The following is a 57671-nucleotide window of genomic DNA, read 5'->3' as shown; positions in this document are numbered from 1 at the left end:
GCGATCGGCGGGGACCGGATCGATCTTGGCATCCCTGCCGACCAGAAGGCGCTGATCGAGGCCGCAGCCGCTGCCGGCAAGCCGGTGATCGTCGTGCTCGTCGCGGGTTCTGCCGTCATGGTCGAAGCCTGGCACGACAAGGCCGACGCCATCCTGCAGAGCTTCTACAGCGGCATGGAGGGCGGCACCGCGCTGGCCAGCCTGTTGCTTGGCGACATCAGCCCTTCGGGCCGGCTGCCCTTCACTGTTGCCCGCAACGCCAGCGACTACCCGGCCTTCGATCGCGATGCCGTGGCCGTAACCTACGATTATTGGCACGGCTATGCCAAGCTTGCACGCGAAGGCAAATCGGCGCGCTACCCCTTTGGCCATGGCCTGTCTTATGCCAACTTCACGACGCGGGCGCTGACGGCGCGGCGGCAGGGAAACAGCATCGCCTGCACGGTGGCCGTGACCAACAAGGGCAAGTGCACGGCCGACCATGTGGTGTTGCTGTGGGCCGAAGCCCCCGGCGGCATCGATCCGTGCTGGCCGCGCCGCCTTGCGGCCTTCACCCGCGTCAGCCTGGCACCCGGCGAAACCTGCATCGTGCCGCTTTCGGTGCCCATCGACAGCCTGCGCTGGCGTGATCCGGCGACGCATGGCTGGCAACTGGAGCCCGGCGCCTGGCGCTTTGTCATTGCCGATACCGCTGAAGCTGCTGCGGCCCAGACGGCCGTGGTCGCGCTATGACCGCTACATTCTCGATCACCACCGAGATCGATATTGCGGCTCCGCCGGATCGGGTTTGGGCGGTGTTGACTGATTTTGCCGGCTATGCCGATTGGAACCCCTATCTTGTCCATATCGAGGGCCGTGCGATGGCCGGCACCACCATCCTGGTCCACGCCATGCACCGGCCGGGCACCGAGGCCGCCGTCCAGCCTGTGGACATCGCGTCGGCCACCTTTCCGGAAATGGCCTGGGAAGGCGGCCTGTCTGACAGATCGGCCTGGAAGGGCGACCATCATTTCCGGGTCAGCGCGGCCGGTTCAGGCACGCACTTCGATCATTTCGAACATTTCAGCGGCCGTGAGGCCGGGCAAATACTGGCGGCTCATGGCGAGACGATCCGGGCCAATTTCCTGATCTTCAACCAGGCCCTGAAGCGCCGCTGCGAGGCATGACGAACGCCGCCCCCCTGCCGCGCTTTCGGCGCATCGGCTATGGCATTGGCGACATCGGTTTCAATCTCTATTTCACTACGGCTTCGCTGTATCTTCTCTATTATTATACCGATGTGCTTGGCCTGCCGGCAGCGACGGCCGGCTGGATTTTCGCGTCTGCGATGATCTGGGATGCCGTCGCCGATCCGGTCATGGGCTATCTGGCCAGCCGCACCCGCAGCCGCTGGGGGCGCTATCGGCCCTATATCCTGTTTGGTGCCGTACCACTGGCGGCAAGCTGGGTCTTGATGTTCTGGCCAACCGGTCTCACCGGCACATCGCTGGTGCTGTTCACCCTTGCTGCTCACATGCTTTTCCGCACGCTTTATACGGTCGTTTCGATGCCCTATCTGTCACTGTCGGCCGCGATGACGAGCGACAGCGGCGAGCGCGGCATTCTTGCCGGCATCCGCATGCTGGCGGCAACCGGTGCCGGTCTGTTCATCGCCTTTTTCACCCTCAAACTGGCAAGCAGCCTGGGCGGCGGTGATGATATGCGCGGCTTCCTGCTGGCCGCCATGCTTTATGGCGCCGTTGCCGCCGTTCTGCACATCGGGGTGTTCTTGACCACGGTCGAAGACAAGCCGGACCCTGAAGCACCGCTGCCCGATGCGTCGGGACTGTGGCGGATGATCGCCGGCAACCGGCCGTTCTGGATCGTGGCGGGCTGGCTGATGGCGGGTTCCACTGCATCGACGATGTTCGGCAAGACCTTGCCTTATGTGTTCAAATACGGCCTTGGCCGCGCTGATCTGATTGGGCCGGCGCTCGCAACCATCACCGCCTGTGCGATGCTGAGCATCCCGGTCTGGGGCATCCTCATGCGGCGCGGCTCGAAACGCACCGTCTGTCTTGCTGGTGGGCTGATCGGTGTTGCCGGCTATCTGGCCTTCGCCGCGGCGGGCTCGGATATTTCCCTGCTGTTTGCAGCGCTTGTGTTGCTTGGCCTGGGCGCTGGCGCAACCTATCTCAGCTTCTGGGCCATGGTGCCCGATACGGTCGAATATGGCGAATGGCAGAGCGGCGTGCGCGCCGAAGGGATGATCTTCGGCCTGGTCAGCTTCATCCAGAAGGCAGCACTGGGTGTTTCCGTCGGCCTCCTCGGTGAGCTGCTCGGCTACATCGGCTATGCCGCCAACCAACCGCAAACCGATGCAACCCTGGCCTCCATGCGCCTGCTGATGTGGGTTGCTCCGGCGTCGCTCGGGATCGTTGGTGCGCTGGTGATCGCTCGCTATCCAATTGACCGAAAACGCCATGCTGAACTGGTTGCGGCCGTCGCCGCGCGTAGCGGGCAACGCACGTCGGCATGACATGCCCGTCGTCAGAATATCTGGCGCCTTGAACCGCGCCGGGTTTGCCGCAAGCACCAACGCCTGAGAAGCTGGCGCTCTTGTCCGTCGCACCGGCAACGGCGAAATCCCTGTTACCCAGGCGCCGGGCCGCGGCCCTATCAACCCCAGCCGCTGACCGGCATGGCGCGCGCAATCACCGTTCCAGGCGCGAACCCTGGTCGCCGATGGCGTCAATCCGCCAGAAACAGGGCTGCCTCTTGTATTGCAGCCGAGGCTTCCGCAAGTCCGCCGATGAACGCGTGCCAGACATGGGGCATATCCGGCCAGAGCGACAGGCGCGCCCATTTCTGATGCGCCCATAGTTGCTGCGTGAATTGCAGCGCTTGGCCGCGCAAAGTCTCGGCTGCGCTCACTTGCACCAGCGTCGGCGGCAATTTTGCCAGCATGGTGGCATCGGCATGCAGCGGGCTGATGCGCGGATCATGGGCGGCCAAGTCAGGGGCATAAAGCGCCGCCACCATGGCCATGGCCTCGGGCGACACCGATGGATCATCGGCGTCGCCGATGAAGCCGGCCTCCACACGCTCGACCGCCAGGAACGGGCAGATCAGCACCAGCCGATCGATCGGCGGCAGTGGGGCCACTGGCCCCAGACCCATCGCCAGCACGGCTGCCAGATTGCCGCCGGCCGAATCCCCGGCAAGCGACAGGCGCCGCGCCGGGCCGGCAGCATCCGGGCCATGGTTGGCGGCATGGACAAGCGCCGCAGCCGCATCGATCAGGGCGGCCGGAAAGGGATGTTCCGGCGCCAGGCGATAATCCGGCAGCAGCACCGGCTGGCCGGTGCGGTGGGCCAGTTCGGCCGCGATGGCGCGGTGACTGGCCGGCGATCCGGCCAGCCAGCCGCCGCCATGCAGATACACGAGGCGGGCCTCATCCGTGCGCGCATCGCCGTTGCCTGGGGGGACCAGCCACAGCGCCGCCATGTCACCGATCTGCACCGGCTGCACCCGGCACGCGTCCAGGCCCGGCCCGGCGCAGCCCATGCCATAATCCTCGACCATGGCGCGCATGGCGGCGATCGGATCAAGCCCGTCGGGCGGTGGTCGCCGCAAATGGGCGTGTACGGCGGCAAGATCAGCACGCATGACCATCAGAACCGCCGTTCAAGGCCGATGCCGAAATGGCGCGGCGGCTCCAGCGAGGCCACACGCACCGATCCCAGCAGCGGCGAGACGACGGCCAGCGAAGACAGGATCCGGCGATCGGTCAGGTTGCGCGCAAAGATGTTCACCACCCATTTGGCATCAGCGCTCGTCCAGGCGGCGCCCAGATCGATACGGACAAAGCCGCCCTGGCGCGCATCGGCCGTGTTGAATTCGGTGAAATAATATTCCGAACGCACTTGCACCCGGCCGTTGAGTTCCAGGCTGCTGTCGCCCCGCAGCGGTGCGCGATAGGCCGCTGCCAGCGAGCCCTGCCACCGCGAGGTCAGCGGCAGGCGATTGCCCGCATTGTTGAAGGCCTGGAACCCGCGCCGCTGATCGGTGGAGGTGAATGTGCCAAAGCCGGCATCCATCCAGCTGCCCGACAGGGTGAGCGTCAGGCGTGGCGCCGGCTTGGCGCTGGCTTCCAGTTCCACCCCGTTGATGCGGGCCGACGCGGCATTGGCCAGGATCTGGCTCAAGGGGCCAACCTGCACGATCTGCAGCCCGCTATAGTCCGACGTGTAACCGGACAGATTGAGCGACCAATCGGCCCCCGAAAGGCGCGCGCCGATTTCGGCGGTCACATTGATTTCCGGATCGACCGGCGGGGTGAACGCCCCGACATTGAGGGCACCCGATTTGAAACCGCGCGCGATCGAAGCATAGAGCAATGTCCCCTTCGACGGCTTGAAATCGATCCCCGCCTTGCCCGACCATTCGCCCCAGCCTTCGCGCTGCTGGCCATTGATGGTGGGCGCCAGGAACGTCAGGAACTCGCTCGCGCGCTTGAGATCATGGCTGTAACGGCCACCAACGCGCAGCGAGACCGTGTCGGACACGGCAAGCTTGCCATCGGCATAGCCCGCGATGGCTTCGGTTGTGACGCTGCCGCCGCCGGCAAAGGCGTAGGGGATCGGGAAGTTCAGCGGCAATTGCGGATTGAGAATCGCGCCGGGCAGCAGGCCATCGACAAAGGTGGTCCGGCTCTGGCGGAAGCGCAGCCAAGTGGCACCTGCCAACCAGTCGAGGCGGCCGCTGCTGCCCTGCAGATAGGCCTCCAGGCTGGTCTGGCGGCTGTCGGTGTCCAGGGTCGTTGTGGCGACGCTGCGCGCGGTGCCATCCTGATCATAGGTGATGGCGCGCGAAGACCCGCGCGTATCGGCGATCACCACCAGTTGCGCCGCGCCCAACGGCTGTTCGAGCCGGCCGGTGACCGACCAGACATCACGGCGATTGACGGCCCCCTGGCTCTGGAAACTGCGCGGCGCATTTGACGGGCGCACGCCGAACAGCAATTCGGCCGGGTGCGGAAACGGATCGGCGAGGATCTTCAGCGCCGGCCCGGCATCATTCTGGGTATAGCCATTGGCCGTCAGCAACAGGCGGCCCTCCCCCAGCGGCACTGCGACCTGCAGACGCCCGCCCAGGCTGTCTTCGGCATCGCCGCGGGCCCGCGCGCCGGCCGTGCCGGCCAGTTCATTGCGCGAAAAGCCGTTCAGCCGACGATATTGCACGCTGGCCCGCGCCGTGATGCCGCCGCCCACCGGGCCCGACAGCACGACATCACCCTGCACCCGGCCATAATCCCCCAATTGCAGCCCGATACGGCCATCCAGCGTATCGGTCGGGGCATTGGCCACCAGATTCACCGCGCCGCCGGTGGCATTGCGGCCATAGAGCGCGCCTTGCGGCCCGCGCAGCACCTCAACACGGGCCAGATCGAGGAAGGCCACAGCGGTCGCCTCCTGATCCGAAAGATAAACGCCATCGGCATAGGTGGCGACCCCCGGGTCGCCGCCGGGCGAGAAGAAATTATTGCCAACCCCGCGGATGAAAATCTGCGCAATGCCAAAGCTCTGCGCAAAGCTGAGACTCGGCACCTGCTGCGCCAATTCGGTGAGGCCCTGGTTGCCGCCGCGCCGCAAGGCATCGCCCTGCAGAACCGAGAGCGCCAGCGGCGTATCCTGCACCCGCGTGCTGCGCCGCTCGGCAGTCACGATGATCTCGTCCGCCTCGGTCGCCGCCACATCTGCCACCACCTGTGCTGCGGCGCTGGCATTGCCCAGCATGACCGCCACAATTGCCGTTCCCAGCCTCCAACCGCCGTGCATGGTCTTGCCTCCCCATTTCTTTTCGTTGCCACAAGGCTAGGCCGCAGCGACCGCCAGCAGGAAGGACAGGAACGGGCACTATCGTCGGACATATTCGCTCAAATCAGTCATTGCCTGTTCGGCGCGACTCGGCCAGCATGCTGGCGATGGCAGCGCAGATCCCCTTTGCCTTTCTGGCCACGCTGCTGGGCGATGCGCCGGCGCGGCAGATGCTTGGCGCGGCCGGCATGCCCGTTGATGGCAGCCCGATCGGCCACCTCGATTTCTGGCGGCTGCTGCGCAACAACATCGATCAGACCGGCGATGAACGCCATGCCATCGGGCCAAAGACGGTGCCTGATGGCAGTTTCCACCTGTTGCTGGCGGCGATGCGACTGGGCCGCGACCTTGGCGATGGCCTGGCGCGGCTGGCCGCGGCAGCGCGGATCGTCTGGCCGGATCTGCCGCTGGAGGTGCGGCACGGCCATGATCTGCGCATGGCCTTTGCCGGGTTGGCCGGCGCGCCGCCGCAACGTGCGCTCTATGTCGAAATGGTCGTGGTGGTGATCCACACCGCCTGCTGCTGGATGACCGGGCAGCAACTGCAACCCCGCCGCCTGATCGCCCCGGCCGCGCCGGCACCGGCCGCTGGCAGCCTTTATGCCCTGCTCGGCTGCCTGGTCCGGTGGCAGGGCGATGATGTGGTGCTGGTCTATCCGGCCAGCGCAGCGGCACTCACCATCGTTGCCGACCGCTTTGATCTGTGGCCCAGCCTGATGTTTGAAACCTATCGCCAGATCACCGCCGAGCCGTTGGCGCGCGCCACCACCACGGAACGCGCGCTCGATCTGCTGTGGCAGGCGCCGCTGGGCCAGGCACAGCTTGCCGGCGTGTTGGGCCTTTCGGTGGCGACGCTGCGCCGGCGGCTGGCCGATGAGGGCCAAAGCTATCGCGCGCTGATCGCCCAGGTCCGCCAGCAACAGGCGCTGGCGGCACTGAAGACCGAGCTGGGCCTTGAAGATCTGGCCGCCGGGCTTGGCTATTCCGAAGCGCGCAGCCTGCGCCGCGCCACGCACCGCTGGTTCGGCGCCGCGCCCAGTCAATTGCGGGCGTCCAAGGGTCGGGCCGGGCCTCGGCAATAGCCAAATTACCGGGATCAGCCGGGCGATGGCGGCCGGATCAACGGCGTGGCAAGCGCCTGGCAGCCTGCAACGGTCATTGTGATAGCCTTGACGCTTCGCCTCTGATGCAGAACAAAATGCTGCATTGAGCCGCGCAAAAGCGGCCCGCCGGGGAGATCGCAATGCTGTTCCTGTGTTCGCAACCCTTGCCGCGGCGTCCACGGTTTTGCAGGCCGATGGTATGAGCGTCTGGTCATACGCCGATATCTGGGAATCGATCGCCGGCGCCTTGCCCGACGAACCAGCCTTCATTCAGGGCGACAAGGCGCTTGGCTGGCGCGATTTCGATGCCAAGGCGAACGGTCTTGCCGCAGCGTTTCTTGCCGACGGGCTCGGCCACCAGGCCAAGATCGCCGTCTATACGCAAAACTGCGCCGAGTATCTCACGGCCTACTTCGCCGCCTTCAAGGCCGGGATGGTGCCCTTCAACGTCAATTATCGCTATGGCCCCGAAGAGATTGCCTATCTGCTCGAAAATGCCGATGCTGAAGCGGTGGTGTTTGAAGCCGGCTATGCCGATGTGATTGCGCCGGTTCGCGCCAAGTTGCCGCTGGTCAAGCGCTGGATCGCGATTGCCCGGGCGGGCGAGGTGATTCCCGACTGGGCAATCGCCTATGCTGCGGTGGCGCCAGTGCCCGGCCCCGTGGTCGCACCCTGGGGACGCAGCGGTGACGACATGATGTTCATCTACACCGGCGGCACCACCGGCATGCCCAAGGGTGTGATGTGGCGGCAGGGCGATCTGCTGGCCAAGGGCAATTACGGTGCCAATCCATTGACCGGCGTCAGCCCGCTCGCCAGCGCCGACGCGGCCGGGCCGCGTGCCGCGGCGATGCCGGCGCGTCCCAAGGCGGTGATCGCGCCGCCGCTGATGCACGGCACCGGCATGCTCACTGCGATGGCGACGTTGACTGCTGGCGGCACTGTGCTGCTGTTGCCGCAGGGCCATTTCGATCCTGCCGCGTTGTGGGACATCGCCGCGCACCACAGGGCGTCGCGGCTGACGATCGTCGGCCAGCCCTTTGCCCAGCCTTTGCTTGAAACGCTCGACGCAAACCCGGGGCGCTGGGACCTGTCGAACATGGCGCTGATCACCTCATCGGGGGCGATGTGGTCCCGTGAAAACAAGCTGGGGCTGATCCGCCACATGCCGCAGGTGATGCTGTCCGATGCGTTTTCGTCGTCGGAAGCGTTGGGGCTCGGCACGTCGGTCATGACGGCGACGGCCGAAATCGGCACGGCAAGCTTTGCGCTCGGCCCCGATTGTGCGCTGTTCACCGAAGACGGGCGGCGCGTCGTACCGGGATCGGCTGAACGCGGTCGCGTTGCGGTCAGCGGGCAATTGCCGGTCGGTTACTACAAGGACCCGGTCAAATCCGCGGCGACCTTCCCTGAAATCGAAGGGCGGCGCTGGTCGATCCCTGGTGACTGGGCCGAGGTTGCCGCCGATGGCACGCTGACCCTGCTCGGCCGCGGCTCGCAATGCATCAACACCGGCGGCGAAAAAGTCTTTCCCGAAGAGGTCGAGGAGGCCCTGAAGCGCCACCCCGCCGTGCGCGACGCCGCCGTCACTGGTCTGCCCGATGCGCGCTTCGGCGAACGGGTCGTGGCGCTGGTCGATCTGATGGCCGGCGTCCACGCGCCGGAGGGCGGCGAACTGATTGATCATGTCAAGGCGCTGCTCGCGCACTACAAGGCGCCGCGCCACGTGCTGATCGTCGACAGCGTGGCGCGCGCGCCGAATGGCAAGCTTGATTACAAGGTCGTCAAGGAACGCGCGCTGGCAGCTTTTGGAGACAAGGTGGCGTGACCATTCGCAACAAGGCCTATGTCGCCGGCGCCTATGAGCATCCGCTGCGCCTCGCCCCCGATCATTCGACGCCGCAGCTGCATGCCGAATGCGCGCGCGGTGCGCTTGCCGATGCCGGGCTGTCGCTGCGCGATGTCGATGGCTATTTCTGTGCCGGCGATGCGCCGGGCTTCGGCGCCATGTCGATGGTCGATTATCTGGGGATCACGCCGCGCCATGTCGATTCGACTGAAACCGGCGGATCGTCGTATATCCTGCATGTCGGCCATGCGGCTGCCGCGATCGCTGCGGGCAAATGTTCGGTGGCGCTGATCACGCTCGCCGGGCGGCCGCGGTCCGAACCCTTTGGTGGCCTTCGCCCCGGCGCGCCTGAAAGCGGCTTCGAAGGCTGGGTCGGGGCATCGACGCAGAACAGTTACGCGATGTGCGCAGCGCGCCACATGCACGAATATGGCACGACGTCCGAACAACTGGCGTGGATCAAGGTCGCGGCGTCACACCATGCCCAGCACAATCCGCACGCCATGCTGCGCGATGTCGTTACCGTCGCCAATGTGCTTGCCTCGCCGATGATTTCCGATCCACTGCGCCGGCTCGATTGCTGTGTCGTGTCGGATGGCGGCGGCGCGCTGGTTGTCGTGTCCCCCGAAATCGCCCGCAGCCTGAAGCGCCCGCTGGTGGCAGTGCGCGGCGCCGGCGAGGCCGTGAAGGGCCCCAACGGCGGCCGCGGGCTTGATCTGACGACGTCGGCGGCGGCGCGATCGGGGCCGGCGGCGTTCGCCGAGGCCGGCGTCACCCCGGCCGACATCAAATATGCCTCGATCTACGACAGCTTCACCATCACGGTGCTGATGCAGTTGGAGGATCTCGGCTTTTGCGCCAAGGGCGACGGCGGGCGCTTCGTTGCCGATGGCAATCTGATTTCGGGGGTCGGCAAGCTGCCGTTCAACACCGATGGCGGCGGGCTGTGCAACAACCACCCCGCCAATCGCGGCGGCATCACCAAGGTCATCGAGGCGGTTCGGCAATTGCGCGGCGAGGCGCATCCGGCGGTGCAGGTGCCCAATTGTGACCTGGCCGTGGCGACCGGCATCGGCGGATCGTTGGGGTTGCGCCACGGCGCCGCGACGCTGATCATGGAGCGGCAGTGATGGCGGACATTCGCAAACTGCGGGCCCCCGAGGTCAACCCCGAAAGCAAGCCGTTCTGGGACGCCGCCACCGAGGGCCGCCTGCTCATCAAGCGCTGCACGGCGTGCGGCGAGGCGCATTATTACCCGCGGACGATCTGCCCGTTCTGCGGCTCGCCCGACACTGTCTGGGAAACCAGCGCCGGCCTTGGCGAAATCTACACGCTGTCGACGCTGCGACGCGGCCCGAATGCACCGTTCACCTTGGCCTATGTCACGCTCGATGAAGGCCCGACGATGATCACCAACATCATAGATTGCGACCCCGACACGCTGGCGATCGGCCAGCGCGTGCGGGTGCAATTCGTCGCCAGCGATGGCGGCGCGCCCTATCCGATGTTCACGGTTGGAGACTGACATGGCCACTGCTGCCGCCGCCCCCTTGCCCAACAGCGATCCGCTCGACGATTTCCGCCAAGAGGTCCGAAGCTGGCTCGAGGTCAATTTCCCCAAATCGCTCGTCGGCAAGGGTGGCGCAATGATGACGCCGCAGGGTGCCGACAGCGCCGGGCCGGACGGGACGGCGTGGCGCAAGGCGGTCGGCGCCAAAGGCTGGGGCACGCCGACCTGGCCGAAAGCCTATGGCGGCGGCGGCCTGTCAAAGGCCGAGGCGGCCGTGCTGTCGAAGGAAATGGCGCGGGCGGGTGCATGGAGCCCGATCGGCGGCATGGGCATCATGATGTTCGGGCCGACCTTGCTCGAATATGGCAGCGAAGAGCAGAAATTGCGTCACATCCCGTCGATCTGCACTGCTGATATCCGCTGGTGCCAGGGCTATTCCGAACCCGGCGCCGGGTCCGACCTCGCCGCCTTGCAGACCTTTGCCGAAGACAAGGGTGACCACTACCTGGTCAACGGCCAGAAGACCTGGACCTCGGGCGGGCAATGGGCCGACTGGTGCTTCGCGCTGGTCCGCACCGACCGCAGCCGCAAGCACGAAGGCATCAGCTTTGTATTGATCGACATGAAATCGCCTGGGGTAACGGTCAAGCCGATCCAGATGATCTCAGGCGTTTCGCCGTTCTGCGAGACGTTTTTCGACAATGTGAAGGTGCCCAAGGAAAATCTCGTCGGCGCCGAAGGCCAGGGCTGGACGATCGGCAAGCGGTTGTTGCAGCACGAGCGAACCAACATTTCGGGCGCCGGCGGCCGCGCCGCCGGCCTGATGGGGCCGTCGCTCGCCGATGTCGCCAAGGCCAGTCTGGGTGTCGATGCCAATGGCCGCATCGCCGATCCTGAACTGCGGCTGCGCGTCATTCGCTTCGAAATGGAATGGCGCACCTTCATGCTCACCGCGGCGCGGGTGACGCAGGAGGCCAAGGCCGGCGGTGTCTCCGAAGTCAGCTCGATCCTGAAGACCGTCGGCACGCGATTGGTGCAGGAACGCGCCGAACTGATGATCGAGCTCGGCGGGTTGCAGGCACTCGGCTGGGAAGGCGACGGCTTCAGCGCAGCGGAACTGGCCGGGGTGCGCAGCTGGCTCGGCGGCAAGGCCTCGACGATCTACGGCGGATCGACCGAGATCCAGTATAATGTCATCGCCAAGCGCATCCTCGGCATGCTCGACCACCAGTAAAAGCGGGAATTTCATCATGGCCGTTCTGAGCGGAGAACAGACGATGCTGCGCGACATGGCGCGCGAATGGACGAAAAAGGCAAGCCCGCTATCGGCGGTTCGCAAGATCCGCGCCAGTGGTGACCCGCGCGGTTTCGATCCGGCCACTTTTGCAGCGATGGCCGAAATGGGCTGGGCGGGGATCATCATCCCCGAAGCCTTCGGCGGCTCCGATTTCGGCTGGCTCAGCCTGGGGCTGGTGCTGGAGGAAACCGGCAAGACGCTGACGGCCAGCCCACTCGCGGCCTCGGCGCTCGCCGCCGCGGCGCTGACGATGGGTAACAGCGAGGCGGCGAAAGCGGCGTGGCTGTCGCGCCTGGCCACCGCCAGCGCCGTCGGCACGCTGGCGATCGACGAAGGCCCGCGCCATGATCCCGCCGCCATCGCGACGACCGCGACGCGAACCGGCTCCGGCTGGTCGATCAGCGGCACCAAGGCGTTCGTCCATGACGCGCATGGCGCCGACCTGTTCATCGTTGCGGCGCACGACGGCGAGGGCGTCGCGCTGTTCGCGGTGCCCGCCGATGCCGCCGGGGTGACGCTCTCGACACGCAAGCTCACCGATTCGCGCAGCCATGCGCAGCTGACGTTCACTGATGTTGCGGTGGCCGGCGATGCCCGCATCGGCGGTACCGCGGTTTGCGATGCCGTCCTCGATCGCGCCCGGATCATCGCCGCGGCGGAAATGCTCGGCATGGCCGAACATAGTTTCCAGATCACCCTCGATTATCTGAAGCAGCGCGTCCAGTTCGGGCAGATCCTTGCCACCTTCCAGGCGCTCCAGCATCGCATGGCGGCGCTCTATACCCAGATCGAGCTGCTGCGCTCGGCGGTCGAAGCCGCGCTGGCGGCGCTCGATGGTGGCGGCGATGTGCCGGCGCTGGCGGCGCTGGCCAAGGCGACGGCCAACGACGTCCTGCACCTCGTCAGCCGCGAAGTCATCCAGCTGCACGGCGGCATCGGCATGACCGACGAATATGACATCGGATTCTATATCAAGCGGGCGCGGGTGCTGGAGAACTGCTGGGGATCGGCGTCGTTCCACCGCGAACGCTATGCGCGGTTGGCGGGATATTGAGTCCGTCCGACCCGGTTGCGGCGGCACAGCGCGTCGCCGAGGATGACGCCAACGACCGTTTCGTCGCCGCCAACCTGAAACGCAATTTCATCGCCAATTTCGGCCATGGGATGCTGGGGATGACCGGTTTCCGGCTGGTCAACGCCCCGACTTTCGTTCCCGCCTATGTCTTCATGCTGACCGGATCGTCGATGATGGTCGGCGTATGCCAAGCGTTGCAGCAAACCGGCGCGATCCTGTCACCGCTGCTCAGCGCCAGCGCGATTGAAGACAAGGCGCGCATCCTGCCCAACGCCGTGCGCACCGGCATGCTGATGCGGGTGCAGCTTCTCGGGCTGGCTCTGACGGGCTGGTTGCTGTCGGGGCCCTGGCTGGTCGGGTCGATCCTGCTGTTCCTGTTCCTGTTCGGCTATTTCAACGGGGCGCAGCGCGTCACCTTCCAGATGCTGATGGCCAAGGTCATTCCGCTGGCGCAGCGCGGCCGGTTGCAGGGTTACCGCAACCTCGCCGGCGGCGCGATTGCGGCCGCACTGTCGTGGTGGGCGGGCAGCACGCTGATCGCCAACAACATCCTTGGCAACGGCTATGCGACGACGTTCATGCTCAGCTTCATCCTGACCAGCCTCGGGTTGATGGTCCTGACGCTGCTGATCCGCGAGCCCGACAGCCACCGACGGCGCGCGCCGATGAAATTGCGCACGCGCCTGCGCGAACTGCCAATATTGCTCCATGACCGTAGCTACAAATATTTCCTGGTCGCCCAGCTGTTTTCGACGGCTGGCCGCATTGGCGTGCCGTTCTGCATCCTCCACGCTGGCCAGGTGATGACGCTCGACGGCCATGCCCTGGGGCTGTTTTCCTTTGCCTTCCTGGGGGCGGATACGGTCGCCAACCTGGCCTGGGGCGCACTTGGCGACCGCAAGGGCTTTCGGCTGGTGTTTCTCGCGTCCACCTTTGTGTGGATCGGCGGTTTCGCCTTGATGCTGTTGGCCGGCGACACTGCGGGATTTGTCATCGCCTTTGCAGCGCTGGGCACGGCGAGTTCGGGCTATATGATGAGCGCCCAGACACTTGTGCTCGAATTTGGCGCGCGGGAGGACATTGCGATGCGGCTGGCGATCTCGACCACAGCGGAGACCACGGTCGCTGCCATCGGTCCGTTGATCGGCGGCGTCATCGCCACCACTTTCGGGTTTGCGACCCTGATCAGCCTTTCGATCGTGCTTCTGGCCTTGGCACTGGCGGTGCTGCTCTTTCTGGTCAACGATCCGCGCCATGCGCGATCTGAAGTCGGTTGATACGCGCAGGTTCTGCTGTGCGATTGCGCAAACCGCCTCAGAACCTCAGGCCACGCTTCAATCCACGGCCTAGTGGGTCGAGCCAGGCAGCGCGTTGGCCAGGAACTCGGCATTGAAGGCGTTGACGCCAAAGCCCAGCGGGTGGACGGCGGCAGCAAAATCGCGCACCACAGCGGTCGAAGCGACATCGCGGAACACTGTTTCAACCGACAATGGTTGGTCGGCAAACAGTTGGTCGCGCCACGCCGGGGCAAAATAGCCCCGCAGATTGCTTGCGGCGGCATCATCGAGCGCAAAGCCGGCGGGCGATTGTTCGATGCTCAGCGCATAGGGCGCGTCCGCGAAATCAGCGCCATTGGTAACATGGTGAAGCCGATCTCCCAGCCCTTCGGCGAGCAGCTTGCCAAGCCCTGCTGAATCGCTGAACAGCGCCGAGCGTTCAAACCAGGCGGTGGCGCGGTCGGTGCGCATCAGATCGGTGGCCTTTACGGTCGGCATCAGCGCCAGCCAGTTGCCGCCTGCGTCGGCCGTCACGCTGGCGACGCCCGCCGGACCGCCGGCGGCATCGGCGATGCGCACCGTGACCCGCGCGCCGGGCTGCGCGCTGCCCGAATAAATCTGGTCGATGTGCGGCAGTTCCTCGACATAGCGGTCTTCTTGCCAGCCCGGCCGGGCTTCCTCGCGGCGGAACATGCCGGGGGCCTGGACGATCAAGGCGGCGGTATCGCTTGCGGAACCGGGTCGGCCACCAGGGCCGGGGACCGAATCAAAGGTGGCGCTGGCAATGTTGACGAGGGGCACGGTGGTATCGACAGTAAAGCCGATCGCCGTCTGGAACTGAAAAACAAGTGCCTGCCCGAGCGGTAGGGCCGGCAAGCTGACAGTGGTGCCGTTGACAACAGGGATGATTCCGGTCGGCGCGCTGATGACAACCAGCGTACCTGGCACCAGCGTTAGTTCGGGCGGCAACAGATCGCGCACCACCACGTCGGCGGCGGCTGCGTTCGAGCCGGGTGCGTGACTGACAGTGACGGTATAGGCCGTGGTCTGACCGGGGAAAAAGCTGCCCTGTGCGGCAATCTTGTCAACGATCAGAAGTGGTTCGACGAGATCGACCCCGGCGATTGCAGTGAGCGAAGTCGCGGCGCCGGTTGGCGTGTTGAACGCCAGCGTTACCGGCAGATCGAGCGCGTCACCGCGCACGTTGGCTGGCACATCGAGCGCGATGGCGCGGTAGCTGATGACCAGCGGCGTTGTCGCTGGGTCGCCGGCGCCGGGGACGGTCAGGCTGGCAATGGTGAAGCTGACGCGGTCGACGATGCCGTCGCCGTTGCTGTCAACCGGCGCAACGATAAAGCTGCCCGGCGCCAGCACGGTGCTGCCGAAGCGGATGCTGACGCTCGCCGGGTCAAAGCCGAGCAGCCCGGCGGGCACGGTCAGCGTGTCGGTGAGGGTGATGTTGGTGGCCGTGCCCCTGGGCAGCACCGTCGAGAGCACCACCGTCGCCACCTCGCCGATGCCAAGGTCGGTGACCCCGGCGCGCACCGCGGCGTCGCCGGTATTGGCGTCCGATGTGCCGGCGACGGCGATCGTCTTGGTCAGGCCCGGCACGCCGAGGCTGACCGTATCGGCCACACTGCCCGTCCGGCCGCCAGGGCCAGGCAGGCTGTCGAAGCTCGCGGTCGCCGTATTGGGGATATTGGCTCCCGCCAAGGCGCTGCCAACCAGGGCGCGATATTCGATCACCGTCGATTGGCCGAGCGCCAGCACCGGGATGCTGACATTGACTGTCGAACCGGCGACGATGCTCCCCGGCCCTGAAACGATGACCAGCGAGCCCGGCACCAGGCTGAGCGTGCCGCCGGCGAGGCTGTCGGTCAGCGAAATGTCGTTCGCCGCCGCGCTTGAACCCGGCAAATGGCTGACGACGACGCGATAGGCAATGATGTCGCCGCTGGTTGCGGTGTTGCGCAGCGTCGTCTTGTCGATGGCGAGCGCCGGGGCGGTGATCGTTGCCGCCGGTGGCGTCGGGTCGGTGACGCTGCCCAGCCCGGTGGTCGCGGTGGCGTTGTTGGTGCGCACGCTGCCGGCCTGGTTGGCAGCCACATCGGCGACGCGCGCCTGAAGCTCCACAACCACGGTCTGGTCGGGGTTGGCGACATTGTTACCGGGGTTGGTGATCGTGCCGAAATTGAAGGTGACGGTGCTGTTGCCGCTGATCGTCGCCGAACCGCCGGATACGCCGAACATCGATACCACGCGCCCGCTGCCGACGACATAATCAAGGCCCGCAGGCAGGGTATCGGCAAGAGACAGGGTTGTGGTGCCATCGGGCAGGCTGCTCGTCAGCCGGAAGGTGATGATCTCGCCGATGACGACATTGGCGCTGGTATCATTTCCAACCGACGTGTTAACGATGGTCTTGTCGATCGCCACTGCGCCGCCCGTTGGCACCGTCGCGCTGCTGGACGGCGGCGGCGATGGCACCCGGCCGATGTTGCCGCTGCCGGGCAGGCTGTCATAGGTCACGGTCGCCGTGTTGAGGATGCTGGTGCCGAGCACCACGCCATCGCCGATATCGGCCTGGTAGCTGACGGTGATGCTCTGCCCCGGCGCCAGCATTGGGATGGCAATGTCGGCAAAACTGCTGGCGGTGCCCGAAAGCGCGCCCGAATAGCTGATCGAGCCGGGAACAAGCGCCAGATTGGCGGCGAGCGGATCGGTAACCACCACATCATAGGCAATGCCATTGCCATTGTTGGTGATCGTGAAGCTGTAACCCAGCCGCGCCCCGGCATCAAACACCCCGGCAGGGCCGAGCTTGGCAATGGCCACCGCCGGCTCGACAATTGCGAGCGAAGACGTCGCCGTTGCGGTGCCGGCGCTGAAATTGGCGGTGGCGGTATTGGTGACGATCGTGTCGGCAAAGCTGTTGGCTGGCACGTCGGGGACGAGAGTGACAACGCGGATGACGATCCGATCCCCCTCCGTCACCATGCCATCGGGCGTGTTGGCGATCGTGCCGAAGTTGAAGGTCGCGGTTGTCCCGCCCCCCGAGATCACCCCCGCCGTGCCGACACCAATCGCCGAATTGCTCAACGAGCCGCCCGATGTTGCCCCTGCGGTCGTGTTGCCGCCAATCGAAACCACTGTCGCCGAAACGAAATTGAGGACGTTGGCGCCGCCCGGCAACAGATCGGCGATGCTCAGCGGCACAATGCCTTCGGGCAGGGTCGCAACGATATCGAAGGTCGCGGTTTCGCCGATCTGCACCTGCGGGTTGGCGTCGTTGTTGATCGAGGTGGTTATGAGCGACTTGGTCAGCGCCACGCCGGGGATGGTCAGGCTGGCGGTGACCGGCGGCTCGTTGGTGATGACGCCTTCGCCGGGAACTGCGCCGGGCAGGGTGGAATATTGGGTAATCCGCGCCTCATTGGTCAGTGTCGTCCCTGCAAAGACATTGCCCAGGGTCGCAGTGAACTGCACAGTGATATTGCCGCCGACATCGAGGCTGTCAGCCGTGATGGTAATCGTGCCGGCGGTATCGGTGGCGAGCACATTGGTTGCACCCTGCGAACTGACGCCGCCAGGGACGATGCCGATGCCGGTAAAGCCGAGCGACACCAGATCATTGTCGATCGCAGTGATGTCGAAAGCGGTCGCCGCATTGCTGGCGCTCGGGTTGGTGAGCCGCAGCGTATAGACAACGGCGTCGCCGGCGTCGCCGCTGCCAGTGCTGATCGATTTGACCAGAACAAGATCGGGGGTGTTCACCGTGACCGATGCCGTGGCACCTTGCTGGAAGACGACCGGCAGGCCGATCGGAGGCGTCGTTGTGTAAATGATGCGGCCTTCGTTGACGAGCACATCGCCGCGCGCATTCAAGGGATTGTTGGCGACCAGGGCGACAACTTCGACGACGATGGTATCGTTCAGCGGATTATTGTCGGCAGCGACACTGACATTGCCGAGATCGAAGTTATAGATGTTGCCAGTCAGCGTGCCGCTGGCGCCGACGGCCGGAACGCCGGGCCCGGAGATGCCGTTGCCGACAGAGATGATGGTGGCGCTGATCGGCGTAAGCACGCCCGCCGACACTGTCGGCTGGAGGTTGTCACGCAAGATCACGTTGTTGATGCTGCCTTCGGGCAGGGTGTAGGTGATAAGGAAGGTGGCGGTTTCGCCGATGGCGACCCCTGCGCCGGTGGTGAAGGGCTGGTCGGTCGCGGTGAGCGCCTTGACGACGCCGGGCGCGCGCGTTGTCACTGTGGCGGAGTCGGTGAGGCCGGCCGGGACGAAGTTTGTGCCGCCTTCCAACGCCGCATAGCCGGTCAGGGTGGCCACATTGGTCCAGATCTGGCGGGGCTGCACCGCGCTGGTCGCCACCAGATCATAGGTGATGACAATGATGTCGTTGGTCGTTGTCCCCATGGTGCCGTTGCCGTCGGTATCGCGGGCGATCGCGCCAGAGCTGCCGTCGGTGAGGATGATGCCCTGATCGAACAGCCCGGTGCCACCACCGACGTTGGTGAAGGCCACTGCCGCCCCGGCGCCCGTGGTAACCTTGAGGTTGAGCCCGGTGGCATCAACCGGAATCGCAAAGCCCGCTGGCAGTAGATCCCTTATCGCGACATCAAAGGCGCCATTGTTGCCAGTGCCATTGTTGTTGACCGTAATCGCAAAGGTCACCTTGTCGCCGGCATCGATGCCGGTCAGATTGGCGTTGAGCCCGCCGGTGGCGAGCGCGGCATCGGTAATCGAGCCTGTAAACGCCGCCGTACCGGTGTTGCCGACAGCGCCGGCAAAGCTCGCCGTCGTTGGGTTGCGCTGGCCTGTATAAAAGACCTGGTTGCCGCCGGCTTGATCAACGACGCCCTTGGTGATGGTCAGCGTCGGCTGGGTGAGGTTGAACTGGGTGATGGCGTTGGTCGTGACGGTCACGGCCTGCGCATTGGATTCGCTGGCTGTGACCTGGTTGGTCAACAGCAGGCCGTCACCAAAGGGCGCATCAGCGACGCGGACGGTGAACAGCAGTTCGACAACGCTCGCCTGCGGGGCTCCGCCCGCGTTCTGCGCGGCATAACTGCCATAGTTGAAGGTAAAGCTGTTGCCGGCAATATTCGGCGCCGAGACGACCGGGGTCGGCGCGCCGGGCAGCAAGTGGAATGTATCGCCACTGCCATAATTCCATTGGTTGACCAACGGTATCGTGCCGATAGCACCGCCACTTTGGACCAGTTGTGTCGCTGGCAGCACCGGCAGCGGCAGAAAGTCGGTCAGTCTGAAATTCTCGACCGCCGAGGTTGGCAGCGTATAGATCAGGCGAAAGGTGATCGTGTCGCCCTGGGTCAATTGCGGCGCGCCGCCCACCAGTACCGGCGCGACGCCATTGATCGCGATCACCTCTTTCGATTGCACCGATCCGCCTTCGATCGATAACGCCAAGGCACTGACATCGCTGATATTTCCGGTCGCAGCCAGGCTCGTATTGTTGCGCACCGTGGCGTTGACGGTGGCATTGTCCGCAATCTGATCCCCCTGGTTCACCACTTGCCCAAGCACCTGGGGCGCCACGAAATTATTCTCGACTCTGGCTCGAAAGCTGACACTGAGCGTCGTTGCGCCCGTCAACAGCGCCGTATCGCCGGGCTGGGTGCGACCGCCCGCCAGAATGCCATCGCCATCGGGAAACAGGTTGCGTGCATCCACCTCGTTCGATATCGCGATGGTCAATGCAGTGGTGCCCGAAACCGGGTTGAAAACACTGGTGAAATTGCCGCCTGTCAGTTCGCCGCCCACAGCGACCGTGCCGGCAAAGCTGAGCTGTCCGGTTGAAACGCCGCGTTCGACGATGGTGAACACCGGGGTGAAACTGGTATCGAGCCGCTGGCCATCGCCAAGCAGATCGGTGAGGACAATGTCACCCGCGGTGAAATAATCCGAAAGCTGGACATTCAACGTGTAGGTGACAAAATCGCCCGGGGACAGGCCGGGGACATTATTGTCCACCGCCAGCACCGAAGCCTTCTGGATGGCGATGCTGCGATTGGTGATGATATTGTCGCTGGGGGTTCGATCATCGACGAACGCCGCAATGGCGTCGCGCGGATCGAGCGGCACGAAATTGCCTGTCGCCTGAACATCGTTGAGCGTCGTGGTCGGGCTGCCGCTGACAGGATCGATCACCGCGCCGCCGGTGCCCGCCACATCGGCGACATAAAAACCCACCGTGATACGGGCATCGACTCCGGCGACCCCGGTGATCGTGCCGAAATCATAATCGAGCAGATTGCTGGCGGGGTTGACGATCGCCCCCACCCCCGGCTGGGTGACCAGGCTGCCGCTGCCGATCGAAACGCTCGACCCCAGATAGACGATATTGGCGGGCAGCAGGTCGCGGATATGGGCCGCGGTGATCGTCTGGCCCGTCGCCACATCGAGATTGATCGTGTAGGTGCGCGGAAAATTCGGCCCGGTCGCGGTCTCGCCTTCGGGGGTGTTGGCGATTTTCGACAGCGTCAACAGGCTCGGCGAGATGGTGGCGAGCGTCGGCACCGATTGCAGCACCGGCGGATCGACAGCGGGGTTGGCGAGCGGGTCACGCCCCAGCGCAAAGCCGCCGCGCGCGCTGATCTGCAACGCATCGCTGACATGTGCCGGATCGAAATCGGCAAGCGGCGAAAGGTTGAGCGTCACCTTGATGTCAGCCGGCGTCTGGTCGGCGGTGAACGAGCCGAAAGGCAAGGCAAGGACGACGAGCGAATCCCCCGGCGTCCCGGTGACGATGCGCGGATTGCCGCTGGCATCGAGCGCGAACGGGTGGGTGGCATTGCCCAGCGCATCAAAGGTGATAACGGTCGATTTGACCGCGGCGCCAAGGAACGTGGCCGAGCCGAAGCTGATGCCATCATCGATCTCGGTGCCCGCGCCATCCTTGCCGGTCGTCGGCAGCACGAGATCAATATAGGGCAAGTAACCGACGCTGCTGCCGGGGTCGCCATCGGCGGCATTGTCGAAGGTCAAGGTGATGCCAAAACTGCTGCCCAGCGCGACGCTTGCCGGCGCGGTGATCGCCACGGAGGCTTCGGCATCAAGCATAATCCGGTCTTCGAGCAACAGCACCGCATCGCTGCCCGGTGCGACCCGGCCGCCGAGGGTGCGTCGGTTGGCGGCGCCGAGCCAGCGCGACAGTTTCTTGCCGATCGCGGCGTCGGCGGTCATTTCGCCGCCGGGGTGACAGCCGCCACCAGGCGATAGGTCGGCAGCAAGGTGCCGCCGCCATCGGCCCGCTCGATGGCATAGCCGAGATCGGCCAGCAGTGTCCCGCGTGCCCGTGACAGGTTCGCCGCTGCCACCATCGCTGTCGCTTCGGCCTCGGCATAATCCAGTTCGGCGGCGGTCACCCGGTCCTGCGCGCCGAGCAATTGATCAAGATAGAGCACGCCATCCGACGCGCTGCCGCCGCCAAGGCCGGCCTGCCAGCGCTCGGTGATCGTCCCCTTGTCGGCCGCCGCCAACCGCAGCGCTTCGCCGCGCCGCACCAATTCGTTGTTGGCGGTGACGAACTCGTTGGCCGACACTTCCAGTTCCAGGATGACGGTATCGATCGTCGAACGGGTCTGCAGCGCCGCCTGCATGGTTTCGATCCGCCGCCGGTCATAACGGGCACGGCGTTCATCCTTGCCGAGCGGCACCGCAAAGCGCGCGCCGATGGTATAGCTTGGCCGTTCACGCCACGCGTCGCCGAACGACGGGAAGATATTGCCATTAAACTGGCCACCGTTGGTCGAGCCTTCGAGCACCAGATCGAGCTGCGGCATCCGTTCATTCTGCGCCATGCCCTCGCGCAGCAGCGCGGAGCGATAGCTCAGGAAGGCTGTGCGCACTTCGGGACGTTCGGCCATCGCCGTCGCAACAAGTGCCCGCGCGTCGACCGGCATCAGGGCGGGGCGCGGCCGATCGGCGGGCACGATCGCCCGCGCGCCCGCGGCCCCGAGTTCGGGATCGTTGATCAGCGATTGCAGCCGCGCCTCGGCATTGCGCACGGCGTTGGCGGCGCGCACCAGCCCGGCCGAACGCTCGGCGGCGACCGCTCGCGCCCGGCTCAACTGCAGCGGCGCCGCATCAAGCCCCGCACGCTTGTCGAGCCGCGCCGCAAAATCATCGACGTTCGTCGCCGCGCGCTTCTCCTGGGCGTAATTGGCACGGGCGAGATACAGGGTCCAATAACTGCGCACGACCTGGAGCAAATGGCTCTCGGCCTGGCGGCGAAACTCGAGCCGTGCCGAATCGGCCTCCAGCCCGGCGATGCGTTCGATGGCGCGATTATAATCTCCACCGGCTTCGCGAAGCAGCGGCTGGATGATACTGACCGTGGTGCGGGCGCGCGACTGGTTCATCGGTCGGTAAATGATATTGTTGGTATCAAGGTTGGAAAAGCGTTGCGACAGCGAAACCTGGGCGCCGCTGCGCAACCGCGTGCGCACCCCGGCTTCCAGGCTGTTGTCGATTTCCTTCAACCGCAGGTCGCCCGCCGTCTGCGACAGCGCCGTGGTGCGATCCTCGCGGTCGCTGCGCCGCGCTTCGGCATAGGCTTCGGCGGTAAAACGCCCGCGCGCTTCATCGATGCCGGTGTCGCGGATCGCAGGCAACGCGCCAAAGACGCCCAGCTGGAACGATGATCGCGTCGCCCGGTCGATCAGGTCGCGCAGACCCAGCGCACGTCCGTCCGCGCCCGGCGCGCTTGCATCGGTAGCCCACCAGGCGATATCACCGGCAGAGGTCGCCGCCAGCGCGACCGGCGTGGCGACGGTGCCGCGATGCGCAACGGCATCGGCAACAAAGGCTTCGAACGCGCGCGCCACAGGATCGGCATCGGAAAGCCTCAGCCGGTCCCCAATTGCGCCCTGGCGCAACACTGCGCCCATTGGCTGGTTGGCAGACGTGACCGCCGGCGCCGTTGGGCCTGGCGCCATGACGGACTGTGCCAACGCCGGCATGGCGACTGTCAATGCAAGCAGTAATGGCAGTTTAGCGATCACCCGATGGTTTGGCATAAACGTCCCTAACACTTCAATTGTCGTTGGCACCGCTTGCAGGATGCACATAAACTCGCAGGAAATACGTAACACCCTGCAAGTGCGACGCGCAAGCGCTTACGGGGCCGTTTTGGGTTCGTGATTCGAAGCCGCCGGTGGCCCGCTTCGCCGCTGCACCCGCCTGCAAGTCGCTGACGGACCCGTCCTCCATGACGACGCCGAGGCCTTTGACGAAGCTGATGCCGCAACAGCGAAGCAATTGGCACCATGTTTGGACGCGATTGCCTTGCCCAGGCTATTGAAGGCATAACCTGCGGTGCGATGACAATCCATTTTGCCCGCATCAACAATCTGGCCGTTGTTCGCACGGTGTTCAGCAATGCGCCACGCTATGTTGTCTCCGATGTGACCACGGCGCGGCACATGGCGCTATCGGCGTCGGCGTATCGGTTGCTGGCGCGGCTGGACGGCGGGCGCAGCCCGGCCGAGGCTGCGGTCGGGCTGGGCCTTGATGCGGCCGCCATTGACGCCATCCTGCGTCGTCTGCTCGGCGCCGGCCTGATCCGCCCGGTCGGCCTGCCCGTTGCAGCCGAGACCGTGCCGCTCCCCAAAGGTCCGGTGGAAGGGCGATACTTGTTCATGCGGCGTGAACTGATCGAGCTGGCACCCATGCTTCCCGCCATCGACCGCCTGTTCGGCTGGCTGTTCCGCCCCATTGGTGTTGGGCTCTGGGTGGTTCTGGGTGTTGTCGCACTGCTGGCCCTGTCGGCGGGGTTGTCGGAAGGCGAGCTGTTCGGCTGGGCACGGCAGTTCAGCCCCATTGAAGCGCTGGTGCTGTTCCTGGTGTTTTTCATGCTCAAGCTGGTCCACGAGCTTGGCCATGCGCTGGCACTGCGGCGCATGGCAGCGGCAGAAGGCCTGCCGCTCAATTCGGTTCGGGCCGGGGTGGCGATGATGTTGTTCGCCCCATTCCCGTTTACCAACGCCAGCGCTGCCTGGGGGCTATCGAGCAAATGGCGCCGCGCCGCGGTGGGTGCCGCCGGCATGTATGTTGAAAGCTGGGCAGCAATCATTGCCCTGCTGATCTGGTCGGTGAGCGACGACCCGTTGTTGCGTACAGCCTGCCTGCAGGTGGCGACAGTGGCAGGGGTGACAACGCTGGTTTTCAACCTCAACCCGCTGGGCCGCATGGATGGCTATTATATCGTTGGTGATCTGCTCGAACGTCCCAACCTGGCGCAAGGCGCGCAACGCGCTGCGATGGCGGCGGCGGCGCGGCTGTTTCGCATTCGCACGGCTGCCGATCTGCCGCCGCTCGAACCTGCCATGCTGGTGTATTGGTTTGGCATGTTCGGTTATCGGCTGCTGGTGTTCGCCGGGATGATCTGGGTGGCGCAGCGCCTTTCACCGGTGGCGGCGCTTTTGATGATTGGCATCGCGGTGTCGTTGCTTTTGGTCCGCCCTGCCTTGGTTACGGCGCGCTGGCTGGTCGCAGAGGCGACCGACCCGGCGCTCGCAAGGCGCCGGCTGCTGTCCATCGGTCTTGGCAGCCTGATGTTCCTGACGCTGGTGCCGCTGCCGGCCGGCATTGCCGCCGATGGCATCGTCGAGGCGACCGGCGCGCGTTTTGTGTTTCCGCCCCGCGATGTCCGGATTGTTGCCGTGGCAGCGCAAACTGATGGTGCGACACCGGTGTTGCAACTCGATTCGCCTGATCTTGTGAGCGAGCGTGCCCGGATCGCCGGCCGCCAATCCGAAGCGCTCGAACGCTGGCGCCGCGCGGCCGACAGCCCCGGAGCCGGAAGCGTCCAAGCCGCCGCCGAAGCTGCGGAAGGCGCCGCGCAAACGCTTGCCGGGCTTGACGCCGAAATCGCCCGCCTGACGGTTGACGCAGCGCCAGGATGGGACCCGCTCGATGCCGGAGACTATGTTGGCGCCTGGGTGACACCCGATCGAACGCGGCCACTGGCCGTCGCCATCGGCCGCGGCGCGATGCGATTGCATGCGCTGGTATCCGAAGCCGATGCCGAGCTGTTGCGTGCCGGTGGCGGGGACGCCATGGCGCGCATCACCGGGCGGGCCGACCGCCGGTTTGCGGCACGGATCACCCGCATCGACCGCGAGGCGCGCGACACGCTGCCCGCCACGGCATTGGGCCGCCCAGGCGGCGGCAACATCGCGGTCGACCCGGCCGATTCCAGTGGCCGCCGTGCCGAAACCCCGCTGGTCAGCGTCTGGTTGGCGCCAGACAGCGGCGCGCCGGCACTGCGCCACGGCCAAAGGGTCGAACTGCGGCTGGGGGCACCGCCGCGCCCAGCGCTGTGGCAGGCGGCGGTCGCCGCGGCGCGGCTTGTGGAATCACCTGTGGTCCCCGCCGGCTTCAATGGCCTATGAACGCGGTGATGTTGATGCGTTCCGCTCGTTTTGCCCTGTTCTGTGCCGGTGTTGCGGCGGCGTCTGCCATTGCGCAGGCGCCGCGCAGGCCTGCCCCTGTCGCTTCACCAGCAGTGGCCGCGGTGTTTTCGGCCGATCGGGCCGTGACGTTGCGCCCTGGCGTGGATGGCAAGGTGGTTGCAGTAGGCGCCAGCGAAGGGGCGCGGGTGCGAAGAGGCACGGTACTGGTCAAGCTTGATGATCGTGAACAGCGGGCGCGGGTGGCGTTGGCGGCACAGGGCGCAGCTTCGACCGCCGAGCTCAGCGTCGCAGAGGTGCGCAGCCGCGAGGCCCAGGCACGGCTTGGCGGCACCAGCAAGGCCGCGGTATCCGGCGCCGCCACCAGTTGGGAGGTGCGACAGGCGCAGGCCGCCGCAGACCAAGCCGGTATGGAGGCGCGGATGGCGCGCGACCGCCGCGCCGTTGAAGCGCAGCGCTTGCAGCTGGAGCGCGTCATGCTCGAAAATTATGTCATCACGGCGCCCTTTGATGGCCGGGTCACGCGGATGGGCGCGCGCACGGGCATGACGGTGCGCAAGGCCGATCCGGTGGCGACCATCGTTGATCTGGCACAATTGCGCGGTGAGGCGTTTGTGCCAGTCGTGCATTATGCGCGGCTGAAGGTGGGAGCCGCCTATTCCGTGGTCTTCGCTGCGCCGTTTGGCGGCGAACGCCGCGCGATATTGGCCTATATCGACCCCGCCATTGATGCCGGTTTGGTGCGCTGCGTGTTTCGGCTCGACAATGTCGCCGAAACCTTGCCCTCGGGCCTGCAAGCCAGCATCCGCCTGACGCCGTTGGCGAAATAATGCCCCACAACGCCCTGCGCCAGGCATTGGACACGCTTGCCGGCCGTGATGCCGAGGCCGGCCTGCGCATGGTGGCGTTTCAGGCGCAGCTTCTCAACAGCGATGCCCACGCGCTGGTTTCGGTTGCCGGCGGGGTTGTGGTCGATCCGGCCAATCTTGGCGCCATCGAAACACGACTGGCGCTGGCTGCTGCCGTCGATGGCGTGGCAGTGGAGGGCAATGGCGCTGCGGCATTGATCGGCAGCGACGCTGGCCGCGCGCGCATCGTCATCCACCGACTGCCGCAGGCCACGCCATTGTCGCAGGCGTTGGCGCGGGAACGGCTTGAACTCGCCGCCGCCGTGGGCCGCGCCCATGCGGCGGGCGACGATCCGGCCTTTGCCGCAACACTTGCGGGCTTTGCCGCTGCCCGTTGGTCGCCGGTGGCGCTGACCGGCCTTGCGGCCGCCATCGCGGCGCAAGCCGGCGCGCCGCGCCTGGCGCTGGTGCTGCTGCGCCGCCGCCGCGTTGTGCAGGTTGCAGATAGCAGTGCCCCAACGCTCGCTGATGAAGCCAGGCGACGGCTTGAGCTGGCCGCCGGCGAAGTTGCCGACACCGGCAACCTGATTGTTGATGCCGGCAATGGCGGCTTTACCGGGCTTGATCGGCTCGCCGAAGGTGCAGCCGTGCGGGGAATCGCCATATTGTCCGAAGCTGGTGACGGCGTGGTGGCGCTGGTTTGGCCACCCGGCGATGGCGCGGGCGTTGTGCGATACATCAGCACGTTGGCCCCGGTGGTCACCGCACGATTTCAGCGGCCCCGGCTGGAAGAGCGTTTTGAGACTGCGGTCATGCGCTTGCCATGGCCTGCACGGGTCATCGCGGCCGATCGCCCCCGCGTGGCACGGCGATTGTTGGCAGGGCTGGTTGCGGTGATCGTGCTGCTGCCCGTGCCCGATAGCGTTTCAGCCCCGTTGACCATCGAACCGTTGTTGCGCCGCGCCGTGACCGCACCCGCCACGGCCCGCATCGAAGCGGTGAAGGTGGAACCCGGCGACACTGTGGCGGCGGGCCAACTTCTGCTGCGGCTGGATTCACAGGCCATCGCGCACGAGCGTGAGGATGCGCAATCGGGGCTGCAAGCCGCCGCCGGTGAGGCCGCACGGGCACGCGCCGACGGCGATGTCGATGCCGAGCGCATCGCGCAGTTTCGCGTTGCGCAACTGGCAGCACAGGTGGCGCTGCTCGATGGGCGGCTGGCCGAAACGGAGGTTCTGGCGCCGATTGCCGGCATTGTTGGCGGCGAAGACCTGCGGCGGCGCATCGGTGCCGGTGTCAATCGCGGCGAACTGCTGTTCACCATTGCCGCCGCCAAGGGCAACCGCGCCGATATGCTCGTTGCCGATAGCGAGATCGACCGGGTGGCGATCGGCCAGCGCGTTTCGATGGCGCTGGCAGCCCGCCCGTTGGCGCGGATCAACGGCACCGTTATGCGCATTTACCCTCTGGCGGAGGTTATCGACGGGCGAAACGTCTTTCGAACCATAGCTGCGATCGATGCCGATGATGGGATGGGCTTGCGTCCCGGCATGGCCGGCACCGCATCGATTCGCAGCAGCTGGTCGCCGATAGCGTGGCAGGCACTTCGTGCACCATTGCGCTGGGTGCGGTTGAAGCTGTGGGTATAGGGCCGTTTTCGATCAGCTTCCATCGCCCGCGCAGGCTGTACCTAATCGGCGCACTTCTGCAGGGAGGCAAGATCCAGGATGCGACTGATGAAGCCGAGAATGGCCTGACCCTTATGCACCCGAGCGGTCAATGGTGGGCGATGATGAAGAGATGAAGCGTATTCGGCAAGAGGCCGAAGGCTCTCCAACGTGGCGCGGCCTGAAAGTCGAGGCATCCGGCAGGGGGAGACGGCTTCTGCCCAGGCGGCGAAAGACGTTGGCGAGCGAGGCGCCAATTTTGGCTCAGCCAATGAAAATGGTGCCGCTTAGGGGCATCGAATTGCGCCTCTAACCATATAATTTTAAACGACTAAATTTCGACTGCAAAACGACAGGCCCCCAAAAAGGCCCCCAAAGAAATTTCTCTAGCGCTCGGGCCGCCGTTTTTAAGTCCGTCGACGGGCAGTATTGGGAAGTTATCCGCACCGAGGTTTGCGCTGCGCGAACACCGGCGGACGGCAGGGGCACGCCAACGACGCGATCCCACGTGCTTACAATAAACCAATCAGAGCGCGATTGTTCGATCTCTTCGCAGGTTCGGGAAAGCCTGCCAATTCGTGACGGAGTATCGATTTCCAGCGAACGGGGAATTAGACCTGTTGTTCTCAAGAACGGCACCGCCTATATATCGTTCAAGGGAGAACCACATGGCTACCCAGATAGAAGCCGACATTCGCAGCCCCGATGCCGCACGCGCCCTCAGCGACGCGGTCGGCCGAATTGCGGGCTTCTGGCAACTGTCGAATGCCAAGCTTGGCGTGATCCTGGGCCTGTCCGCGCCAACCGTGTCGCGCCTCCGTGCCGGCCATTACCAGCTTGAGCCCGGTAGCAAGCCGTTCGAGCTCGGCCAGCATCTGTTGCGCCTGTTCCGCTCGCTCGATAGCTGGCTCGGTCAGGACGACGCATCGGCGCGGTCGTGGTTAGAAACGCCAAACCTCGACCTTGAGGCACGACCGATCGACCTTTTGCCAACCGTACGGGGATTGTTGCGCACCAGCGATTATGTCGACGCCCTCCGCGCTCGCGTCTGAGGTCGGGCCGTATCACGGCCGGGTCATCCGCATCGTCGAAGGCCAGCATCTCATCTCGACCAATCGGCTTGCCGGCACTGCTGCCGACCAGGCCCTGCTCGAAGCGCTCGCCGATGATGTGAAACCGCAACTGCCGGAGGCGGCGCAGCGCTTGCCTTGGTTGCTCGCCTCGCCATTTCGCTACGGGCTTGGTCGCCCGTCCCGATTTCGTGCGGCTGACGTGCTGCCGGGCATTTTCTACGCCGCCGAAGATGTTGAAACGGCAGTTGCCGAAACAGCCCATTGGCGGCTCGTCGCGTTCTCACGCTCGCCGGGATTCCAGCGACCAGGCACACCGACGCAGATGTCGGCGTTTTCGGTGATGGTTAGTACCGAAGCAGCGCTTGATCTCACCACTGGACCGCTTGGGGCTGACGTCGATCGATGGACGCATCCGACGGACTATTCGGCCACTCAGCATCTTGCGGCAAGCGCGCTTACAATAGGGGTAGCCGCAATTCGGGCGCCGTCGGCGCGGCGCCGCGGAGGCATCAACGTCGCGGTTCTGGACCCGGCGGCGCTTGTCCCGCCGCCCAAACCGCATTCGAGTTGGGCATTCTTCGTGAATGAGGACGGACTGATCGCCACGCGTGAGATGGGCGGGAAAGCTCTACGCTTCAGCTTAAGCACAACAAAAGATCTATAAGCCGTCCCTTTGCGGACATCTGGCTCGCCATCTATAAGTCTATCGTGATCTCGAACCCTGGGTTCGATGCCAAGCTCGCCTTACCGCCATGTGCGGTCGCAATCGCCGCTACCAACGCAAGGCCGAGTCCATGCCCATTGTCGGTGCGGCTGTGCTGGCCGCGGGTAAATCTTTGGAACAGGTTTGCAGTCTCTTCGGGCGTGACCCCGGGGCCATCGTCGGCAACGACAATGCGGGTTTGATCGTTGATGCGCTTCACTGACACCGAGATCGTTGTACCGGCGGGCGTATGCGTCAATGCATTGTCCAGGAGGTTGCTGAGCATTTGCTGGATCAGCCTGCGGTCACCAGCCAGCTTCAGGTTGGGCTCAATGGCCTTCTCTAGAATGTGGCCACTGATTTCGAAATCTGGCCGGTAGGTTTCGACAATGCTTTCGATAACCTCGCTCAGTGGCATCTCCCGAAACTGCGCCTTGACGCCCATGCCTTCGACCTCGGCGATGCGGAGCAAGGCTGCGAAGATGTCGAGAAGTTCGCGGGACTGGGCCGTGGCGGCTTCGATGGCCTGACGCTGTGCATCGCGATCATCAGTCGCCAACGCTTCATCGAGCCGGTTGTGCAGGCGTGTTAGCGGCGTGCGCAGGTCATGGGCGACATCGCTGGAGACTTGCCGCAGGTTGTCCATCAGCACGGCAATCCGGTCGAGCATCTGGTTGAGCGTTTCAGCGACACGATCGAACTCGTCGCCGGCACCGGTGACCGGCATGCGGCGGCTGAGATCCCCGTCAATAATGGCCTTCGCTGTGGTGTCGATGCGGGACAGGCGGTTCCTGGTGACGATGCCGACCACCCAGGCAGCGCCGACACCAAGCGCCAGCATGATGCCGAACGCACCGATGAACAGCTTGAGCAGGGATGCGTCCATCTCGTCGATGACGGCTCGGTCGGCGGCAACGAGGAGACGGTGGCCACTCGGCAGCACTGTGGTCAGCGACTGGGCGATGCGCTGCTCGCCGTCCCGCGTGTAGGGCAGCAGCTCGATATAGCCGGGTTTGTCCGGCACGACGGCGTCGAGACTGCCGGCGACCAAACGACCGGCAGAGTCAACGAGGCGAAAGTCGAGGCTGGCCGTGCTGCGGGCGACCTCCCGGCGGCGGATGGCGGCGGCCACGCCGTCCGGTCCATCGTCACCTTCGTCGATGAGCGAAGCGGTTTCGGTGGCAATGCGGTGGTCGAGCTGCTGTTCGAGGGCTTCGTGGGTTGCTTCGAAGGCAATGATGCCGATGGCCAGCGTGGTCAGGGCGAAGACGATGCCGACAATGGTGACCAGCCCGAACGTCGTGCGCGACCAGCGTTTGAGCGAAAACTCGCGCATTAGCTGCTGCGGATCATATAGCCCGCGCCCCTGACCGTCTCGATGGCATCGGTTTCGAAGCCGGCGTTGAGCTTGGAGCGCAGCCGGCTGAGATGGGTCTCGACGATGTTGGTCCGGGGGTCGAAATCGAAATCCCAGACTCGTTCGAGCAGCATCGTCCGGGTCATCACTCGGCCGGCGTTCCGGACCAGCTCGGCGAGCAAGGCGAACTCGCGGGGTTGCAGCACTATCCGCTGGCCTGCGCGGGTGACGCTGCGGCGGTGCAGATCGATGACGATGTCGCCGGCAGCCATGCGTGAAGGCTCGGCCGGTGCCGGCTGCCTGCGCCCCAGCACTTGCACACGCGCCGCCAGTTCGGAAAAGGCGAACGGCTTCACGAGATAATCATCAGCACCGCCTTCAAGGCCTTCGACCCGATCGGCGATGCCGCCGATGGCGGTGAGCATAAGGGCCGGTGTCGTGTCGCCGGCGGCGCGCAGGGCCCGGACCAGCGCCAGGCCGTCGAGACCTGGCAGCATCCGGTCGACGATCAGCGCATCGAAGCCGCCTTCGGTCGCTTGAAAAAGCCCGTCGCGGCCATCGCTGCTGGTGACGGTCTGATGGCCCAGCTCGGACAGACCACGCGCTATGAAATTCAGCGTTTCGGGATCGTCCTCGATGATCAAAATGCGCATGGCGTCATTCTAACGGCGCGGCGTCGCTTCGCCAGCCACCGCCCAGCGCGCGGAACAACGTCACTTCAGCCTGAGCGACGGCAAGGTCGGACTGGACCTGGTTCAGTGCGGCTTGGGCGCGAGAGCGTTCAGCGTCGACCTGAAGCAGATAGGCAGCGTCCCCCAGTCTGACGCGGGCGGCGGCCCGCCGCGCCGTCAGCTCGGCTTGTTCGCGCGCCGCACCCAGACTGTCGTTTCGGCGCTTTTCGGCATCATAGGCGGCAAGCGCTGTTTCGACTTCGCGCAAGGCCCGGAGCACGACTACGTCCCACCCGGCAAGGGCGGCCTGTTCGGTGGCGCGGGCTTGCGCAAGACGGGCGCGCGCCGGGGCCTGATTGGGAAAGCTCCAGCTGATCAGTGGCGAGGCGGTGGCGACGAAGCCACCCGACAGCAAGCCTATGGCACCGCCCAGGTTGACGCGAGGATAGAGATCGGCGCGGGCAACCCCGATCCGTGCGCTGGCCACCGCGAGGCGACGCTCGGCCTCACGGATGTCGGGGCGGCGCAACAGCAGGGCTTGTCCATCGCCCACCGGCGTCGCGGTGCGCAGCCTTGGCAGTTTCTCGCAGGCAAGCGCCATGGTTTGCGCTTCGGCAGGCGGACGGCCTTGCAGGGTTGCCAGGCGATAGCGGGCATTTGCGGCTGCGGCGTCCAACGGCGGCAGCGCGGCGCGTGCCGTTTCGACGAGCGTCGCTGCCTGCGACACTTCCAGCGGCGAGACCTCACCGGCCCGGAACTGTTCGTTGACCAGCGCGGCGGAGCGTTCGAGCAGCCGAACCTGCTCTGCCGCCACCGGCTGCGCCTGACCGGCGCCGCACAGATCGACATAGGCCTGTACGGTGTCGGCGACGACAGCGACCTTCATTCCGTCGAGCGCAGCCTTCTGGGCATCGGCATCGGCGCTGGCGGCGAGGGCCGCCGAACGGAGCCGGCCAAAGAGGTCGGCATCCCAACTTGCTGCCAGCGCGATGTCATAGTCAGTGGTTGGCACAAGCGAAGATGCGCTGGGCTGGCTGGCAGGGTTGTCGACGCCAAGGCTCGACTCGATGCTGGTCTGCGGTAGGCGGGCGGCCCGTGCCTGGGCCAGCGCGGCGCGCGCGCCATCGAGATTGGCATAGGCGACGCGCAGATCGGCGTTGGCGGCGAGGCTGGCAACGACGAGTTTGTCGAGCACTGGATCGTCATAAAGCCGCCACCAATCGTCAGGCACCGGCGCGATCGATGCCGACGGGATGCCGACGAAAGCGCCCGTCGCTGTTGCCGGTGCCAAGGTCGGCGGCGGTGCCGGCGGGGTCATGCAGGCTGACAGCATAAGCGCAACGAGGGGGACGGCGCGTTTCATGTCGGCACCGCGATAGGCGATGCCTGCGCCGCTTCGGCCGGGCCGCCGAAACGCCGGTACAGTGCCGGCATCAACAACAGGTTGAGCAGAGTTGATGACACCAGGCCGCCAAGGATGACGATCGCCATCGGATGTTCGATCTCATGGCCCGGCGCGTTTCCGGCAATGACCAGCGGCAACAGGGCAAGCCCGGCGCACAATGCCGTCATTAGGATCGGGACCAGGCGTTCGGTGGCACCGCGCAGCACGAGCGCGTCACCGAACGTCTCACCCTCGACCCGGCGCAGATGGTCATAGTGCGACAGGAGCATGATGCCGTTGCGCGCCGAAATGCCGATGACGGTGACGAAGCCGACGAGCGACCCCAATGACAGCACGCCGCCGGTCAGTGCTACGGCGACGACACCGCCGACCAGCGCGAAGGGCAGGCTGACACCAACTAGCGCTGTGATGGCCATCGAACGGAACACCGTCCACACCAGCAGCAGGATGCCGATCAGGCACAGCAGGCCGGTGGTCCAGAGTTGCTGGCGCGATTCCTTGAGTGCTGCATATTCGCCGAGCACCTTGGGGTAATAGCCGGCGGCGAAGGGCACATCGGCGACCGCCGCCTCGACAGCGCGCGCCACCCCTCCGAGATCGGCACCGGCGACATTCAGCGTCACATCGATGCGGCGCTGGCCGTTCTCGCGCTTCACCTCGTTGGGGGCCGGCACGATCCGTACATCGGCGACATCGCGCAGGCGAACCGGCGCACCGGCGGGCGACAGGATCATCAGGTCGCGCAAAGCCTGCACGTCGCCGCGCACTGCCGGCTCGCCCCAGAGCGCCACGTCGAAGGATTTCTGGTCGCGGTAGATTTCGCCGAGCTTCTGCCCGGCCACCAGCGTCTGGGCCTGTCGCCGCACCTCGCCCGCTGTCAGCCCGAAGGTGGCCAGATCGGCGGCGCGCGGGTGGATCTCGATCTGCGGCACCAGCACCTGCTGTTCGACCTTGAGGTCGGCGACGCCGGGGATACCGGCAACCTTGGCGCGCACCCGTTCTGCGGCCGCGCGCAACTCCACCTGGTCGGGCCCGAAGATGCGCACTACAATCGTAGCCCCGGCGCCGGTCAGCACCTCCTTGATGCGTTCGCGCAGATAGGTCAGCACGTCACGATAGAGACCCGGATAGCCATCGATTACCGCCTTGATGCGGGCGACGCTGGCATCATAGTCTACATTTTCGTCGAGACTGATCCAGAGCTCGGTGAAGTTCGGGCCGACAACCTCGTCGGCCGCCTCGGCGCGGCCGATGTGCGCGCCGAAGTTGCGCACACCGGGGATGGCGCGCAACTCTTTCGACGCCCGGATGGTGATGCGGTCCATCGCCTCGATCGACGTGCCGGGCTTCTCGACGAAGTGCATAAGGAAATCCGTCTCGCGGAAATCGGGCAAGAACTGGTCCTTGAACGAGGCGTAGCCGACGCCGGCGATCAGCGGCCCGCAGGCGATAATCGTCATGGCGAGGCTTGGCCGCGCCACCAACTTGGGCAGCACGCTGGCGTAGCGGCGCTTCAGTCCGGCGACGAGCCTGGTATCGCCCTCCGCCTTCAGCGGCGCGTTCGGCAGCATCATCAGGCACAGCGCCGGGGTGACCACCAGCGCCACCAGCAGCGAGGCCGCAATCGCCAGCACATAGGCGATGGCAAGCGGCTGAAAGAAGGTGCCGGCGACGCCGCCGAGAAAGAAGATCGGCAGGAACACCAGCATGACGATCATCGAGGCAAAGACCACCGCGGTGCGGACTTCGAGCGATGCCGCGAGCACGACATCGAATGCCGACAGCGGACTTCCGGCCTCGCGGTTGAGCCGCAACCGGCGGGCGATATTCTCGACATCGATGATGGCGTCGTCGACGACTTCGCCGAGTGCGATGACCAGCCCGGCAATGACCATCGTGTTGATGGTCATGCCGCTCCACAGCAGCACCAGCCCGGCGCCGAGCAGCGACAGCGGGATGGCGGTGAGGCTGATCACCGCCTGCCGCCAGTCGCGGGTAAAGACGAACAGCACCACGGCCACCAGCAGGCAGCCGATCATCAGGGCCTGCGAAAGATTATCGATCGAGCGTTCGATGAAGGTCGCGGGGCGGAAGATCGTCGTGTCGACCTTCACATCCTTGAGGCCAGGCTTCAGTTCGGCGATGGCCTTTTCGACATCACGGGTGAGTTGCAGCGTGTTGCCGGTCGGCTGCTTCTCGACGATCAACATCAGGCCCGGACCATCGTCGATGATGGCATTGCCGATCGGGGCGGCAAAGCCATCGACGACGCGCGCCACGTCGGCAATGCGAACGGGCGCCTCGCCGCTCTGCTTGACGATAGCTTGCGACAGGTCGGCCGCGGACTGGATGGCGCTGTCCTGCCGCACGGCGAAACGCTGGTTGGGCGTGTCGACAAAGCCACCTCCGCCGACGAGCACGGCATCACCAACGGCGGCCCGCACTTCGGCGAGCGTCACGCCGGCGGCGCGAAGCCGGTCGGGGTCGACGAGCACCTGCAACTGCCGGTCGCGCAGCCCCCAGATCGCCACATTGGCGACGCCGGGCACCGACATCAGGCGCGGCCTGATCGTCCAGCGCGCCAGCTCGGACAGCTGCATCTGGTCGAGCTTCTGCGACGACACACCGATCTTCATCGCCCGGCTTGTCGAGGACAGCGGTGGCAGCATGACCGGCGCGCGTGCCGCCGTCGGCAGCCGCGCCTGCACCTGCGTCACCCGCTCCTGCACCAACTGCCGCGCCCGGATGACATCGGTGCCGCGCTTGAACAGGATGGTGACCGAGGAAAGCCCGAGCACCGATTTGGAGCGCACCGTCGTCAGATCAGGCACGCCGCCCACCGCAACCTCGATCGGCACGGTGATCAGGCTTTCGACCTCCTCGGTCGACAAGCCGGGGGCCTCAGTCTGCACCTCGACGATCGGCGGCGCGAACTCTGGAAACACGTCGAGCGGCACGTTGCTCGACGCGCGCAGGCCGAGCATGACCAGTAACGCCGCCATCGCAAGCACCAGGACGCGCTGGGTCAGCGCCGTCCGCACCAGCCAAGCGAGCATCAGTGCGGCGTCCCGAACTCGGTGCCGAACAGTTCGGCAGCGCCGTCGGTGACGATCTCGGCGCCGCGTTCCAGGCCGCGCGCGAGCAAGGCGGTATCGCCGCTTACGCTCGCGACCTCGATCCGCTGGCGCAGATAGGTGTCGGGTCCGGTCTTCCGGTAAACCCATTCACCACCGTTGATGTCGCGAACGATCGCCGCGGTTGGAACCGCCAGGCCTTGCATCGCGCCGCCCATGGACAGCGTAACACCCACCCGCTGGCCGACACGCCAGGTGCGGGCGCGATTGTCGAGCGCGTAGAAGAGATCGACGGTACCCGCGACGGCGTTGGCCGAAGGCGGCGCCGATACCGGTCGCGCCGATTGCGGAGGGGCCGCCGGATCGCCCAAGGGCCGGATCATCGCAAATCGAGCACGGTCGATGGCCTGCACGTCTGATCCAAAGACCGGCACGCGCACCCAAAGGAGAGGTTGGCCGGCCATGGTTGCCACCGCAGGCCCCAACTGACGACGCTGCTCACGCGCGACATCTGCTGCGGCGCGCGCCGCAGCGAGTGCCGCCTCGGCTTCATCGCGCGCCCGAACGCTGCCCGCTTCCTCGCGCACCAGTGCGGCCGCCCGGTCGCGAGCGATGGTTGTAAGCCGCAATTGCGCCTTGGTTCGGGCGACTTCGCCATCGGCTGCAGCCTGCGCGGCAGCGATCTGGGCGATGTTGCTGGTGGAACCGGTTGGTACGCCCGCCGGTCCAAGACCCGGCACGACGAGTTCCCCGCCCACGTCGCGGATTCGCGCCGATGTGCCGTCGACCACGGTGACCGTGCGGATGCCGAGCCGCTGTTGCGCCTCAGGTGTCAGTGTCAGCCGCAGGAGATCTGTTTCGTGAACGACTGCTTCGGCCTTTGACGGCGGCTTTGGCGGCACAGGTTTTTCGGCACCGCAGCCCGCAAGGATAAGGGTCGCAACGATAAAGCAGGCACGGAGCAACCGATCATTCATGGCATCCGCATAGCCGCCACTCATTGGGGTCAGCTTGGGGCCACTATACAAAATCCCAACGTTCGATCTTTTGGCCTTTCAAAGGATCAGATGTGCGCACGGACCGTCGCTGCCGCTCGCGAAGCACCCAGCTTCAGCAAGAGACATCGCTTAGGTCTTGCACCGTGCAAGACTTTCGCAGGTGGTGGCGGAATAGGAGACAACGATGCTGATGTTGATGCTCATGCTGGCGGCGCCGGCCTACACCGTACCGCCAGGCCTAGAGGTCGTGGGCGGTTTGCAAGGCTGCTGGCAAGTAAGTGGACAGGTGCAAGGCAAAGAGTCGCCATCGATTGCGCGGGGCGAGTGGCATCTAGGCCGGCGCTATTTCACCCTGCACCTGCGCGCGACCGGATCGGACCCGTATGAGGCGGCAATCACCTATAGCGCCGGCGAGCGGGCCCGGGCCATCGGGTCAGTGTTTCTGGATACGTTCGGTGGCCTGTACGAACCATCACTGGGTCTTGGCGAGCTGGAAGAGGGCGGGTTCGTGCAACGCTACCGCTTCTCGGACGCGACATATCTAAATCGCTTCATCCGCTCCGGCAGTGGCTGGCGTTGGACCATAACGGAGCAGCCCAAAGACAAGCCCCCGGTCGTGTTTGCAGACTATGACCTGCGGCCAGCTTCATGCCGCGGTATGCGGTTCGATTACTGAGGACGTCGCAAGGAGCTGGCTCATGGCCCTAGCACAGCTCGACCTCCCCTTACGGACGCTGAACCACGGCGGAATTCATGAATCGCTGCCTCCTCCGCTGCTGTTTGCAATCTGCCAGACGTTTCCCCAACGATCGGTGACAATAGCGCGGCGGTCACCCCATGGCATTGCACTTGGAGGCTCAACGCTGCTCGCGCCGCCAGCCAGCGCTGCAGCATAGCCTGCGTCAGCGTCTGCCACATACACATAGAACATACCGGGCATTGCGTCCCGCAGGCCGCCTCCGTCGCTGATCATTAACAGCGAATTGCCTATGGCGAGCTCCGCAGGGCGGCCCGGCAAAACCTCGCCGGTTGCGCCAAACACGGCCTTCAGAAAGCTCACCAAGCCGCCTACATCTTGCGTTACGAGACGCGGGATGACGGTTGGACGAGCCTGATCAGTCATGGTGCAACTCCTACTTGGGGCTCGGCCGACACCGGCGCTGTCTTCGGGCCGTAAATTCATGAGGACGCCGCGGAAGCACCGGCATCGGCCATGTGACGCTTCATGTGCGGCAGGAAATCCATCTTGCCGATGGGCAATCCCGCGTTGCGCAACAAGGCGTAAGCCAAGGTCACGTGGAAGTAGAAGTTCGGCAAGATCCAGTCCCGTATGTCGTCCTCGGCCGACATCAGAAAGCGGACACCATTCGGCAGGGTCAGATCGACGGTCGCAGCGGCCTCGGCCCACTTGCTCGGATCGGAGCGATCGATCAGCTCGCGAACCACCACTATCCGTTCGCGTACCTCCAGCAGCGACCGGTACGGAGCTTCTTCGAGAGGCACATTTCCCCCACCGACCTGGTTGAGGGCCAGCAACACCTGATTGAGCGCAACCCGAAACTGCAGTTCGAGCGGAAACATGTCGTCCGTGAGTTTTAGGGCGAGCACATCGTCCGCCATCCCGGCGTTCTGGGCGATGTCAACGATGTGATCGAGGGTGCCGAGCATGTTGACGAACATGGTCTGAGCTGAGCGCGCGTAGAACATTCCCACCCTTTCACGACCCCCGCCGACCAAAGGCTATGCTATCGGCGTCGACGGTCAATGGCCGATTTGGTTGCGGCGACGGGCTGCGATAAGTCATGACAGCCGGGTGGCTGTCTTGCGATCGTCCAGGAGGTCAAAGGCTTGCACCGTGCAAGCCTTCGCCGAGATTACGCCGTCGTGGGCTGCCGCGCCAAAGTCCGGTAAATCGTCGGCCGGGACACCTGGAACAGGTCGCCCAGATCGCTGATCGAATAGTCGCCGGTGTCGTACATGCGGCGCAGCTCCTTGCTCTGCATCGGTGACAGCTTGGGCTTCTTGCCCTTCAGCTTTCCTTTGGCCCGCGCGACTGCCATCCCCTCACGAGTACGGAGCCGGATAAGGTCGCTCTCGAACTCGGCAAAGGTAGCGAGGATGTTGAAGAACATCTTGCCCATCGGGTCGGTTGGATCGTGAATGGTCGAGCCGAGCTGCAGCTTGACGCCGCGCTTCATCAACTCGTCGGCGATGGCGCGTGCATCCGGCACCGAACGCGCGAGGCGGTCGAGCTTCGGCACCACCAGCGTGTCGCCGGCGCGAACCGCGGCGAGCGCCTGGTCGAGGCCTGGGCGGGCGCGGTTGGTGCCGGTCAATCCGTGGTCGGTATAAATCCGGTCGGCCGCGACACCGAGCTTGAGCAGCGCCTCGCGCTGGACGGTCAGGTCCTGCTTGTCGGTTGAGCAGCGGGCGTAACCGATGGCGATTTCAGTCATACCCAGAGTGTAACGCACAGACCCCCTTCACTGCAAACATCTCAGTACCAGCTATGTGAGATTCTGACCTTGGCCGCTTCACCAAGGTAGATGATGCTTTTCGGGCGCTTGGCCGATGCCTGAGCAGGGTGACCGCTGTTCGATCGGCTATCGTTCACCCGATCCGACTGCTTAGCGCACCGTTCGCTTCTTGTCGGCGAAGCATTGTTTATCGCGCAACGATCGCGCTGCACTCACAAGGACCTCACTCTAGGCTGGCGAACAGGACCTGCACCCGTAATCTTCTTGGTCGAGTGCAGCGCCACGACGTTGCAGACGAAGCGCACGCCGCTCCAGCGAGCGCTAAGGGCCGTGAGGACGAATTGAGCCAATAGCACGGCTGCCGCCAGCCACAGCGCGCCCCGCGATGCCCCAGCGACGTACAAGGTCGCGGGCGCTAGCGCCGCAAACGCCAAGCTCAACACCGCCATGTCCCGGTACATTAGAAAATTCCGGTGCGCCTCGACGACTTCGGTCTGGTTTTCAACCAGCTTGTACAACTGGTACCAGCGGGCATTCTGCTCGCGGGGGCCGTCAGGGAACGGCCCGACATTCTTGGCCAGAGACTTCATGTCCACCCGCACGTCGTCGGGAGCAAATTTGGTGAACACCTCCGAGCCAGGCATCCAGCCATACGGCTTCCAGTACACAAGCATGCACTTGGCCTTGTGGGGCAGCACATTGACGAGGAGGAGCACAGCGACAGGCACGAGCACTGTGGTCAGCAGCCGCCAGTTTGCCAGCTTCGAGAGGTCGCCACCGACATTCACACCTGGAAACAGAAAGAGTGCGACTACGATCAGGTCAGCCGTAGCGAGCATCCACAACCACTTCTGGTACCCGGACTTGAGTGACTTGCTGCTCATCGCGCATACTCGGTGTCGACGTAGTAACTGCCGTTTCCGCCCACTGTGAACGTGATAGATCCATCACGCCTTGTGGTCAGCACGTGGCGCCGCTTCAGCGTGGTGCGCACAATTACGCCGCCTTCCCTGATCATCCGACGGTAGTCCAGCACTGAGCGCCCGGTGTCGTGCACGATGAACGTGCTGGGCCGCCAATCATCAGTACATCCGGAGTCGAACATTGCCACGCGACCGGCTTGGCCGTTGTAAGTGTGGTGCAGCATGACGCGCGCGCCGTGCTGCACGTCCCAAACCCGAACTACCATTTCAGCATGTAACATCGGCACTCCTGTTAACCATTTTCCGCCTCGCTGCCGATAAGGGCATAAAAGCGGCGCGGGGTGACGATCAAAAGGACCGAAGGGGGTGTCCGCTCGGCTGCAAGTTCGGCCGCGGTATTCCAATCTGTTTTGGAGGGGCCCACGTCGACGAGATGGCTGTGCCAAGTCCCCACATCAAAAAGTGTTTTGCCGCTTGCATTATGCCGGGCTTCAATGCTGCGATGCAGGCCTTGAGTACCAAGGACAAACAGAGAAGCGGATCGCTTGCTGTCCAACGGCGCTGACAGAAGATCGACGACGGTAACCGTCTTGAGCCGCGCGCTGCTAAGACCGATCAATACCCCGCCCGTCTCGACCTGGCTGAAATGACGCGCTTCTGCTTTGATGATCTCCGCGACCCGCTGAGAGAGGCGCAGCTGCCAACCATCGCTGCCTTGGATTGGTATCGTTTCAAATGCGGGTATTAGTCGGTGCTGCCATCGCGTTGCAGGCGAGTCATGACTGACTGTGCCAAGCACGATGATACCCTTGTCAGCCGGAGAGTCCGTAATCCGACCTATCTCGCCAGCAAGCGCGGCCGACATCATCGATAGACGTGCGTCGTCAACCGGCATCGTCAGGGTTCCACAGCCTTGACCAATCTGTACTTGGGCTAGGCCATTGGCTGGATCAAACAGCAGCTGAGACATCTCTTTGTCATCGAGGGTGGCATAGAGCTCGGCCATCAGATCGCAATGGTTAGGATTATTGCCCACGCCGTTGGCCAGTAAGTATCCTACACGTCCGCGGCCGAACAGAGCGGCTTCGAATTGGCGAACTCGCTTCGGCAACTTCGCTGTGTCCACGAGTGCCTCACGAACAGACAGGGAAGCAGTCGCATTAATCACCATTTTCGCGTCTGGTGGAACTATAGTCGGCCTTGATGCATCGTCGCGAAGCCCTGCGGCTAGGTCTCCGTGATATACCTTTGGCTTACTGCCTAATAGGCCAATTTCAGCTGCGAGTGCCTCTGCTTTGAAGCTTCCTATATATCCGGCACTGAGCGCATGACGTGCCATGTTGTGGGGACGTATGTGCGCTATGTCGCTCACTGCAGTAATGGCCTGACCAGATCGTGCCGCGTGCATAGCTATCTTTGACCCTACGCTGCCACAGCCAAGCAATGCGATGGGCGGGCGTTCGGGCGAACCGGATAGGGTCCGCAGCAACGCTGGCTTGAGCGATTGGTAGTGCATCGCGGGGGCAACCGGCTCATGTTCGCCCTGTGCCATCAGTGACGTCCAGCCTGGGACAGGGCGAAGCTCCACAACGTAGGGCAGCAGCTCAATGGCGGACTCTTCTCCGATCAGGGCAAATGGACGCCTGACACAAAGCACGATGCCGACCGGTATCACGGCATTCAAATATCTACCTTGGAAGCACCGCTTCAGGTTATCCAGAAGTAGGTTCAGACCACGCTCGCACCCAAACGCTTTGGCTCGCTCCGTAAGATCGTGCAGTGTCAGGACGTCTTCAGGCCAATATCGGTCGGCGACAACCGCGGCGCCGGAGGGCATTTTGTCGGGCCACACTAAACCCACAATGCTATTGCCTCGACCGACTCCTGCGGAGATCTTCGATGCAGTGAATAGCGTGTCATCGGCTCGGTTAAGCGGCGTCCGGGCTGCATCACTTTCGATCCAATTCGAGGCACCTTGGTTCAGCACGGTGCTGAAATCACCTCGACGGGCAAACGTCGCCCGCCACACGACGTAGCCACCGCTGGCATTAACTAAGCTGCGGGCCTCAGACGCATCAAACGCGAGGATGTTAACTAAACCGCGCCGCATCATGGGTTCCCACCCCTGCAACGGGTCGATCAGGACACCTTGCGCAGCTTTTCGGAGCCACACGGCGACCTGTTCGCACAGATGAAATATGCCGTAGTCAACCAACCCAAACTGGAGAAAAAACTCGTCTTGATCACCATCGATCAAGCAAGGTCGCGGGGCGGAATCGAGGCTGCCGGGCATGAGGTGCGGAAAGCTTCGCGGAAAATCTGAGCGAAACGAGACCACCGGCGATCGCCACGGGTACCCATTCGGCAAATAAAAGGTCACTGTCTCGATCGCACGTACGCCCGTGTCGCTAACGCCGTCATCCTGAAGATGGAGTGGCATCTCCACCTTCAGGTCAATCTGCACTTCAGTATCACTGACGATCGCCCCGCTCAGGCACTCAGGGTGCCGCCTAGCGACCCTGAGCAGATGGGCGGCGTTCGCCGAGTCTGAACTCTCCATGCTCAGCCGTGGGGCCGCGCGTGGGCTGCGGTCGCGCCGATGCCCAAGATCGACGCTGCTGCCTTCACAGCGCTTTTCACAACCTTCACGATTCCTGCGCCACTGATCTCATACTTGAGCGGCTGTTTCTCAGCGTCCCAAATGTCGGTCACGCAAACGAAGCGGCTCTCTTTCCCATCGACGATCGAGACGTACTCGCGCTTTGCCCGGTCGCTGGGCGGATCAGCATCTTCCGGGTCGATGTGTTCACAGCTCGCGACGATGATTGCCCCCCTGCGGACCTGGGCCAACGCATGGCGAGCATCCTGACAGACCTCAGCCTCCTCACCGTAGAGGGAATAGCTGTCGTAGCTAAGGCTGTGCCACGAGCAGTGATGGGGAGCCTGAAGAATGTCATACGACAGCCAGTCAGCATTATAGAGGCCGTGCTTTTCCCAAAGCCGTTCCCAAATGGCGACCTCGGCGTCACCGCCTGTCAGAAACCGACACTTGTCCAGATACCCTGCGCCGCGGATGGAGAACCGGAGAATGACGGAAGAACGGTTCTTCGCCAGCAAATTATCCAGCTCTTCATCATCGCCTTGGGGTAAAGGTGCTAGCAGCCGCGCCTCAAATGCCCCCGCCGAGGTGCGATTGAGGCTAGTGACCAGACCGTCCGTTTTGACCACGATGCCAAGAATGTCATCGGTCTTACCGTCGATGTCTTCCCCCATAATCTGAATACGATCGCCCTCAACGCCGATAGCCCCGGTGTCACGATAAAGTGCAACCCGCCGACGCGCCTCAGTCGCCCAGGCTTTGGCGTCGTCGCACAGAATGTGGTTCTTGGACGCACGGCGGAAAATGATCGGCGACGACCACATCTCGCGGATCAGTATCTTGTCATCCTTCTTCACCCAATCTGCCGGCGGCCCAAGGTGGAAGTGACGAGCCAGGCCGCTGACGTGATCCTTGTCGGGATGGCTGAGCAAGAAACCATCCACAAACAAACGACCTTTTTCGTCGCGTCCTAGCAAAGCCTTCAGCTGAGCCATCACGTCGGGCGTCTCGTCATCGATGTCGTCGGCGGCTTTTCGGACATGCATGTCGATCAGCAGCGTTTGGCCATTATCGAACGTAACGAGCGTCATGTCCCCGTTGCACACCGGGAAGAAGGTAATAGATGCAGCCACTTGGAGCCTCCGCGTCTCAATTCAGAACCTGACCGCCACCCTGTTGGAGATCACCGAAGCTTTATCTATAGGTTAAGTTCGCGTTGGAAACAAGCTCTGGCTTAGCCAGAAGAATTGCGCTGGACGAATCCGAACTTAATGAATAGGTTAAGCACCGAGGTGCAGAATTGGGATCAACTCGTCGGATTGCCGAGCATGCGGAGGTGCGCATTGAAGGGACGCGCCGACGTGTCGCGATGCGTCCCTCGGACTGGCAACTTTTCTGTTCGCAGGTGCCGGTACCCGCTCGCCTGCGAATCGTGGCGGCGTTCAAGCGCTTCTGCGCCGGATGCGAAAATTTGCCCGAGCAGGTTTTCCGCCGTGTTCAGAGCGATCCCCATGCCAGGCTCGAAGAGTTCATCGCAAGCGGCATACAAGTCATCGGCCGTCGCGGCACTGATGAGAACCTGCAAACATTTTTTGTGACGGAGGTCCGCATCGCTACCGGTGTGTCCCAGGTTAGTGAGGCTGAAGCGCCGAGGCAGGGACGTTTGCCGCTAGAAGATGCTTCAAGACAGAAGGGAAACGAACAATGAAAAAAACTATTGGGGTGAGTATGGAACAGTGCGGAGAAGAGGTTTTTGCTGTGGAAGCAGCGGAAGCAGAGTTTATTCTAGCTGTACAGTGCGAAATACAAAAACTGCTCAATCAAAAGGGGCTGCGCGCTAGGGATTTGTCGCGACGCTTGAACGTCACAGAAGCCCGTATCAGCCAAATGTTCGGTGACCAAGCGAAAAACTTAACTCTAAGAACGATCGCGAAGATATTTTTTCACTTGGGTGAAACAGCGTACATAACGACACATGAAGAATATGACCGCAGCATTGCCGCTGCTAAAGGACAGACTGATGACTTGTCAAATCATTGGACGGTCAGAGGGTTGCTCGAAGACATAGAAGTTGCAGCTAATTCTTCTGTTGAGCGCACTTCGGCTGTGGTCGTCGCACTTGAACCTGCGTTTATTGGCGGATGGGCTCGCGCGGAGAAGGCTGAGGCGTTGAAACCTCATCGTCTCGTTGCGGCCCGGTAAGGACAAGAACCTTGGTTGAAGATTCACCTAAGATTGACCCGCAGGTTTATAACAGCATCGTTGCACGTGCTCATCTGCGCAGTATTCGCCTCACTGCTAGTAAGTTTGAGATGAAACCCGAAGCCCTTGGATTGGACCCGGACGCTTGGCAAAACAATGTCACAGCAGCCGTGCTTGAAAGCTTTTTGGAGCCGGAGTCGGGATCGCTTTACGGGGTTTTCGGTTTCGAGGTGCTCTGCCGCCAAGCACGTAAGCGAGTGCTCTCGACTAGCGCAACATACCTCGTCAGCTACAAAATTGAAGGAGAATGTGATCAAAAGGCCTGCGAGCTATTCGTCGAGCGGGTAGGCAAACTAGCTGCTTACCCGTATTTTCGCAGTTTGGTCGCGTCACTCACATCGCAAGCGGGCTTAGTAATGCGGCCGCTGCCAGTGCTGAGCTTTGCGCCTCGTTCAATAGAGTCCGCTGCCAACTTGCAGCAATCACCCGGTCTTAGCGAGCGCGCAAAGCCGAGAAGGCGTCTATCAGAGACGCCCAATTCAGGATAGCCGTTTTTCAGGCTCCGGTATGCTGCATGAATAGCGTCTTAGCCGGTATTATTAAAGAGGGGGCGCATTGTTCCACACGGCAGAGGGGAATCCCACACGGTCTCTTGCAGGAGATTTCTGGGACCGCAGAAGTTCTTTGCAGGCTAATCCGTTCATTTCCTTGACAGGCCGTTGGCGAACCCGAAAAAGGAAGCGTGCGGCGGGGGCTTAAGCAGTGTCGAGTTTCTACGAACATCCCATTCTGAACTCGCCCTACAAGGCGCCTACCCGCTACCACCCGTTGGACGATCGTGGTCAGCCCCTGGATGGCGAGCCAAAGCTGGGGCGACGAGCATCTCGATTCATCGTGCCGGTGCCGGCATCACGCAAGAAGGCATCGGCCGCCCAGTCATCGCTCGACCTGGAAACTTATTCCGAGAACGCGCTTATCAACGAGATCAGGGGCTACCTGGAGGGCTGGCGCGGCCTGCCGAACCCTGCCGATTGGGGCGTCACTAGCGTCACCCAGCGTCTTCTTGAGCATTGGCGCCGGCCCAAGGAGCAGTGGGCAGGGGCGGCACCATTTTTCTGTCAGCTTGAGGCAGTCGAAACGATCATCTGGCTCACAGAGGTGGCCCCACGCCGGGCTGCAACCCGCGGGCTGCTCGATCAACTGGCGACAGCGAACAAGGAGGCCAACCCGGCGCTTTTCCGTCTGGCAATGAAGATGGCCACGGGCAGCGGCAAGACGACCGTCATGGCCATGCTCATCGCCTGGCAGGCCGTGAACGCGGCTCGCAAGGAATCCAAGGATTTTTCGCGCGCATTCCTCATCATCACGCCCGGCATCACCATTCGTGATCGGCTGCGGGTCCTGCGCCCCAGCGAACCAGACAACTATTACGAGACCCGCGAGCTGGTGCCGCCGGAGATGCTGCCCGAGATCCGACGCGCCGAGATCGTCATCACCAACTATCACAGCTTTCAGCACCGGGAGACGCTTGCTCTCTCCAAGGTGGCTCGTAGCTTCCTACAGGGGAATGCGCCGGAGCCAGTCAAAACCCTGGAATCCGATGCACAGATGCTTGAGCGGGCGTGCGGCAAGCTGATGACGTTCGACCGCGTCAACGTGCTCAACGATGAGGCGCACCACTGCTATCGGCACAAGGTCGGCGGCGACACCGAGGAGGTGCTCACTGGCGAAGACAAGAAGGAAGCAGCTGCCAACGAGGAAGCCGCCCGGCTCTGGGTCAACGGCATCGAAGCGCTGGACCGCGCCCTCTCGAAGGGCGTTCGCGCGACTTACGACCTGTCGGCGACCCCGTTCTTTCTTCGCGGCTCAGGCTACCCCGAAGGTTACCTGTTCCCATGGGTCGTGTCCGACTTCAGCCTGATGGACGCGATCGAATGCGGCATCGTCAAGCTCCCTCGTGTGCCGGTGACCGACAACCTCGTTGGCACCGACGTGGTCGTCTATCGCGACCTGTGGAAGACCATCGGCAAATCGCTGCCGAAGACCGCGGCCGGGGCAAACAAGCTCAGCCCATTCGACCTGCCGCCGATGCTCCAAACGGCGCTCAATGCCCTCTACAGCCATTACGAGGGCGAGTTCGAGCGCTGGAAGCAGGCCGGGATCGGCGTGCCGCCGGTGTTCATCGTTGTCTGTCAGAACACGGCCATCTCGAAGCTGGTCTTCGAGTGGATTGCCGGCTTCGAGCGAGGCGACGCTGCGGCCGATGAGCGTGCCGCCTTTCACGCCGGCCACCTGGAGCTGTTCCGCAACTATGACGAGTTCGGTGGGCGTCTGCCGCGCCCGCGCACGCTGCTGATTGACTCCCGGCAGATCGAATCTGGCGACGCGCTCGATGCCGGCTTCCGGGCTGCCGCTGGCGCTGAGATCGACCAGTTCCGGCGCGAGCTAGCAGCCCGTGACGGCGCCGGCAGTGCCAATGGCGATGCCAGCGACGGCGAGCTGCTACGCGAGGTGATGAACACCGTTGGCCGGCCAGGGCGTTTGGGCGAACAAATCCGCTGCGTGGTTTCGGTGTCGATGCTGACAGAAGGGTGGGACACCAACACCGTCACCCACATTCTGGGGGTGCGCGCCTTCGGCACCCAGCTTCTTTGCGAGCAGGTCGTCGGCCGAGGCTTGCGCCGGCAATCTTATGAGCTGAACGACCAGGGCCTGTTCGATGTCGAGTACGCTGACATCATGGGCATCCCGTTCGACTTCGCCGCCGCCCCGCAGGTCGCGAAGCCCACCGTTCCCAAGGCTATGACACGGGTGTATTCCATCCACGAGCGCAGCGATCTCGAAATCGTCTTCCCGCGTGTCAGCGGCTACCGGCGCGAGCTCCCGTCCGAAAAGCTCGAAGCCAAGTTCGACGAGGATAGCCGGCTCATCATCACGCCCGCGGACATCGGACCGACATCGGTTGTCATGGAGGGGATTGTCGGTGCCGGCGTCACCATCACCCCCCAGGTGCTGGAACGCCTCCGCCCGTCAGAGATCAGCTACAATCTCGCCAAGCACCTGCTTTACAGCCATTTCCGTGACAACGAGGGCTTTCCGAAACAGCACCTGTTCCCGCAGATTCAGCGCCTTGCCCGCCGCTGGATCGACGAAGGCTATCTGGTGACCAAGGGCGTGCCCATTGGTGCCATCCTCTATCAGGACCAGCTCGCCAGGGCGGCCGAGAAAATTGACATCGCCTGCACGCGTGGCAGCGACGGCCGAATGCTCGCTGTGCTCGACCCTTACAACCCGCGCGGATCGACTCGCCACGTCAACTTCATCACCTCGAAGTCCTGCTGGAAGACCGGCAGCCAGCCTCCGCGTAGCCACATCAGCCATGTGGTCGAGGACAGCAGCTGGGAGGCGCAACTGGCGCAGGTACTTGAAGCCCACCCTCATGTCCTCGCCTATGCCAAGAACCAGGCGCTCGGTTTCGAAATCCCCTATCTCGATGCAGGGCAAATGCGGCGCTACGTGCCCGACTTCCTCGTTCGTCTGGACATTGGTGCCGACGAGCCGCTCAACCTGATCCTTGAGGTCAAAGGCCTCCGCGACGAGGCCGACAAGGCCAAGGCACAGACCGCGCGCGACCTGTGGGTTCCCGGCGTCAACGCATTGGGAGGGTTCGGCCGCTGGGGCTATGCCGAGTTCACCGATTGGGCGGTGATGGAGGAAGATTTTGCGGCGTTGGTCGTGCAATTGAGGTCACAGTTTGTGACCTCAAAGGCAGCGTGATGAGCGACGATCTTCCTGCGACGAGCCTCAGCCCGGCAATCTACCGCGTTCGCGGCGTGCCGGTCATGCTGGACGCAGACCTGGCCGCAGCACTCGGTCTTGAAACCCGGGTGCTGAACCAGGCGGTGAAGCGCAACCAGGCGCTGGTCGACGAACGGCATCTGTTCCAGCTGACGGCCGACGAGTACGCCGCTTTGACATCACAAGCGGTGATTTCAAAGGCCGGTCGCGGGGGCCGCCGCCACCTGCCATGGGCCTTCACCGAGCGCGGCGTCACCCGTGTTACCACCTTCATCAACACGCCCGAGGCCATCCGCGCGGCTGACCTCATCATCGACACCTTCCTGATGGTTCACAAGCAGATCGCCGCCGGCGCCCGTGCGGTCGCGGTCGAAAATCCGTCCCGCTACCATGCAGAGCCCGAAGCGATCGAGCAGAGCCGCGCCTTGGGCAAGCGTCTCATGGCCGCCCTTAATGCCTTGCTCGACACCGTCATCGATGTGCGGACCGGCGATACGGTTGGCGACACCGCCAAGGATATGACCTCGCGCGCCCTGGAACATTTGCGCGAGCAGCTGAAGGGCAAGGGGCTCGAAAACCTGAAACTCGAAGCCGAGACCCGGTTGATCCTGCAGGAGGCGGAGAAGGTCGCAGCCGAGGTGGAAGGGCGCAAGCTCGACAACCTCGAAAAGCGCATCGGCCTTGTCCAGAAGCTGATCGCTATGCACCGCGACATGGCGCCGGTCCCGCTGATCCAGATGCTGAACCAGTTCGAGCAGGCAGATCATGCCCCTGCTGCCCGACTTCCCGCGCCCCGCCGCGGAATTGACCGAAACGAGGAAGATTGATGGCACGCCAACCCGCCCCGCCAAAACAGATCGGCACGCTCACGCATGATGGGGCGACGCGGCGCAACATTCCGACGGCCGAGATGGAAAGTTTCTTCCGGCGCGACGAAGATTCCGCGCCGCGCCCGCCGAAGCACTATCCCCGCGCCCGGCCGCTGGCAGAGGGTGAAACCCGCACTGCAAGCGAGCCGGACAAGCCTGAGCTGATCTGGAACGGTGCTCGCATCACCATCACGCCGGCGCAGATGGCCGAGCTGGCCGAGACCGGCACGCTCACCCTGTCCGACACGCAGTTGGTTTGGCGCGGCAAGGATCGACAGGACTGGTCTGACCTCGTCGTCAACGTGCCGCCGCTCTACATTCAGGAGAAGATTCACCCCAAGGCGATCATCGACGACCTGAAGCGGCGGTCGACGGCGGCCAAGGCAGCCGCCAGCGACGCGCCCGACCTGTTCGCCGACTTCAACGGCATCGAGCCCGATCAGCGGGCTGAGTTTTACCAGCACGACCAGCATTGGTCCAACCGCATGATCCTTGGCGACAGCCTTCAGGTAATGGCCAGCCTGTCCGAGCGCGAAAGCCTACGCGGCAAGGTGCAATGCATCTATTTCGACCCACCCTACGGCATCAAGTTCAACTCGAACTGGCAGGTAAGCACGCAGAGCCGTGACGTGAAGGACGGAAAACAGGCGGACATCAGCCGCGAGCCCGAACAGGTGAAGGCTTTTCGGGACACCTGGAAGGATCAAATCCACAGCTACCTGACCTATCTTCGCGATCGAATGACTGCGATGCGTGATTTGCTAACAGAAAGTGGGTCCATATTTGTACAAATCGGTGACGAAAACGTTCATCGTGTTAGAGCACTGATGGACGAGGTATTTGGTCAAGACAACTTCGTGAGCCTTATAAAGTACAGGAAGACATCCTCATTAGGTGGATCTTTCTTAGATGATCCTTATGATTACATTGTATGGTGCTGCAAGAATAAAACGGCATTGAAGTATCGTCGCATTCTCCAAACGAAGAATCTGGATGGCTTAGGTGGGGGCCAGTATCGCTATTTCATGGACGACGCTGGACTTCGGATCGACCCCGCAAAGGGGGGTATTGCTTTTCGCTATGGTGACATGACATCGCAGTCAGCAAGCACCACCACACTTTTCCCATTCAAATTGGCCGGCAAGGAGTTTGCGACGCCCAGGAAAGGTGGCTGGAAAACAAACATCACTGGCATGGCGCGCTTGGCGAAGGCTAGGCCGTGTACCCATAAATGGGATTCCCAAGGCGGCGAGGTTCTGATTCAAGGTTTCCGGAAGGGAGCCTATGGTGAGCCGCTACGATCTGACGGAGTTTGAATGGCGTGTGATTGCGCCGCTGCTGCCGAACAAGCCGCGCGGTGTGGTGCGGGTGGACGACCGGCGGGTGTTGAATGGCATCTTTTGGGTGCTGCGTTCGGGTTCGCCCTGGCGTGATCTGCCGGAACGCTATGGCCCCTACACCACGTGCTACAATCGGTTCCGGCGCTGGACGAAGGCCGGCGTATGGGACCGGATCATGGATGCAATTACAGATGCTTACGGTGGCGACGTGCGCATGATCGACGGCACCAGCGTGCGTGTGCATCATGCCGCTGCCACTTTAAAAAAAGCCACCCAGATCGATGTCTTGGACGAAGCCGGGGCGGTCTTACTACGAAAATCCATGCTCTGACCGATGCCGATGGCCTGCCGGTGAAGATCGTCATCACGCCCGGCCAGACCCACGATATCAAGGCGGCTGCTGAACTGCTCGCCGATATCCGCCACGGCCAGATGGTGCTTGCAGACCGGGCCTATGATGCCGACTGGCTGCGCGCCATGGTGGCTGGTGGCGGTGGCTGGGCCAACATCCCACCCAAGCGCAACCGGCGCGATCCCGTCTGCTTCTCGCCCTGGCTCTACCGCCAGCGCAACCTCATCGAGCGGTTCTTCAACAAACTCAAATACTACCGCCGCATCGCCACCCGCTATGACAAGCTCGGCTCATCCTTCCTCGCAATGACCAAGCTGGCCTGCATCAGGCTACGCCTGCGCCATTATGAGTCCACGGCCTAGCCGGTTAGCAGGCTTGGGAAACACGCTGAGTTACGTCCGACGGTTTGATGATTTTGCTGCAATGCCACTCGATGCCGCTTGGAACGATACCGTGACAAGCGGCTTCGCCGATCCCAAAGTCTACGTCGTTCAAACGATGCCTCGAGCGGTCGAACGCTGCATCCTCATGGCCACTGATCCCGGCGATCTCGTGCTCGATCCAACCTGCGGGTCGGGCACCACCGCATTCGTTGCCGAGCAATGGGGCCGACGCTGGATCACCATTGACACTAGCCGCGTCGCACTGGCGCTCGCTCGCACGAGGCTGATGGCAGCGCGATACCCTTGGTATCTGCTTGCTGACAGCCGCGCCGGGCGGGCGAAGGAGGCCGCGCTTACCCAGAGCGTGCCACCCGAAACCCCCATCCACGACGATATTCGCCAAGGCTTTGTGTATGAGCGGGTGCCGCACATCACCTTGAAATCGATCGCCAACAACACCGCTATAGATGGCATCTGGGACCGCTGGCAGACCCGGCTTGAGCCGCTGCGTCGAGAGTTGAACGAAATCACGGGTGAACAATGGGAGGAATGGCAGATTCCTCGCGAGGCAAGTCCGCGCTGGTCGTCGAATGTCGCGGGCGTTCACAAATCTTGGTGGCAGGCGCGCATCGCGCGCCAGAAGGAGATCGATGCTAGCATCGCGGCGCGCGCCGATGTCGAATATCTCTATGACAAGCCCTACACCGACAACAGTCGAGTCCGTGTCGCGGGGCCGTTCACGGTCGAAAGCCTGTCGCCGCACCGCGTCGTTCCCGGCGACATTGATGACACTCTGCTGGAGTCGGCGACGCCCACCGATGCGGCAACTACAGACTTCGCAGCGGTCGTCATCGACTATCTTCGAGCCGAAGGGGTGAAGCAGCAAGCCAAAGGCGATCGCATCACCTTTGAGTCACTAAATGCCTGGCCCGGCACGTTCATCGGCGCCACCGGCACATTCCGCGAGGGCGAGGATGGGCCCGAGCGCCGTGCGGCCATCCTGATCGGTCCGGAATACGGCACTGTCGGGCGACAGGACCTTGTGGCCGCCGCCCGCGAGGCCGTCGATGCCCGTTTCGATGTGCTGATCGCCTGCGCCTTTAACTTCGATGCTCACAGCTCCGAGCTGGCCCAGCTGGGCAGCCTGAACATCCTTAAAGCCCGCATCAACCCCGACATGCACATGTCCGACGAGCTGAAGAACACCGGCCGCGGCAACATGTTTGTTGTCTTCGGTGAGCCCGACGTGACCATTCTTCATGAAGGCGCCCAGTTGCGGGTGAAGGTGAACGGCGTCGACGTGTTCGACCCCAACACCGGCGACATCCGATCGAACGACACCAAGGGCATCGCCGCCTGGTTTATCGACACCGACTACAACGAGGAAAGCTTCTTCGTCCGCCACGCCTACTTCCTAGGCGAGGGCGACCCCTACAAGGCCCTGAAGACCGCCCTCCAGGCCGAGATCGATGAGGACGCTTGGGCGACCCTTTATTCCGACACGTCTCGCCCGTTCGACCGCCCCACGAGCGGCAGGATCGCGGTGAAGGTCATCAACCACTTCGGCGACGAGGTGATGAAGGTGTTCGGGGTGTAGGCTTGGCCATCAACCGCGCGAACATATTGGCGGCGCTCCGGGAGGAGCGCGACCTGACGCAGAAGGGAATCTGCTTCACGGTCATCGGGGCGGCCATGGAAGACGGCTTCGCGGTCGTATCTGTGCGGCCGTCGAAAGTCGGTCGTTCGAGCGCGGTGGACGAAGCGCTTGAAGGCGCTCGGGTCAAATGGGGCGCCGAGCTGGAGTACGGCGGGGTCATCAAGTTTGTTTATGCCGAACAGGATCAGCTCGTCATCGAGCCGTTTCGCGGCACGGCGCCCGACCGTAGCAATATGCTTTGGGTATTCCTCAGCGATTTTTTGAGCCCGCTGATCGAGCTTTGGGACAGCCCACTGGCAGCCAAGGCTAAGCAGCGCTTGGAGCAGTCACACGACACGACGCCTCTTCAAGAGGTCCGTGACTTGCCGGCAGAATTCGACGTGCTCCGAGCGCGGCAGAAACTCGCCGTTCAAGCTGCCCACCACCGCGTCTCGCTCGTGATCGGGCCGCCGGGAACAGGCAAATCCTTCACGGTAGGTGCCACATCAGCATATATGCTCCGGCGATTTTCGAAGGCCCGCATCCTGATCCTGGGACCAACGAACGTCGCGGTCGATAACGCTTTGCTGGTGATCGATGACTGGCTGGAGCGTCTGGGACGGACGGACTTGCGCCATTCCATGAAAAGGCTGGGCGCACACTTCGACGGCAACAAATATGTCGGCCGCGAGCATCTGCTGGCACCCGGCATCGCCGAGGCTTCGAAGAAGCTGCTTATCCTTGAAATGGAGGAGCCGCCGAAGACGCGCATCGCCGACTATGTGCGCTGGATGGATCGCATCGGCGCTGCGCGCGCTGCGCTGAAGTCCGATGTAGAATCTGTGGCTGGCAGCTCTCGCGTGGTCGCAATGACGGTTGCATCTGCCTTCAAGTGGCAGCCTGCCGTCATGGCGGCCGGCCCTTGGCCTTTCGTCATCTGTGATGAGGCGAGCCAGGTGGTGAAGCCGGCCGCCCTGATGGCAACCACCTTTGGCTCGCAGACGCTGTTCGCAGGCGACCCGCATCAGCTCGCCCCGATCGTGCAGTCGAAGACCGCGACCACCCGCCGGGGTCTCGAGCAAACTGCGTTCGAGACATTTGCCCACGTCCCCACAGTCAAGCTGAACGAACAGTCACGCATGGCGCAATCGATTTGCCATGCCGTCGCCACGGCCTTCTATGATGGCGACCTGCATGTCTGCGCAAAGGCGCGTCAGGACGCGGAGTGGAAGCGCGAGCGAAGCCCATTCTTCGTCGATGGTCGCGAGGTGCCCAGGGTCTGTTTCGATCAGGTGAAGGAGGGTGCCCAATGGTCACCCAAATATGGTGGGTTCATCCGCTTTGAATCCGGCATCCTTGTGCGAAGCATTCTTGATCAGTTGAAAGGCTCGTACACCGAGCCAGACAGTATCTTGGTTCTGACGCCGTTTCGTGCGCAGCGCGCCTTCATTCGAGAGGTGATCCGGTCAGCACACCGGGATGTCAGAGTTAGCACTGTGCATCGAGCACAGGGCTCCGAGTGCCGGATCGTGATCTTTGATCCCGTCGATGCGTCGTCGCAGTTTCTGGGGGGTGAGGACGGACGTCGGCTTATCAACGTCGCGATCTCCCGGGCGCAGGCCCATGCCATCATCCCCTACAACGATGACGACTTAAAAAACGACTGCCTTGCAACTATTTATCGAGCATCCAAGGCGCTGTGGCAGAAGCCCGGCAAGTTCTGGACGCCCTTCACCTTCGCAAAGGCGTCTTGAAGATGGCCCTCGCATTCCTGTTGGCTGAGACCTTCACGTCCGCCTTGTCCCGGCTGAACTCGCAAGAAGCCCGCGCAACCAAATCGACGATCGTCGACCTCCAAATCGATCCATCGGCTCCCGGCCTTCAGTTTCATCGCATTGATCGATCCAAGGACCCGAACTTCTGGTCGGTGCGGGTCAACGCGGACATTCGCCTGATCGTGCACAAGACCGCCAGCAGCTTGCTGGTGGCGTATGTCGACCACCATGACAAAGCCTATGCCTGGGCCGAACGACGGCGCATCGAGGCGCATCCCAAAACCGGTGCAATTCAGATCGTCGAGGTTCGGGAGCGGGTCGAGGAGATCGCGCCACCGCCCCAGCTTGACCTGGTGTTGCCGCACACACCCACCCAGGCGGCACCCCTATTCCAATCCCTCACCGTCGAAATGCTCCTGTCGATCGGCGTGCCCGTCGATTGGTTGCAGGACGTACGAGCGGCCGATGAGACCGGCTTCTTTGCATTGGCAGAGCATCTGCCGGCCGAAGCCGCCGAAGCGCTCTTGGAATTCGCTACAACCGGCCAGTTGCCCAAGCCAGCCCCGACATCCGCGCCGGAGGACCCTTTCTCGCACCCGGACGCTCTGCGCCGCATTCGACCAATTGCGGACCAGGAGGAGTTGGAGCAGGCCCTCGCCTACCCTTGGGAGAAGTGGGGTGTCTTCCTCCATCCCTCGCAACGCGACCTTGTTGGCCGCCGGTTCAATGGTCCGGCCCGCGTGGCGGGCTCCGCCGGTACTGGCAAGACAATTGTGGCCATCCACCGGGCCGTACGGCTTGCTCGGGAAGAGCCTGAAGCACGCATCCTTTTGGCCAGTTTTTCGCAGCCGCTCGCGGAGGCGATGGCGAAGAAGCTTCTTGTCCTGGCGCCCGAGACGGGCGGGATTGTGCCGAGGATCACCGTGACCTCGTTCCGCGGCATCGCGGATCAGATGTTCCAGCTCGAACACGGAGTTCGACCGCGCATTGCGACAGATGCGGTCCTGCGTGAGCGGCTGCGGGGCGCCGCAGAGGCTGCAAAGTTGCGAGGATTCTCTGAGCGATTCCTGCTGTCCGAATGGACAAATGTCATCGATGCTTGGGGTCTCGGCAGCTTTGAATCCTATGCGACTGTGCCGCGTATGGGGCGCAAAAGCCGATTGGGCCCGAAGCAGCGCGAGCAGCTTTGGCCTGTGTTTGACGCTGTGAAGCGAGCACTAGGCGCCGAACGGTATACGACTTGGGCCAACGTCTTTACCGAGCTGGCCTCTAATCTCGGAAGCCGGCCTAGCAAGCCATTCGAGCACGTGATCCTTGACGAAGCTCAGGACCTCGCCCCCGCTGAGCTGCGCTTCTTTGCGTCAATCGCGCCGGCAGCGGCCGACGCATTGTTCCTGGCAGGGGACATCGGCCAGCGTATCTTCCAACACCCCTTCTCTTGGGCAAGCCTCGGGGTTGATGTCCGGGGAAGGTCTCATACCCTCAAGGTCTGCTACCGCACGTCCCAGCAAATTCGTCGGGCCGCAGACCAGCTGCTGCCCACGGTCCTACGAGATATTGACGGTATCGAGGACGAAAGGCGCGGAATCGTTTCTGTTTTCGACGGCCCTGCACCTGAGGTGTTCATCGCCGCCTCGGAGGCTGAGGAGGGCCAGGCAGTGCGCAGCGCCATCAGCAGTTGGCTCGAGCAAGGTATCGCGGCTGCCGAGATTGGGGTTTTCGTCCGCCATCCGCCTTTGATGGCACGAGCACGAGCAGCCCTCGAAGGGATTGATGCGGGCGCCATTACGGTTTCACCGATGGATCAAGCGAAGGGGCTGGAGTTTAGGGCCGTTGTTGTGATGGCTTGTGATGAAGGCGTGCTACCACTAGACGAGCGTGCAGCCGACGCGGCGGACGAGGCCGAGCTTGATGACATTTACGAGACTGAGCGCCGGCTGTTATATGTGGCCTGCACAAGAGCGCGTGAGCATCTACTTGTGAGCGGTGTTCATCCTGGTTCTGAATATATAAGCGATCTTTTAGGCGCACAGTAGCCACCGGAAACGCGGTTGGCGGATTTGCGTTCGCAGAATAATTTCCGCCAGTTAGTTAAGATCGTA

General features: G+C 63.5%; 43 protein-coding genes (2 of these 43 only partly in view). 26 read left to right on the top strand and 17 right to left on the bottom strand.

Annotation, left to right across the window (positions count from 1 at the left end; all coding sequences use genetic code 11):
- The 3 genes in view from AC6UUM_RS04075 to AC6UUM_RS04065 are tightly spaced (each overlapping or abutting the next) and all read left to right on the top strand, a layout consistent with a single transcriptional unit that may run on beyond the window.
- A protein-coding gene (locus AC6UUM_RS04075; protein WP_500804065.1) for a beta-glucosidase family protein crosses the window boundary here: on the top strand, positions 1 to 732 show its end. It extends 1365 nt beyond the left edge of the window; 732 of the gene's 2097 nt are visible here — the last part of the coding sequence; the start codon falls outside the window, past its left edge; the stop codon is at positions 730 to 732.
- On the top strand, positions 729 to 1166 hold the full coding sequence (locus AC6UUM_RS04070) for an SRPBCC family protein (protein ID WP_500804064.1): 438 nt from the start codon (positions 729 to 731) through the stop codon (positions 1164 to 1166). The genes AC6UUM_RS04075 and AC6UUM_RS04070 overlap by 4 nt, the downstream gene beginning before the upstream one ends.
- Positions 1163 to 2518 (top strand): MFS transporter, encoded by a 1356-nt coding sequence (locus tag AC6UUM_RS04065; protein ID WP_500804063.1) that lies wholly within the window; start codon positions 1163 to 1165, stop codon positions 2516 to 2518. Before AC6UUM_RS04070 ends, AC6UUM_RS04065 begins: the two co-directional genes overlap by 4 nt.
- Before the next feature lie 212 nt (positions 2519 to 2730).
- On the opposite strand, the gene AC6UUM_RS04060 is transcribed toward AC6UUM_RS04065, so the two are convergent.
- Together AC6UUM_RS04060 and AC6UUM_RS04055 are read right to left on the bottom strand one after the other, a co-directional pair.
- The gene (locus AC6UUM_RS04060) at positions 2731 to 3648 is read right to left on the bottom strand and encodes an alpha/beta hydrolase (RefSeq protein ID WP_500804062.1); all 918 of its coding nucleotides are present in this window, start codon (positions 3646 to 3648) and stop codon (positions 2731 to 2733) included.
- Positions 3649 to 3653: 5 nt separating this feature from the next.
- Positions 3654 to 5777 (bottom strand): TonB-dependent receptor, encoded by a 2124-nt coding sequence (locus AC6UUM_RS04055; protein WP_500804904.1) that lies wholly within the window; start codon positions 5775 to 5777, stop codon positions 3654 to 3656.
- A 188-nt stretch (positions 5778 to 5965) separates the two neighbouring features.
- Here AC6UUM_RS04055 and AC6UUM_RS04050 point away from each other — a divergent pair, with 188 nt between their 5' ends.
- From AC6UUM_RS04050 to AC6UUM_RS04020, 7 genes are all read left to right on the top strand, one after another.
- Positions 5966 to 6940, top strand: coding sequence for an AraC family transcriptional regulator (locus AC6UUM_RS04050; RefSeq protein WP_500804061.1), 975 nt, complete (start codon positions 5966 to 5968; stop codon positions 6938 to 6940).
- A 220-nt stretch (positions 6941 to 7160) separates the two neighbouring features.
- On the top strand, positions 7161 to 8789 hold the full coding sequence (locus AC6UUM_RS04045; RefSeq protein WP_500804060.1) for an AMP-binding protein: 1629 nt from the start codon (positions 7161 to 7163) through the stop codon (positions 8787 to 8789).
- Positions 8786 to 9940 carry a thiolase family protein gene (locus tag AC6UUM_RS04040; RefSeq protein ID WP_500804059.1) on the top strand — a complete coding sequence of 385 codons (1155 nt, stop codon included), beginning with the start codon at positions 8786 to 8788 and terminating at the stop codon, positions 9938 to 9940. The genes AC6UUM_RS04045 and AC6UUM_RS04040 overlap by 4 nt, the downstream gene beginning before the upstream one ends.
- Positions 9940 to 10335, top strand: coding sequence for a Zn-ribbon domain-containing OB-fold protein (locus AC6UUM_RS04035; protein ID WP_500804058.1), 396 nt, complete (start codon positions 9940 to 9942; stop codon positions 10333 to 10335). The genes AC6UUM_RS04040 and AC6UUM_RS04035 overlap by 1 nt, the downstream gene beginning before the upstream one ends.
- A 1-nt stretch (position 10336) precedes the next feature.
- A complete protein-coding gene (locus tag AC6UUM_RS04030; protein ID WP_500804057.1) occupies positions 10337 to 11554 on the top strand; it encodes an acyl-CoA dehydrogenase family protein in 1218 nt (405 codons plus the stop codon).
- A gap of 16 nt (positions 11555 to 11570) precedes the next feature.
- A complete protein-coding gene (locus AC6UUM_RS04025; RefSeq protein ID WP_500804056.1) occupies positions 11571 to 12671 on the top strand; it encodes an acyl-CoA dehydrogenase family protein in 1101 nt (366 codons plus the stop codon).
- A complete protein-coding gene (locus AC6UUM_RS04020; RefSeq protein ID WP_500804055.1) occupies positions 12668 to 13969 on the top strand; it encodes an MFS transporter in 1302 nt (433 codons plus the stop codon). Before AC6UUM_RS04025 ends, AC6UUM_RS04020 begins: the two co-directional genes overlap by 4 nt.
- 69 nt (positions 13970 to 14038) lie before the next feature.
- On the opposite strand, the gene AC6UUM_RS04015 is transcribed toward AC6UUM_RS04020, so the two are convergent.
- Together AC6UUM_RS04015 and AC6UUM_RS04010 are read right to left on the bottom strand one after the other, a co-directional pair.
- Complete coding sequence (locus tag AC6UUM_RS04015) at positions 14039 to 21190, bottom strand: beta strand repeat-containing protein (protein WP_500804054.1); 7152 nt, start codon at positions 21188 to 21190, stop codon at positions 14039 to 14041.
- Positions 21187 to 22944 (bottom strand): TolC family protein, encoded by a 1758-nt coding sequence (locus tag AC6UUM_RS04010; protein ID WP_500804053.1) that lies wholly within the window; start codon positions 22942 to 22944, stop codon positions 21187 to 21189. The genes AC6UUM_RS04015 and AC6UUM_RS04010 overlap by 4 nt, the downstream gene beginning before the upstream one ends.
- A 384-nt stretch (positions 22945 to 23328) precedes the next feature.
- Here AC6UUM_RS04010 and AC6UUM_RS04005 point away from each other — a divergent pair, with 384 nt between their 5' ends.
- From AC6UUM_RS04005 to AC6UUM_RS03985, 5 genes are all read left to right on the top strand, one after another.
- Positions 23329 to 25401, top strand: a complete 2073-nt coding sequence (locus tag AC6UUM_RS04005) for a hypothetical protein (RefSeq protein WP_500804052.1) — start codon at positions 23329 to 23331, stop codon at positions 25399 to 25401.
- A gap of 14 nt (positions 25402 to 25415) precedes the next feature.
- The gene (locus AC6UUM_RS04000; protein WP_500804051.1) at positions 25416 to 26249 is read left to right on the top strand and encodes an efflux RND transporter periplasmic adaptor subunit; all 834 of its coding nucleotides are present in this window, start codon (positions 25416 to 25418) and stop codon (positions 26247 to 26249) included.
- The gene (locus tag AC6UUM_RS03995) at positions 26249 to 27916 is read left to right on the top strand and encodes an efflux RND transporter periplasmic adaptor subunit (RefSeq protein WP_500804050.1); all 1668 of its coding nucleotides are present in this window, start codon (positions 26249 to 26251) and stop codon (positions 27914 to 27916) included. Before AC6UUM_RS04000 ends, AC6UUM_RS03995 begins: the two co-directional genes overlap by 1 nt.
- Positions 27917 to 28602: 686 nt before the next feature.
- Positions 28603 to 28986, top strand: coding sequence for an antitoxin Xre/MbcA/ParS toxin-binding domain-containing protein (locus tag AC6UUM_RS03990; RefSeq protein WP_500804049.1), 384 nt, complete (start codon positions 28603 to 28605; stop codon positions 28984 to 28986).
- Positions 28958 to 29671, top strand: a complete 714-nt coding sequence (locus tag AC6UUM_RS03985; RefSeq protein ID WP_500804048.1) for an RES family NAD+ phosphorylase — start codon at positions 28958 to 28960, stop codon at positions 29669 to 29671. Before AC6UUM_RS03990 ends, AC6UUM_RS03985 begins: the two co-directional genes overlap by 29 nt.
- Before the next feature lie 31 nt (positions 29672 to 29702).
- Here the strand turns inward: AC6UUM_RS03985 and AC6UUM_RS03980 are convergent, their stop codons facing one another.
- Genes AC6UUM_RS03980 through AC6UUM_RS03960 form a run of 5 tightly spaced genes read right to left on the bottom strand, consistent with a single transcriptional unit; the run spans position 29703 to position 37218 of the window.
- Positions 29703 to 31046, bottom strand: coding sequence for a sensor histidine kinase (locus AC6UUM_RS03980; protein WP_500804047.1), 1344 nt, complete (start codon positions 31044 to 31046; stop codon positions 29703 to 29705).
- Positions 31046 to 31720, bottom strand: coding sequence for a response regulator transcription factor (locus AC6UUM_RS03975; protein WP_500804046.1), 675 nt, complete (start codon positions 31718 to 31720; stop codon positions 31046 to 31048). Before AC6UUM_RS03975 ends, AC6UUM_RS03980 begins: the two co-directional genes overlap by 1 nt.
- A gap of 4 nt (positions 31721 to 31724) precedes the next feature.
- On the bottom strand, positions 31725 to 33071 hold the full coding sequence (locus tag AC6UUM_RS03970) for an efflux transporter outer membrane subunit (protein WP_500804903.1): 1347 nt from the start codon (positions 33069 to 33071) through the stop codon (positions 31725 to 31727).
- Between the two features lie 26 nt (positions 33072 to 33097).
- Positions 33098 to 36199, bottom strand: a complete 3102-nt coding sequence (locus tag AC6UUM_RS03965; RefSeq protein WP_500804902.1) for an efflux RND transporter permease subunit — start codon at positions 36197 to 36199, stop codon at positions 33098 to 33100.
- Positions 36199 to 37218: an efflux RND transporter periplasmic adaptor subunit gene (locus AC6UUM_RS03960; RefSeq protein WP_500804045.1), complete on the bottom strand. Its 1020-nt coding sequence runs from the start codon at positions 37216 to 37218 to the stop codon at positions 36199 to 36201. The genes AC6UUM_RS03965 and AC6UUM_RS03960 overlap by 1 nt, the downstream gene beginning before the upstream one ends.
- A gap of 181 nt (positions 37219 to 37399) precedes the next feature.
- Here AC6UUM_RS03960 and AC6UUM_RS03955 point away from each other — a divergent pair, with 181 nt between their 5' ends.
- Complete coding sequence (locus AC6UUM_RS03955) at positions 37400 to 37891, top strand: hypothetical protein (RefSeq protein WP_500804044.1); 492 nt, start codon at positions 37400 to 37402, stop codon at positions 37889 to 37891.
- Between the two features lie 75 nt (positions 37892 to 37966).
- Here AC6UUM_RS03955 and AC6UUM_RS03950 read toward each other — a convergent pair whose 3' ends face one another.
- The 7 genes from AC6UUM_RS03950 to mblB form a co-directional block, all read right to left on the bottom strand.
- Positions 37967 to 38338 (bottom strand): VOC family protein, encoded by a 372-nt coding sequence (locus AC6UUM_RS03950; RefSeq protein ID WP_500804043.1) that lies wholly within the window; start codon positions 38336 to 38338, stop codon positions 37967 to 37969.
- A gap of 56 nt (positions 38339 to 38394) precedes the next feature.
- The gene (locus tag AC6UUM_RS03945; protein WP_500804042.1) at positions 38395 to 38922 is read right to left on the bottom strand and encodes a DUF1993 family protein; all 528 of its coding nucleotides are present in this window, start codon (positions 38920 to 38922) and stop codon (positions 38395 to 38397) included.
- 167 nt (positions 38923 to 39089) lie between these two features.
- A complete protein-coding gene (locus AC6UUM_RS03940) occupies positions 39090 to 39671 on the bottom strand; it encodes a recombinase family protein (RefSeq protein WP_500804041.1) in 582 nt (193 codons plus the stop codon).
- A gap of 233 nt (positions 39672 to 39904) precedes the next feature.
- The gene (locus AC6UUM_RS03935; protein ID WP_500804040.1) at positions 39905 to 40576 is read right to left on the bottom strand and encodes a hypothetical protein; all 672 of its coding nucleotides are present in this window, start codon (positions 40574 to 40576) and stop codon (positions 39905 to 39907) included.
- The gene (locus AC6UUM_RS03930; RefSeq protein ID WP_500804039.1) at positions 40573 to 40896 is read right to left on the bottom strand and encodes a hypothetical protein; all 324 of its coding nucleotides are present in this window, start codon (positions 40894 to 40896) and stop codon (positions 40573 to 40575) included. Before AC6UUM_RS03930 ends, AC6UUM_RS03935 begins: the two co-directional genes overlap by 4 nt.
- 11 nt (positions 40897 to 40907) lie before the next feature.
- Entirely contained in the window at positions 40908 to 43175 is a 2268-nt protein-coding gene (gene cap2-3 / locus AC6UUM_RS03925) for an anti-phage 6A-MBL system cap2_3 protein (protein WP_500804038.1), read from the bottom strand.
- Positions 43176 to 43177: 2 nt separating this feature from the next.
- Positions 43178 to 44320, bottom strand: coding sequence for an anti-phage 6A-MBL system MBL-fold protein (mblB, locus tag AC6UUM_RS03920; protein ID WP_500804901.1), 1143 nt, complete (start codon positions 44318 to 44320; stop codon positions 43178 to 43180).
- Positions 44321 to 44550: 230 nt separating this feature from the next.
- On the opposite strand from mblB, the gene AC6UUM_RS03915 reads away from it, so the two are divergent.
- The 10 genes from AC6UUM_RS03915 to AC6UUM_RS03870 all read left to right on the top strand — a co-directional run bounded on the left by AC6UUM_RS03915 (position 44551) and on the right by AC6UUM_RS03870 (position 57605).
- Positions 44551 to 44922: a hypothetical protein gene (locus AC6UUM_RS03915; protein ID WP_500804037.1), complete on the top strand. Its 372-nt coding sequence runs from the start codon at positions 44551 to 44553 to the stop codon at positions 44920 to 44922.
- Entirely contained in the window at positions 44919 to 45416 is a 498-nt protein-coding gene (locus tag AC6UUM_RS03910) for a helix-turn-helix domain-containing protein (protein ID WP_500804036.1), read from the top strand. The genes AC6UUM_RS03915 and AC6UUM_RS03910 overlap by 4 nt, the downstream gene beginning before the upstream one ends.
- 11 nt (positions 45417 to 45427) lie before the next feature.
- A complete protein-coding gene (locus AC6UUM_RS03905; protein WP_500804035.1) occupies positions 45428 to 45964 on the top strand; it encodes a hypothetical protein in 537 nt (178 codons plus the stop codon).
- 214 nt (positions 45965 to 46178) lie between these two features.
- Complete coding sequence (locus tag AC6UUM_RS03900; RefSeq protein ID WP_500804034.1) at positions 46179 to 49193, top strand: BPTD_3080 family restriction endonuclease; 3015 nt, start codon at positions 46179 to 46181, stop codon at positions 49191 to 49193.
- Positions 49193 to 50041, top strand: coding sequence for an ORF6N domain-containing protein (locus tag AC6UUM_RS03895; RefSeq protein ID WP_500804033.1), 849 nt, complete (start codon positions 49193 to 49195; stop codon positions 50039 to 50041). The genes AC6UUM_RS03900 and AC6UUM_RS03895 overlap by 1 nt, the downstream gene beginning before the upstream one ends.
- Positions 50041 to 51399: a DNA methyltransferase gene (locus AC6UUM_RS03890; protein ID WP_500804032.1), complete on the top strand. Its 1359-nt coding sequence runs from the start codon at positions 50041 to 50043 to the stop codon at positions 51397 to 51399. The genes AC6UUM_RS03895 and AC6UUM_RS03890 overlap by 1 nt, the downstream gene beginning before the upstream one ends.
- Positions 51368 to 52137 (top strand): IS5 family transposase gene (locus AC6UUM_RS03885; protein WP_500802114.1). Its coding sequence is split into 2 segments (ribosomal slippage): positions 51368 to 51698 and positions 51698 to 52137, totalling 771 coding nucleotides; the frame shifts between segments, so codons are not numbered across the junction. Before AC6UUM_RS03890 ends, AC6UUM_RS03885 begins: the two co-directional genes overlap by 32 nt.
- Before the next feature lie 61 nt (positions 52138 to 52198).
- Positions 52199 to 53755 (top strand): DNA methyltransferase, encoded by a 1557-nt coding sequence (locus tag AC6UUM_RS03880; RefSeq protein WP_500804031.1) that lies wholly within the window; start codon positions 52199 to 52201, stop codon positions 53753 to 53755.
- Between the two features lie 2 nt (positions 53756 to 53757).
- Positions 53758 to 55548: a DEAD/DEAH box helicase gene (locus AC6UUM_RS03875; RefSeq protein WP_500804030.1), complete on the top strand. Its 1791-nt coding sequence runs from the start codon at positions 53758 to 53760 to the stop codon at positions 55546 to 55548.
- 2 nt (positions 55549 to 55550) lie between these two features.
- Positions 55551 to 57605, top strand: coding sequence for a 3'-5' exonuclease (locus AC6UUM_RS03870; protein WP_500804029.1), 2055 nt, complete (start codon positions 55551 to 55553; stop codon positions 57603 to 57605).
- Between the two features lie 55 nt (positions 57606 to 57660).
- Here AC6UUM_RS03870 and AC6UUM_RS03865 read toward each other — a convergent pair whose 3' ends face one another.
- On the bottom strand, positions 57661 to 57671 hold the end of the coding sequence (locus tag AC6UUM_RS03865) for a hypothetical protein (protein ID WP_500804028.1). The gene runs 304 nt beyond the window's last position; only the last 11 of its 315 coding nucleotides appear in the window; its start codon lies off the right edge, out of view — the gene reads right to left on this strand; it ends in the stop codon at positions 57661 to 57663.

The organism is Sandarakinorhabdus sp. (assembly GCF_987265915.1).
The sequence above is the reverse complement of the archived record's forward strand: the minus strand, read 5'-3'. Positions and strand labels throughout refer to the sequence as shown.

Excerpts from the sequence above, each read along its gene's own strand:
- AC6UUM_RS04070 (WP_500804064.1), top strand. The coding sequence starts at position 729 with ATGACCGCTACATTCTCGATCACCACCGAGATCGATATTGCGGCTCCG.
- AC6UUM_RS04065 (WP_500804063.1), top strand. The coding sequence starts at position 1,163 with ATGACGAACGCCGCCCCCCTGCCGCGCTTTCGGCGCATCGGCTATGGC.
- AC6UUM_RS04060 (WP_500804062.1), bottom strand. The coding sequence starts at position 3,648 with ATGCGTGCTGATCTTGCCGCCGTACACGCCCATTTGCGGCGACCACCG.
- AC6UUM_RS04055 (WP_500804904.1), bottom strand. The coding sequence starts at position 5,777 with ATGCTGGGCAATGCCAGCGCCGCAGCACAGGTGGTGGCAGATGTGGCG.
- AC6UUM_RS04050 (WP_500804061.1), top strand. The coding sequence starts at position 5,966 with ATGGCAGCGCAGATCCCCTTTGCCTTTCTGGCCACGCTGCTGGGCGAT.
- AC6UUM_RS04045 (WP_500804060.1), top strand. The coding sequence starts at position 7,161 with ATGAGCGTCTGGTCATACGCCGATATCTGGGAATCGATCGCCGGCGCC.
- AC6UUM_RS04035 (WP_500804058.1), top strand. The coding sequence starts at position 9,940 with ATGGCGGACATTCGCAAACTGCGGGCCCCCGAGGTCAACCCCGAAAGC.
- AC6UUM_RS04030 (WP_500804057.1), top strand. The coding sequence starts at position 10,337 with ATGGCCACTGCTGCCGCCGCCCCCTTGCCCAACAGCGATCCGCTCGAC.
- AC6UUM_RS04025 (WP_500804056.1), top strand. The coding sequence starts at position 11,571 with ATGGCCGTTCTGAGCGGAGAACAGACGATGCTGCGCGACATGGCGCGC.
- AC6UUM_RS04015 (WP_500804054.1), bottom strand. The coding sequence starts at position 21,190 with ATGACCGCCGACGCCGCGATCGGCAAGAAACTGTCGCGCTGGCTCGGC.
- AC6UUM_RS04010 (WP_500804053.1), bottom strand. The coding sequence starts at position 22,944 with ATGGCGCCAGGCCCAACGGCGCCGGCGGTCACGTCTGCCAACCAGCCA.
- AC6UUM_RS04005 (WP_500804052.1), top strand. The coding sequence starts at position 23,329 with ATGACAATCCATTTTGCCCGCATCAACAATCTGGCCGTTGTTCGCACG.
- AC6UUM_RS04000 (WP_500804051.1), top strand. The coding sequence starts at position 25,416 with ATGCGTTCCGCTCGTTTTGCCCTGTTCTGTGCCGGTGTTGCGGCGGCG.
- AC6UUM_RS03995 (WP_500804050.1), top strand. The coding sequence starts at position 26,249 with ATGCCCCACAACGCCCTGCGCCAGGCATTGGACACGCTTGCCGGCCGT.
- AC6UUM_RS03990 (WP_500804049.1), top strand. The coding sequence starts at position 28,603 with ATGGCTACCCAGATAGAAGCCGACATTCGCAGCCCCGATGCCGCACGC.
- AC6UUM_RS03985 (WP_500804048.1), top strand. The coding sequence starts at position 28,958 with ATGTCGACGCCCTCCGCGCTCGCGTCTGAGGTCGGGCCGTATCACGGC.
- AC6UUM_RS03980 (WP_500804047.1), bottom strand. The coding sequence starts at position 31,046 with ATGCGCGAGTTTTCGCTCAAACGCTGGTCGCGCACGACGTTCGGGCTG.
- AC6UUM_RS03975 (WP_500804046.1), bottom strand. The coding sequence starts at position 31,720 with ATGCGCATTTTGATCATCGAGGACGATCCCGAAACGCTGAATTTCATA.
- AC6UUM_RS03970 (WP_500804903.1), bottom strand. The coding sequence starts at position 33,071 with ATGCTGTCAGCCTGCATGACCCCGCCGGCACCGCCGCCGACCTTGGCA.
- AC6UUM_RS03965 (WP_500804902.1), bottom strand. The coding sequence starts at position 36,199 with ATGCTCGCTTGGCTGGTGCGGACGGCGCTGACCCAGCGCGTCCTGGTG.
- AC6UUM_RS03960 (WP_500804045.1), bottom strand. The coding sequence starts at position 37,218 with ATGAGTGGCGGCTATGCGGATGCCATGAATGATCGGTTGCTCCGTGCC.
- AC6UUM_RS03955 (WP_500804044.1), top strand. The coding sequence starts at position 37,400 with ATGCTGATGTTGATGCTCATGCTGGCGGCGCCGGCCTACACCGTACCG.
- AC6UUM_RS03950 (WP_500804043.1), bottom strand. The coding sequence starts at position 38,338 with ATGACTGATCAGGCTCGTCCAACCGTCATCCCGCGTCTCGTAACGCAA.
- AC6UUM_RS03945 (WP_500804042.1), bottom strand. The coding sequence starts at position 38,922 with ATGTTCTACGCGCGCTCAGCTCAGACCATGTTCGTCAACATGCTCGGC.
- AC6UUM_RS03940 (WP_500804041.1), bottom strand. The coding sequence starts at position 39,671 with ATGACTGAAATCGCCATCGGTTACGCCCGCTGCTCAACCGACAAGCAG.
- AC6UUM_RS03935 (WP_500804040.1), bottom strand. The coding sequence starts at position 40,576 with ATGAGCAGCAAGTCACTCAAGTCCGGGTACCAGAAGTGGTTGTGGATG.
- AC6UUM_RS03930 (WP_500804039.1), bottom strand. The coding sequence starts at position 40,896 with ATGTTACATGCTGAAATGGTAGTTCGGGTTTGGGACGTGCAGCACGGC.
- cap2-3 (WP_500804038.1), bottom strand. The coding sequence starts at position 43,175 with ATGGAGAGTTCAGACTCGGCGAACGCCGCCCATCTGCTCAGGGTCGCT.
- AC6UUM_RS03910 (WP_500804036.1), top strand. The coding sequence starts at position 44,919 with ATGAAAAAAACTATTGGGGTGAGTATGGAACAGTGCGGAGAAGAGGTT.
- AC6UUM_RS03895 (WP_500804033.1), top strand. The coding sequence starts at position 49,193 with ATGAGCGACGATCTTCCTGCGACGAGCCTCAGCCCGGCAATCTACCGC.
- AC6UUM_RS03890 (WP_500804032.1), top strand. The coding sequence starts at position 50,041 with ATGGCACGCCAACCCGCCCCGCCAAAACAGATCGGCACGCTCACGCAT.
- AC6UUM_RS03880 (WP_500804031.1), top strand. The coding sequence starts at position 52,199 with ATGCCACTCGATGCCGCTTGGAACGATACCGTGACAAGCGGCTTCGCC.
- AC6UUM_RS03870 (WP_500804029.1), top strand. The coding sequence starts at position 55,551 with ATGGCCCTCGCATTCCTGTTGGCTGAGACCTTCACGTCCGCCTTGTCC.